The organism is Xanthomonas populi, from assembly GCF_002940065.1.
In the GTDB taxonomy this organism is placed as follows: domain Bacteria; phylum Pseudomonadota; class Gammaproteobacteria; order Xanthomonadales; family Xanthomonadaceae; genus Xanthomonas; species Xanthomonas populi.
Window position 1 is genome coordinate 1 of the sequence record NZ_MDEJ01000001.1, and the last position, 57,425, is coordinate 57,425.

Here is a 57,425-nt window from a genome sequence, read left to right on the forward strand (position 1 = left end):
TACTTGGATTCAAAACGCCCCTCGACGTCTTCTCCGAGGAGATCCTCAACAGCGTTGCGATTCAGAGTTGAATTCGCCGGGCAATTTGTATTTCCTTGCACGCCCCCGGGCAGGCCGAAGGACACATGAGTTCGCTGAGCGAAGGCGAGAAGACGCTCATTTCCTTCCTCTACTACCTTGAGTGCCTTGGCGGCTCGGACAATGCCGAAGCCGGCGCAGTGGACCTCGGGAGGACAAACGCAGTTATTGATGATCCTATATCGAGCCTGTCCCACAACTTTGTATTTGACATCGCCTCTATCATCTATGGCGAACTGATCAACCCGGAGGATGGGGCACCCAGGCCGCGCCAAGTAATCGTACTAACGCACAACCTGTTCTTTCTACACGAAGTGCTTCGGCAGACGATCGGTGGATCCGATCTTTCCAAGGCATCGAAGAATTGCCAGCTACTGCGTGTTGTAAAGTCCGAGCACACAAAAGTCGTTCCAATGAAAGCCGCAGAGCTCATGAACGACTACCAGGCATTGTGGCAGGTACTGCGAGACGCGCGCGACTCCAATATGCCTGCGATCATGGTTCCCAATGCCATGCGTTGCATCCTAGAACACTTTTTCTGGTTCACACACAAAAAAGCGCTGAAGAAGATTGGGGCCGAAGACGCAACCTTCGCCCCCTTGGCGCGCTACCTGGATCGTGGATCACACAAGGACGGGATCAGCATTACGGTGATGGACTTCAATCAGTACGATCTGAACTACTACTTTACCAAGTTCCAGGCTGTGTTCGTGGCGGCAGGGTTTGGAGATCATTACTCGGCGAGTATTGGCGCAGCAGAAGAGCCAGCTGCGGCGTAGGGGTAGACCACTTATAGTGCAGAGACGGTGGGGTCAGGTCGACCTCAAAAGTGAACTCGCCGGGCCTGCTGATCACCGAGACGAGGTCGCCCACCTTTAGGAGAAGGCTTGACTTGCGGAATCACTGGTTGGATGCGCTTCCACAGCGCGCTAGGGATCTGTTTGTTCCGTGCCATGGCCCCGTTTTGCCACCCTGTCGACAGCATTCAAGAGGTTTTGTTAGCCGCTCTAATTACGCAGTAACGCTTGCCCGGTCCACGCTGACAGCCATCACACGTACCATGCCTGCACGGTCACAACGGCAGCGCTGCCAGACAAGACCACGCGATCCGCATGCGGGCCTTGCAGGCGTGCCGGCTTGCCGTCCACAAGCACGCGCTCCAGCCGCGTGCCCTGTGGCGCACGTAGCGTCAGCCAGGTGCGCTTGGGGGCCTGCTCCGGCAGTTGCACCTGCGCCTCGATGCGGCGCGCGTCGGTCTCGGTGCGCAGTGTCAGGGTGACCTTGCCCCAACGCGTCGGCGCTGCGGTGATGCCCACGGTTGCACCGCTGCCCAGCCACGCGCGCGGCAGCGCACGCGCAAGGAATAACTGCTCGCCTGCGCTGTCGTCGCTGACCAGCATCCAGCGCAGCAGCAGCGGGATGGTCATCTGCGCGGGAATGCAGAACAACGGCATGCCGCCGGTGATGCCGCTGACTTCGCCCGCCGTCCAACTGCCACGCGTGTGTACCTGATAGCGATGTGCGTAGACGAACAACAGATACTCTTCGATGCGATCCAACCGCAGCAGCTGTTGCGCATAGCCGTAGGAAATGAATCCAAGCAGATCGCGGCTGCCCGGCTCCGGCGGCGCGATGTTGGCCACCACGCCAATGCTGGTGCCGCCATGGCCGCGCAGGCAATCGATCACCAGATGAGCCAACGCGTCCGGCAACACATCTGCCTGCAACAGTTCGGCATAGGCGCGGTGCGGCCATTGCTGCTCGCTGGGCTTTTCCTGCAGTAACGATTGGCGAAAGGTCAGTTTAGTGCCGGGCAGCGGACCCACATACGGCGGCGACACCTCGCCACGCACATTGGCACGCAAGCTGGCTTCCAACCGCGTGCGCAGCTGTTTGGCACGCCGCAACCACTGCGCTGCCAGACCCGCATCGCCACCCAGCGTGCTCCAGACCTGCGCGATGTCTTCCCAACCGCGAATCGTCAGTGCGCTATTGGCGTAATACGGTTTCCACCACAGCGATGGATCGGGAAACAGACAGGCATCGGATTCGTTCCAGCCGTGCAGCAGGCAATGACCATGCGCGCTGCGCGGCAACGCCAGGGCCTGGTCGTGCAAGTCGCACAGCACCTGCGCAGTGGCAGCGATTTTGGGCAACAGACGCCGCAGCCGCGCCGCATCGCCGGTGTAACGCAGATAGCGCGCCAGCAGCGACAGGGTCAGCCCGAACTGCCCGACCTCCGGCCCGCGCATATTCGGCAGACCATCGTCCTGCACGAACGCGTCGAAATAATTGTCCAGCACCGCGGCGGCCTGCGCGAAGCGGCCCCATTCCAGATTGGCGTAGAACGCACTGGTAAAGGTGTCCTGAAAGCCGTCGTACTCGTTGCCGTAATAGTCGCGCTCCACCGCACCGTACTTGGGGTAGTCGCCGCCGGGGCGCACCACCAGCTCGCGCGCAAACGCGAACTGCGCCATGTCGTTCCAGCTGGCATCGGGCAACTGCGCCTGCACCGTGCCGTCCAAGGCCTGTTGCCAGTACGCGGCGAAATCGATCAACGCCGCGTAGAACTGTTCGGCAGTAGCCGCCTTGCGTGAAGGTGCAAACGCGGGATAGCTGTGCGTGTAGTGCACGCCAACGATCTCGCCGCCGCGCACGTGCATCGTGCGATGCCAGGTCTGCACCACGAAGCGGTCGCTGGCACGCACGTCGGCAAACACCAGTACCTCGTACCAGGCATCGGCCTCGCCCTCGCGGCGCATGACCTTGCGCACTGCCGGCATCCAGCCACCCAGCATGCCTTCTTCGCGGCGCTTGATCAGCGCGTCCTCGCCCAACTCGGCAAAGGCCTGCTCCGGGCGCGAGGTACGGCTGCGGCCGTTGGGCAGGATCGGCATGGTGTCCAGGCTTTCGCGGGTGCCGACGAACGTGGTCCACGGCCAGCGGCCGCCATTGTCCTTGGAATCGAGCAGCGAGGCCGGTGGCGGCGCGACATCGCGCACCTGTGATTCGTCCGGATCGCCATCGCGTAGCAGGCGGTCGGCGAGCAGATCGGCGTCGGCCATCGCCACCTCTGCCAGCGACATGCCGAAGTACGGCTTGCCCTGTGCTGGATAGGCCGGCTCGGTGCGCTTGTCCAGCCGCAGCATGCCGCTATCGGTCCATAGCGTCAGTTGACCCTGCGGGCTGTCCAACTGCTCGTAGACGGTCCAGTCCTGCTGCAGATGCCGAAAATTGCAGACTTTGCTGCCGACATGCGCGGCAGAAGAGCGTGCATCCAATCGCGGGCGCGGGGGCGGCGGTAGTGTCGTCGCAGCCGCGCTGGCAGCCGGCGTCACCATCGCGGCACCGGCGCCGACAACTGCCGTGGCCGCCATGCCCTGACGCAGAAACGTTCTACGGTCCATCGTCGCGCCCTTGAGTGATCTCTCCGACATCGTGCGCGACTGCGCGCCTTACGTCTTGTGGCAGGTCTTTGGCGCGTATGCGGAACTCTGCACACAACAGCGCAGCGACCGACTTGCGGTTGTGCCTGCTGCGATGCCATGTTCTGTCTCTGGCTGGGTTGTCGGGACTGTCGCTGGCTGTGCTACGAGACCGCGCCATGCTGCAGCCGCTGCGCAACGTCAATGGCATCACGCAACCGCGTGCCGTCATGGTGAGTGGAGCGGCGGCAGTGCGCATGGCGGCGTTTCATACAGCGTGGTTTTGCACGGTTTGGCTTCGCATGACGAGCCATCGCAACCGTCGATGGCGCTGACCAGGTGCCCGCATGCTTTTCAATGTTCAATGCGATGCGCGCCGGCAATGCCGTCGTGCAATCCAACCGCGGCACAAGCCCCAGCAGCCAAAGATGCGCGCTTCATCACCGACCTCGCAGCACCACCCCATCTGAAGGAATTCAACCCCGCATGCACACCATCCTTGCAGGCAGTGAGCGCCACACCGCAGCGTCCAACATCGAGGCCGGGCCACCGCCGGTAGACGAACGGCTGCGCGTGCTGTTGACGGTGCGCATGCCTGCATTGAATGCCGCTGCCGCAGTGCTGCTGCAACTGCAGGCGAACACTGCACCGGTAGCGTTTTCACGCGCTCAATTCAGCCAACGCTTCGCTGCCAGCGAAGCGGATCTTCGGGCGGTTGAGCACTTCGCCGCCAGCTATGGATTGACGGTGGAACGCGCGCATGCGGACAGCGGCAACGTGATCCTGGAAGGAACCGTGCAGCAATGCGAGGCGGCGTTTCAGGTCAGGCTGCGCGAGTATGTGCAAGGTGGGCTGCGGTACCGCGGCCGCACCGGGCCGGTGTCGATTCCGCAAGCGCTCGACGGCATCGTCGCCGCCGTGCTCGGGCTGGATGCGCGTCCGCAGGCGCAGACGTTGCCGAGCGCACCCACGCCATCTGCAGCTGCATCACCACCAGCGCCGTCGCCCACTGCAGCCAGCACGGGCCCGGTGATGCAGTACACGCCGCCGCAGCTGGCGCAACTGTATGGCTTCCCCGAACACGACGGGCGCGGGCAGTGCATCGGCATCATCGTGCTCGGCGGCGGTTATTCACGCGAACAGATGGCCGCCTACTTCGCGCAATTGAAGCTGCCGATGCCGGCCATGGTGGATGTGCTGCTGCCCGGTGCGGAAAATCTGCTAAGCACAGGCAGCAAAAATGCCGATGTCGAAGCGCAAATGGATCTGCAGATTGCCGGAGCGATCGCGCCGGGCGCCAAGCTGGTGGTGTATTTCGCGTCCAACACCGACAACGGATTTCTGGAGGCGATCAACGCCGCCATCCACGATACCGAGCATTCGCCGGGCGTGATCGCCATCAGCTGGGGCTTCACCGAAACGCAGTGGACCCCGCAGTCGCGTCAAGCCTACGACTGTGCGTTTCAAGCCGCCGCATTGCTGGGCATCACCGTCTGCATCGCCGCTGGCGACGATGGCGCCAGCGACGGGCAACCAGGTTTGAACGTCTGCTTCCCGGCATCCAGCCCGTTCGTCCTCGCTTGCGGTGGCACGCGTCTCAACGTCACTGCAGAGACCGCCAACGAACAGGCGTGGTCGCAGGGCGGCGGTGGGCAGAGCAAATTCTTCGCGCGCCCGGCCTGGCAGAAGAACCTGCTGTTGACCGATGAACAGCATCGCTCCCAACAACTGAGCATGCGTGGGGTGCCCGATGTCGCCGCCAATGCCGATGCGCAGACCGGCTATTACCTGCATATCAACGGGCATCCGGCGGTGATGGGCGGCACCAGCGCCGCTGCACCCTTGTGGGCAGCATTGCTGGCACGCATCTACGCGGTCAATCACGACCAACCCAGCTTTGTGGTGCCGCGCCTGTACGGCCAACCCGATGCCTTCCGCGACATCGTCGATGGCGACAACGGCGGCTTCCGTGCGTCGGCCGGATGGGATGCCAACACCGGGCTCGGCGTACCCGACGGCGCGCGGTTGACGGCGTTGCTCAAGCGCGCGTGATGCCGGCTGCAGCGATTGGCGCGCTGCCAGGGCGATAACCACGCGGCACCTGCGCATCGCGCCCCTGCCAGTTGGCCAAGTGACTTTCCGGCCACGCTACTGCGTGCCCTTCCAGCCAGACTCACTGCACGAACGCCGGCTGCATCAAAGCGATGCAGCCGGGGTATCCAAGATCAGACCAACAAGGAACGTCATGCAGGCACGCGCATTTCCCCTCTCGCACCTGACTGCTCGCGCGGCAGTACGTGTTTTCAATGCCAGCGCCGAATCGGCCAAGATCTCCAAACGTCCAGCGCGTTCCTGGCTGTGGCTGGCCTTGATCGCGCCCTGCATCGCACAGGCCAGGTGGACCTCTCGCAGCTGGATGCCGAGATGGCTGCACCACGCACCCAGGTGCTGGTCCTCGGCAGCGTGCACCTGTCGCAGCTGCCGGAGGGTAGCGACATCAGTGCAGCCCGCTTGCAGCCGTTGCTGGATCGGTTGGCCGCCTATTGGCCGACCATCATCACCACGCAGGATCTCTCCGGAGAAACCTGCGACCTGATACGCCGTCACCCGGCGGTCTATTTGCCGGAGGACAGTGCGAATTATTGCCCCAACGTCGACGACGCGGCACGTGCGACCGGGCTGGATGTTCCAACCGCCATCGGCCAGGTACGCGCAGCACTCGACACCTGGCCGAGCACACCCACGCCGGCGCAGCGTTGGCACTTGGCTGCGCTGTTTTTGGCCTCGGGCGATCCCTCGTATGCCTTGGTGCAATGGCTGCAACTTGCGCAGACCGGGCAACGCGCTGGCGATGGGTTGGATGCGGCGCTGGTGGCACGGCTGCGTACTGCAGAAAATCGCCAGGACGAGACTAGCCAGATCTCCGCGCGGCTGGCGGCACGGCTCGGCTTGCAGCGCGTCTACGCGGCAGACGATCATACCGGCGGCAACGTGCAAGTGGATGACCCGGCCGCGTACGGCAAGACGGTCCAGGCAGCCTGGGAGAAGGCCGCGCCACGTGCACGCATGATGCTCGGACGGGCAGTGACGGGAAGTGAGTACAACGACTTCAGCATGACGCTCTAGGTCAAAAGCCTAGTCAGTCGAGGGCGCAGTGCCCTCGCCGCTCGCGGGACACGCCGTGAATCCATCCCCGGAGGCTCGGTGGCGGCATCCATGCCGCCACACGGTCCCGCAATCGGCAAGGACATCGCACCAAGACGTTGATCGGTGACTTGGGGGAGAGCGTACTGTCGCTCTGTTTGCACGGGGGAGCTTATTGGACTCGTCGTGATCCAGACAACGCACGTCATGCACTGCTTGCACCATGCACACCGCCACTCTCGACTGGTCCTTGCCCGCCCACCGTCGCGGGACCTTATGCGGCATGGATGGCGCATAAGCGCCTACAAGAACGTGCTTGCAGAGTGTCCCGCGATGGTGGGCGGGCAAGCGCCCTGAAGCAACGCTGCGGATCAGCCGCTCGACGACTGATCTATCCGCACTATTCAATCACTAACACGACAACCGAGATGTCGAGTCGTTCATCGAACCGGGCGGGCGAAGCCGCCAGCAATTTACTGACTCAACGATCTGCAGAGCGTGAACCTCGATCCAGCTGTCGTCAGGTACGGCATCAGACTGAAGGCCGTGCACGCGATGCAACAAATCGACAACGGCCGTCGTCCACTCCGAGCGCTCAAGTCAACACGTCCAACAAACTGCCTAGCATCTCGTCGGAGCGGCGCAGCGCAGTGGCGTTGGCCTGAAAATCGTTGCGTGCCGATAGCCCTTCGACCAGATCGGTGGCTGGCGCCGATGGATCGGATGCGGCATCGACCACGCTGGCCGCCACGCCACCATTGGCCTGCGTGCTGGCCGCAACGGTCTGACGCGGACTGCCGTCAACTGGCTGGCGAGCCACATTGCTGGCGGCCACCTGCTGACGCAGCGCGGCGACCTGCATTCCGGAATTGGCGATAGTGCTGATACTCATGGTGGCTCCGGTGCGGAAACGATGAAATAACCGATGACGCTCGTTTACTAAACCAATCAACGCACTGGCGCTGGCAACCGCGCCGTGCTGCTGTCGCTTTTACGCCAACCAAGCGTGGCGAGCACCCCACGTGGGGAGAACCGGCCGACAGGAACTACCATCCACGTGCGCCAACCACCGATTCAGGCTACGCCCGCCTCACTGCTGCGCGGTTGCCTCACGCACCCTCAATACGTGCCTACCCGCACCCGCAACACCACAGGCACCTCGCCGGCCGCATCCACACGCCCGAAGTTGAGGCCGTAGTCGGTCTGGTCGCCGTTGAGCTGTTTTTCAAGCTGCCAGCGCCCGTCCACATACCGCCCTTGCTCCACCCGCAACAATTGTCCATGACGGGTATCTGCCGCATCGCGGAAAAATTCAATGCGCGCGGCCATGCCGGTGACCAGAAACTCGTCCGGCCCCAATTGGGCCACCAGCAGCCGGCCGGCGTGGTCGTCGTTGCCCGGCAGAATCGCCGGGGCATCGCCCCACATCGGCGCACCGAACGACACCGTGGCCTCCCAATCGCCGAAGCGCAGCGTGCGTTGCGGCGCACCTGGCTGTTCGGCTACGGCCTGCAGCCGGCCGTCGAAAGCCGCCTGGGCAACGACGCGCTGCATCGGTGCGAGCAGCTTGAAATTGGCCGCGTGCGCAGCGATCGCGCTGCGGTTGGCCTCGCTGTCCTGGTTGCCATCCATGCCGAACACCGAAAAACCGATCCCGCCCTGCCCCAGCACATGAAACAGATACGGCGCCGTCGCCGCTTCGAAGCCGGTCTCCGACACCCAGGCCGGGTTGTCCGGCCGCGCATACTGGCCGATGACCTTGGTGTATTCGGTGTAGTCGTTGGTGTAGATATCGGTGCCGATAAAGTCGATCGACGGCGTGGCCGCGCGCCACAGCGCGAACATGTTCTCCGTCGCACCGCCTGAGGGGTAATCCAGTCCCGGATGGCGTTTGCCCTTGTAGCGCAGCCAGGTATTGACGTAGAGCGGCAGCGGATAGGCGCGCTTGCCGGCGGCGGCCACCTGTTCGATATACGCCGCCGTGGCATGCGCGTTGAAGGCTTCGGCGGCTTCTGCACCGAACAGCTGCTGCCAACTGCCCTGCGGTTTGCCCAGCGCACGCGCGATGGCGGCAGGCACCGGTTGCGCGAACGCCGCCTCGCCGGCCGGGCCGTGGTCGCGCACGGTACCGATCGCGCCCGGCTCGTTTTCCACCTGCACCAGGATCACCGTGTGGTGCTCGCCATCGACCTTGCGCAGGTGCTGCATCAACGCGGTGAACGCGCGCGCATCGGCCTGTACGTTGGCGGCCACATGCGGCGACAGTACGTCTACTGGCTCGCCATTGGCATCGCGCATGCGCGGATACCTGGCCTCGTCGCGCTTGATCCACTCCGGCACGTAATGCATCTGGCCGTTTTTCCAGCTGCCGAACCACAGCAACGCCACGCGCAGGCCACGCTTGCGCGCGCCGGCAATCAAGGCATCCACATTGGTGGTATCGAAGCGGCCAGGTGTAGGCTCGAACTGCTCCCAATACACCGGCGCTTCCACCGTGTTGGCGTGCAGTGCGACCACCTCGTCCAGCGCTTTGGGCAATACCGCCGGCCACGCGCTGGAGTTGTGCAGCTGCGCGGCCAGCACGCTATACGGCGCGCCATCGACGAAGACCGCATGGCGGCCGTTCTGAGTGACGAAACGCGGCAGTTCTTCAGCACTGACGAGTTGCGGCCAGCAGCTTGCCAGTGCCGCGAGCAGGTACAGCACACGTGCGACGCGGCGAGGCGGTTGTGCCAACTGCAAAGCAAGCGAACGCATCATTGCGCCTCCGATGGGAGTGAATTCCAGTGCGGTGTGGGTTCGTGGCGCAGATGGCGCACGAAAAAGTCGTACTGGCGACGCTGCACATACGCGATCGGCCCGCTGGATCGGCCCACCGAATGCTCGCCACCGGGCACGTTGAGCAGCTCGAAGTCCTTGCCGCTCTTGATCAGCGCATCGACCACCTGCGCAGTGGAGGCCGGGTCCACATTGGTGTCCTGCTCGCCGACGATCAACAGCAGATCGCCCTGCAACTTAGCCGCATTGACCACGCCCGAGGCCTGCGCATAACCGGCATCCACCGGCCAGCCCATCCACTGCTCGTTCCAGCTGATCTTGTCCATGCGGTTGTCGTAGCAACCGGCAAACGCCACGCCAACCTTGTAGAAATCAGGATGGCGTTCGAGTGCGCCCAGCGTGCTCTGCCCACCGGCCGAGGCGCCATAGATGCCCACCCGACCGATGTCGTAAGAGGCATCCTTGGCGGCCAACGCACGATGCCAGGCGATGCGATCAGGCAAGCCGGAATCGCCGAGGTTTTTCCACGCCACGTCGTGAAATTTCTTGGACCGATTGGCTGCGCCCATGCCGTCGATCATCACCACGATAAAACCCAGATCCGCCTGCGCCTGCATGCCGATCTGCTTGTCGCCACCGGAGTGATAGCCGAACGGCCAGAACGTCTTCGGCACGAACGCATCGTGCGGTCCGGCGTAGATGTTCTCGATCACCGGGTATTTCTTGCGCGGGTCGTAATCGCGCGGGCGCACCACCATGCCCCAGATGTCGGTGCGCCCATCGCGCCCCTTGGCCACGAAGGTCTCCGGCGCGCGCCAGCCGGCCGCCAGCAACGCGTCGATAGTGCCCTGCTCCACTTGCTGCAGCAGTCGGCCGTCGATGGCGTGCAGCTCCATCACCGGCGGCAGATCCGGACGCGAATAGACATCGACGTAATGCCGGCCGTCCTGGGCCATCGCCACATCGTGATCGGCAGCCAACCCACGCAGCCAACGGGACACACCTGCATCGCGGCGCAGCTCACTCGCCATCGTCCTCCTCCAGCGCCAGCTCATCGCTGCGCAAGCCACTACGCGCGCCCCAGTGGTAAATGAAGAACGCAATCACCGCCACGCTCAAGGTATCGAACGGATGCATGATCCAGCCATGGCCACCGAACGTACCGGCCCACGACACCGCCATCACCAGCATGAAGAACACGATCAACCACAGCGATGCACGCACCTGACGCAGCAAGCGTGCGCGGCCCTGCCGCGAGGGCAAGCGAAACAGCACGTACAGCGCGAACGCGAGCACCTGCAGACCGAGCAACCACGACAAGGTGGGCCAGGTGGACCAGTAGATGATCAATGCGGCGACAATGAACGACAGCGGCCCCAACACCGCAAACCCCCGCACGCGGAACGGCCGTGGCAGGTCCGGCGCACTGCGGCGCAGCGCGGCCACAGTGACCGGTGCCACCGCATAGCTCAGCACCAGTGCGGCCGAGACCACGCCGATCAAGGTCTCCCACGACGGGAACGGCAAGGTCCAGAAGATCGACAGGCCCAGGCTCAACCACAACGCCGGACGCGGAATCCCCGAGTGCGGATCCACCCGCGTCAGCACCGGCAAGAACCCGCCGCTACGCGCCCAGCCATACACCACGCGCGGGGTGGCATTCATGTAGATATTGCCGGTGCCGCTGGGCGAGACCATCGCATCGCAGATCACCAACGCGGCCAACCACGCCATGCCCAAGGCCAGCGCGATGTCGTGGTAGGGCAACGCAAACACCTTGTCGATGCCGCTCCAGCCCTGCGCCAGCTGTGCGGCCGGGATGCTGCCCAGAAACGCCAATTGCAGCAGCACATAGATCACCGTGGACAAGGCCACCGACAGGATCAGGGCGATCGGAATATTGCGCTGCGGCTCGCGTACCTCGCTGGCCACCGACACGATCGGCGTCAAGCCAAGGTAGGCGAAGATGATGCCGCCGGCGGAGATCGCCGCTTCCACCCCGGCCATGCCCGAAGGTGCAAATCCGTGCACGGTCAGATTGCCCGGATTGAAGTGCTTCATCAGCAGCACGATCACCAGAATCGGCACCAGAAACTTGAACACGCTGAAGATGTTGTTGGCCAGCGCAAAGGTCTTGATGCTGAAATAGTTGAGCAGAAAAAACAGCACCAGCAAAGCCAGTTGCACCAACCAGCCCCACACGCTGGGATGGCTGCCATTGGCCTGATTGAGCACCGGAAACCACGCCGCCGCATATTGGCGCGCCGCTTCCACTTCGATCGCGATCAGGCTGGAAAACGCGATCAAGGTGATGAAACCGGTTAGCGAGCCGAGCAAGGCGCCATGCGAATACTCCGGATAGCGCACTACGCCACCGGCACGCGGTAGCGCTGCCCCCAGTTCGCAATACACCAGGCCCAGCAGCAGCACCGCGATGCCGCCGAGAATCCAAGACGCGATGCCGGCCGGCCCGGCGATGGAAGAGACATGGCTGGCCGAAAACAACCAGCCCGAGCCGAAGATCGACCCCAGCCCGATAAAGGTCAGGTCGGTCAGGCTGAGTCGCTTGTGGAACTTGCCTTGCGTGCTCGCACCGTGTGTGGTCATTCGTCGCCCCGAAGCGTGGAAAGCGCGGTTGCTGTTGCGGAAAACGTCGGCTGGTTTTACGTGGATCAGTCGCTGTCAGACGCCTTGGCATCTACCGCCGGTGACTCGGCAGCATCTTCGGCGGCATAGGGTGAGACACCGCCGTCGGCAATAAACCGGTCGATGCGCGCTTCCAGGACCGGCAACGGCACCGAGCCGGTCTGCAGCACTGCGTCGTGGAAATGGCGCAGATCGAATGTCTCGCCCAAGGCAGCTTCGGCCTTGCGCCGCAACTCAAGAATTTTCAACTCGCCCAGGTAATACGACAACGCCTGCCCCGGCCAGGCGATATAGCGATCCACCTCGGTGGTGACTTCGTGTTCGCTCAAGGCGGTGTTGTCGCGCAGATAGGCCTGTGCCTGCGCGCGCGTCCAGCCCTTGTGGTGGATACCGGTATCGATCACCAAACGGCAGGCGCGCCACATCTGGTAGGTCAGGTAACCGAAGCGATCATAGGGCGTGTCGTACATGCCCATTTCCTGGCCCAGATACTCCGAGTACAAGGCCCAGCCCTCGCCATAGGCGGAGATGAACCCATAGCGGCGAAACTCCGGCAGCCCCTGCGCCTCGGCCGCCAGCGGCATCTGCAGTGCGTGGCCGGGCGATGACTCGTGCAACGTCAATGCGGTCAGGTTGTACAACGGCCGCGATGGCAGGTTGTAGGTATTGACCAGATAAATGCCGGGACCGCCGCGGCCACCGGTATAGAACGGCGCCAATTCCGGCGGCAACGGCTCGATCGCGAAGCGTCGGCGCGGCAGCCGGCCGATGTAATCGCCCACCTTGGCGTCCACGCGCTTGGCGATCCACGCGGCCTGCTTGAGCAATTCTTCCGGCGTCTTGGCATAGAACTGCGGGTCGGTGCGCAGGAACCGCAAAAACGCGGGAAACACCGCCTGCCCGGCCGGTGGCTTAAAGCCGCTGGCGACGATGGTCTGATCCATCTGCGTGCGCAGCTTGGCCACTTCCTGCAGGCCGATCTGATGGATCTGCTCCGGGCTCAACTCCAGCGTGGTGAATTCGCGGATCTGCGCGCGGTAATACGCCTGCCCGTCCGGCAAGGCTTCGCCGGCAAGTGTGGTGCGCGCGCGTGGCTGATACGCGTTGCGGATGAAGTCCAGCAGCTTGGCGTAAGCCGGCAGCACCTGCGCATCGATGGTCTTGACGGCCTGCTGCCGCAGTTGCGCCTGCACATCGGCCGGCAGCGTCGCCGGCATCTGCTTGAACGGTGCGTAGAACGGATTGGCCTCGCCCTTGGCTTGCACCACATCGGCAATGGATTGGTCGCGCCCGGTGAGAGTCACCTTGGGCTGGCTGAAACCACGCGCCAGGCCGGCACGCATATTGTCGGTGTGTTCGGCGAAATAGCGCGGGATATCGGCCAGCATCTTCAGATAGCGCTGGAAGTCCTCACGCGTGCGCAACTTGGCTTCGGCACTGAAACCCAGATCGCTCCAGAACGCCGAGTCGCTGTTGAACGGCATCTCCCAGGCGCGGAAATGCTGCTGATCCAGCAGCACCAGCAACTGCTGCCGGTACACCTGATAACTCACCTGGTCTTCGGCCGGCAACTGCGCGATCGGGATCGCATCCAGTTCCTTCAACGCCTGTTGCCAGTACGCAGTGCGCAGGTCTTGCGTGGCCACGTCGACCTTGGGCAGATGGTCGGACTGCGTGTCCTGCGTGGCCTGGTTGTCTTCATCCACCGCGCCGGACAGCTGCGCCTGCCGCCAACGCCATTCGCGCGTGTACAGCGCCTTGAAGCGTGCTGCTGCGCCGCTTTGCGTGGTGGGTGTGGTGGGTGTGGCCTGCGCCTGCCCTGCGGTGCCGCCCACACTGGCGGCAATCAACACGCTCAACGCGCTCGCGCGCCAGACGCTGCTGGTCTTCATCAGCTTGCCACCGATACGGCTTTGGCTTGTGCAATCCACTGGCGCACGCGTTGCTGCAACATCGCCAGCGGCATCGCGCCGCCGCCGAGCACTGCATCGTGGAAGGCGCGCACGTCGAAGCGATCGCCGAGTTCTTTTTCGGCTTCCGCACGCAGCGCCAGAATCTGCAGCTGCCCCAACTTGTAACCCAGTGCCTGGCCCGGCCAGACAATATAGCGGTCGGTTTCGGACTGGATGCTGGGCTCGTCATCAGACGGATGCGCGTGAAATAAATCCACCATCTGCTGGCGGTTCCAATGCTTGTAGTGCACGCCGGTATCGAGCACCAGCCGATTTTCCCGCAAAAATTCGCCTGAGAGGCGACCGTAATCGTTGTACGGATCCTTGAAGAAGCCGATCTCCTTGCCCAGGCGCTCGGCGTACAGCGCCCAGCCTTCGATGTAGGCGTTGTAGCCGGCCTGCTGGCGGAACGGCGGCAACGGCAGCGTCTGCGCAAGCGAGATCTGCAGGTGATGGCCCGGCACGCCCTCGTGATACGCGGTGGTTTCGATATTGATCAAGGTACGGCTGGCGAAGTCGCTGGTGTTGACCTTTACGATGGCCGGCTTGGTGCCTTCCGGATTGCTCTGCCAGTATTCGGCGCCGGGCGCGCTGCGTCGGAACGCCGGCATTGCCTGCACCTCCAACGGTGTTTTTGGCAAGTGGCCGAACAGCTTGGGTAGCTCCGGTTCCATCGCGGCGATGTAATCGCGGTATCGCTGCAGGATCTGCTCGCTGGAGGTGGCAAAGTGGCGCTTGTCTGTTTCCACCGCCTTGCGGAAGCTGGCCAGATCCGCGAAGCCCTGCGCCTTGGCGATCACCGTCATCTCGCCTTCGATGCGCGCGACTTCCTTCAAACCGATCTGGTGGATGTCCTCCGGCGCCATCTCGGTGGTGGTCTGGGTATGGATGGCGTAGCGATAGCGGCGCTCGCCATCGGGCAGCGCCCACAGCCCTTCCTGCGCGCGCCCTTGCGCTGCGTATTCGTCGCGTACGAACGCGGCCAGCTTGCCGTAGGCCGAGCGCACCTGCTGATCGATCGCGGCCAGTAATTGCGTGCGCAGCGCGTCGCGCTGGTCGGCCGGCACAGCGGCATCAAGTTTTTTCAGCGGCGAGGCGAATGGGCTTTGCTCACCGGTCAACGCGGCAATCTTGTCGATCTGCTCGGGCAAGCGCTCCAGCAGATAACGCGGCTGCACCAGGCCCTGCTTCGCGCCCCGCCGCGACACCGCGATCACCTGGTCGATCACCGCCGGAATCGTCTGCAGACGCTTGATGTAGTCCTGATAATCCTTGGCGTTTTCGAACGGAAACGCATCGCCATAGCCGGCCAGCGCCAACTGGATGCCGCCGATCGGCTCCAGCGGCATCGCATAGGTCTCCAGCGCGATGCCTTCCAGCTTGTCGCGCAGCTGGCCGAGCATCATCTGCAGGCTGAGTTGGCGTTGCTCGTCCAGCGCCTTGCTGTCGATCGCTTCGAACTGCTTGAGCAACTCGGCAGTAGCAGTGCGTTCTGCCTGCACGGCGTCGAGCGAGTAGTCGCTCCAACGATCGTTGTAACGTTTGTCGCCGATGATGCTTGCGAACTCGGGGTTGTGTTGCAACTGGTACTGCCATTGCTTGTCCAGCAGCGCGTCGAAGGCTTTGGCGGCCTGTTCGCTGGTTGGAGCGGAAGTGGCAGCAACCGCCGTCTCCGCTGCGGGCGGCGCCGGCTTGCAGGCAGTGAACAATGCGGCGGCAAGCAGGCCGATAGCGACAGGACGCAGGTGGTTCATGCAGTTACTCCAAGAAAGACGGTATGCAGGCAGCGCTCGATGCGTTCAATCCGGGGGTAGGAGCGCGCTTGCGCGCGAGAGGTTTTTCCAGGTGACGGTTCTCGCGCGCAAGCGCGCTCCTACGAGGTAATGGGCGCGTGCAGCGCTCACGCAAACGGTCGATCGATCGCCAGCGACGGCGGCGTGAACCACTGCGCGCCCGCGTCGGTGACATAAAAATGGTCTTCCAGGCGCACGCCGAATTGGCCAGGCACTACAATCATCGGCTCATTGCTGGCGCACATGCCCGGCTGCAGCGGCTGCGCATTGCCACGCACCAGATACGGCGCCTCATGGATCGCCAGGCCGCAGCCGTGACCGGTGCGATGCGGCAGGCCGGGCAAGCGATAGTCCGGGCCGAGTCCTGCCGCGTCGAGCACCTTGCGCGCAGCCTGGTCCACTGCTTCACAGGCGACACCGGGGCGAATCGCCGCAAACGCAGCCGCCTGCGCCGCCTGCTCCAGCTCCCAGATGCGCCGTTGCGCAGCGTCGGGCGTGCCGTAACTCCAGGTGCGGGTGATATCGGAGTGATACCCCTGCACGGTGCAGCCGGTGTCGATCAGCACCAACTCGCCTTCGCGCAGGTGTTGCACGCCTGGGAGACCGTGCGGGAACGCGGTGGCATGGCCGAACTGCACGATGCAAAAAGTCGAACCGTTGTCCGCGCCCAGCGCGCGATGCGCCTCATCGATAAAGCGCACCAGTTGATCGGTACCGATGCCTTCCTGGGCGATGCCGGCGGCCAGACGCTGAACCAGCAGGGTCATGTCGCAGGCCTGCTGCATCAGCGCCAGCTCGGCCGGCGACTTGCACATGCGGCAGCCGTCGATGATGAAGCCGGCATCGCGGATCGCCGTGCCCAGGTGCGCGCGCAAGCCGGTGTGCACGGCGAACGCAATGCCTGGATCCAGCGCCAATGCATGCGCGTGGCGTTCGTCCATGGCCTGCACCACCAGCGCGTAGGGGTCGTGGTGTTCTTCCCACAGATAGTTGGCGACCGGGATCTTCAACACCGCATCCAGCGAGCCTTCTTCGAAGGCCGGGCAGATCAATACCGGGTCGCCATTCAACGTCAGCAGCAGCGCAACCAGACGCTCGCTCGCACCCCACGGCACGCCGGTGAAATAACGCAGCGAGGTGCCGGCGCCGATCAACAGCGCATCCACGCCGTGCGCGGCCATCAGGCTGCGTGCGCGTTCGAGGCGCTGTTCGTATTCCTGCGCTGCGATCGGCGCGGCGCGTTGCGTCCACGGCGTCAGTTGCGCGCGCGCCTGCTCCAGCGACAACCCGCCGATCTGGCTGCTCATGTGCCCGCTCCGAGATCGGCTGTGCTCCACTGCCCATCGACCAGACGCGCGACACCGCCTGAATTGCGCTGGCGCAACTCGGCCGGCAACAAGGCGTCCGGTACCGCGTCATAGCTATGCAACGCAGCGAAGCGGCGAATGGAACCGGGCATGCCTACCGCGGTGAATCCCGGATGCCCGGTGCTGGGGAACGGGCCGCCATGATGCTGCGCCGCGCTCACCGCCACGCCGGTCGGCATCTTGCTGTTGATCAACCGCCCCACCCGCGCACGCAGCACCGGTGCGATAGATTGCCAGGCCGCATCGTCGCTGCCATCGACCGCGCGATACAAGGTGCCGGTGAGATTGCCTTCGAATGCAGCGGCGATTTGCGTCATCTGCGCAACGTCGCGCGCACGCACCAGCAAGCTCACCGGGCCGAAGGCCTCGGTCTGCAGCGCCTGCGGGTTGGCGATAAATGCCTGCGCGTCTACGCTCAACAAGGTCGGCGCATAGCGGTACCCGTCCTCGCCGGTGTGCCCACCGGCAAGCAGGGCGGCGCCGGCCGCACGCAAGGCTGCCACACCGCGTTGCACGCCTTCGACGCCGGCGCTGGAAAACAGCACCATCGGCATGGCGGCGTCGAAATGCGCCGTGGTCGCGGCGACGAACGCATCGCCGGCCTCGCCATGCGGCACCACCACCACACCGGGATTGGTGCAGAACTGGCCGCTACCCAAGGTGCACGAGGAAAAGAATTCCTGCGCCAAGGCTGCGCCGCGCTCGGCCAGCGCGCCCGGCAACAGGAACACCGGGTTGATACTGGAGAGCTCAGCATAAAACGGCACGCCGGCCGCATCGGCGGCAGCCTTCAAGGCAAGCCCGCCCGTACGGCTACCGGTGAATCCGATCGCCCCCAGCCGCGCATCGCCGGCCAATCGCAGGCCCATGGCGTTGTCGAAGTGATACAGCAACTGCACCGCCGCAGCCGGCAGGCCAGCCGCGACCAACGCTGCGTGCGCAAGCTGCGCCATGCGCTGGCTGGTGGCCGGATGCAGCGGATGCGCCTTGGCAATCACCGGGTTGCGTGCGGCGATTGCGGAAGCGAAATCGCTGCCGGCGATCGCATTGAAGGCGAACGGAAAATTGTTCGGGCCAAACACCAACACCGGCTTGCCCAATGACGCCAGATGCGCGCGCAGATCGGCAGCAGTATCGATGATGGGTTGGGTCCAGCTGTAACTGCGCACCGCGTGTGCGGCCTGGCGCAACTGCCCGCTGGTGCGTGGCAGTTCGTTGCCACGCAACCGCGTGGGCGCCGGCAATGCGGTTTCTGCGTGTGCCAGCGCGACCAGGGTATCGGCATCGGCATCCAGCGCATCGGCGTAGGCGTCCAGAAATGCCGCAATCTTTTCGACTGGCGCTGCTGCAAGTTCTGGGGCAACCGCCTGCGCCGCCACAATCGCCGTCTCGATGTCGTCCGCACCGCTGACCGGAAATTGCGGCCCGATCGCCTCGCCCGTGGTCGGGTCGGCCGCGCGGAAGCTGCCGGTCGCATCGCGGCTGGGCTGCCACTGGCCGGCCAGCAAGACCTCAGCCGCCTTCAAGGGGATGGATTGGGTCGTCTCGTTCATTGCGGCACCTTCAGTTGTATGGAAGCGGACCCTGCGCACTGTGCGGCAGCGACCGACCAAAAGCGACGAGGGTGTCGCAGTGATGCGACACCCTCATCGACACACGTGTCGCTACACCTGCCAACGCCTCACCGCGTGAATCGGTGCGAGGCGATCATCCAGCAGCGTGCAGCGAGACGTCATCGTCAGGACAGTGTCGGCGCAGTGGCGATGGCGCGATCGATGACCTTGAGCGCAGCCTCGCGCTCGGCACCTTCGACCACCAGCCGCGGCGCGCGCACGCGCTCGCTGCCAATGCCCACTTTTTCCTGCACCAGCTTGATCAACTGCACGAACTTGGGCACGGTATCCAGGCGCAACAGCGGCAGGAACCAGTCGTAGAGTTCTTTGGCGGCCGGGTAACCGCCATCGCGCGCGAGTTCGAACAAGCGCACCGATTCTTTGGGATACGCGTTGACCAAACCGGCGATCCAGCCTTTGGCGCCCATGCTCAGACCTTCGACGATGGCATCGTCCATACCGACCAGCAGCGCCAGACGGTCGCCCAGCAATTCCTGCAACGCGGCGAAACGGCGCACGTCGCCGGAAGATTCCTTCACTGCCTGCAAATTGGGGAATTCGGCCGCCAGCTCGGCGATCTGCGCCGGGCCGAAGTCTGTCTTGTAGGCCACCGGGTTGTTGTACAGGATCACCGGCAGATCGGTCGCGGCGATCACCGCGCGCACATGTGCGCCCATCTCGCGCCAGTCGGTGGAATACACGTACGGCGGCAACACCATCAACCCGCCGCAGCCGAGCTCTTTTGCCGCTTTCGCCAGCGCCACTGCCTCGCCGGTCGCAAGGCTGGCGATACCCGGCACCACCGGCACGCGGCCATGCAATGCGCTGATCAGCGTCTTGAGCACGGCCAGCTTGTCGTCCACGCTCAAGGTGGCCGCTTCGCCCAGCGAGCCCAGCGGTACGATCGCGGTGCAACCGGCGTCCACCAGTTGATTGGCGTGCTTGCCCAGGAAGTCGTGATCGATTTCGCCGGAGGCGGTGAACGGGGTGGTGATGGCCGGCAACACGCCGTGCCAGAAGGCAGCAATACTCATGGATGATTCCCTTGCGAGTCGGAAGTGAACGAGTCGGCCAGCGCCGCGAGGCGGACCGGGAACAACGGCGGCCGGCGGCCGGCGTCGGTGGAAAGCTCGGGCGGACAACGCCCCAGTTCGGTGAGTGCGGTGCCGCAGATGCGGCCCTGGCAGGCGCCCATGCCGCAGCGCGAGGCGAGCTTGGCATCGCGGGCATCGTTGAAGTTGTCCAGCGCGCCCAGCGGCACGTCTTCGCAGCGGCATACCAGCGTGTCGGGTTGCGCCAGCCTGCGGATGCGTGGATTTAATGCGAATTGCTGCTGCACCACCTCGGCGAACGTACGCGCCGCTCGCCGCTGCGGCTGCAGGCGCAGCGCAACGTCCGGTGCGTCGGCGGCCATATGCCCGGCCATCGCACCTTCGATCAGCGCGCAATCGCGCCCGCCAATGCCGCAGGCTTCGCCCGCTGCAAATACCTGGGTCACGCTGGTACGCAACAACGCATCCACCTGCACCTGTTGATGCGCGCCGCACGCGTCCAGCTGACAACCGAGCAGCTGTGCAAGTTCGGTGTTCGGCACCAGGCCATAGCCCACCGCCAATTGATCGCAGGCGATACGCGTGCGGCCGGCAGGTCCTGCGATCTCGATTTCGCGCAATTGCGTGTCGCCATGTGCGGCAACGACGACGCTGCCGGCGCGATAGGCCACCGCGCGCAACTGCAGGCGTAATGACACCGCCTGCGCCGCCTTACCCGGCCAGCGCCACAGCTGCAGCGCAAACTGCCGCAACGCGGCTGCAGAGGTCTGTTCGTGGATGCCGAGCACGCGTGCGCCATGCCGTTGCAAGGTGGCCGCACTGGCCAGCAGCAGCGGGCCGCTGCCAGCCACCACCACGCGCTTGCCGGCCAGCGGCCAGCCTTGTTTGGCCAGCGCCTGCGCCGCACCGGCGCCGGTGACGCCGGGCAAGGTCCAGCCTGGGAATGGCAGCAGCAATTCGCGCGCGCCGGTGGCCAGCACCAGTGCTGCGTAATGCAGTTGCAGCGTGCCATCGGGGCCATCGGCCAATAACCAGCCCGGATCCGCCAGCAGAATCTGTGTGCGCGTCAGCAGCGTGATCGACGCAGTGCCCAGCACCTGTTGCAGCAGCGAGCGCGCATCGGCCGGCGCGCCGTGCTGCACATCGCTGCGCCACACCTGCCCGCCCGCACGCGGCTGCATGTCGACCAGACCCACGCGCGCGCCATGACTGGCCGCCGCCTGCGCCGCCGCCAGGCCGGCCGGGCCGGCACCGATCACCAGTACATCGAAATGCTGCACGCGCTCAGCCATCGGTGCGTACCTGCATGCCGTCGCGCGCATCCACCATGCAGGCGCGTTGCTGGGCGATGCCGTCGATGCGCACCCGGCATTCGAAACACACGCCCATGCCGCACAACGGCGCGCGCGGCTGACCACTACACGATTGCCGAAACTGCAGCGTCACCTGCGCCACCGCAGCGGCCACGCTGGCGCCAGCCGGCACTTGGACCAGTTGCGTATCCACGTGCAGACGCACTGTCGCGCTCATGCGGCCGCACCGTGCACGGCGCGCGCCGGTGCATAAGGGGCCGGATCGATGGCCGGCGTGCGCCCGAGCAGGCTGTCCACAATCACCCGTGCGCTCCCCAGCGCCGTTGTGACACCCAGCCCCTCGTGACCGGCGGCCACCCACACATCGCGCCGGCCAGGCACCGCCCCAAGATACGGTCGCCCGTCCGGCGTGGCCGGGCGCAACCCGGTCCACACCCTGATTGCCTGCAACTCGCGCAGCACCGGCAGATACGCGAAGGCGCGCTGCAGCATCTGCTGCAGCACCGGCATCGACAGCGCGCGATCGTGCTCGCCGAACTGGCGCGACGAGCCGATCAGAATCTGCCCGGTCGGCCGCGGCTGCACATTGAAGGCCACGCTGGTGTCGTCGGCGCCATGCGCCGAATCGGCGTAGCCCAGCTCCAATAATTGATGTCGGATCAAGCCCGGATGGCGATCGGTGATGACCAGATGGCCCTTGCGCGGGCGCAGCGCCAGCTCGGGCAGCAACTGTGGCAAGGCCACGCCGCTGGCGACCAGCACCGGGCCGGCCAACAGTTGGCCATCGTCCAGACGTACCCCATGCGCCTGCAACTGCTCCACCTTGCGGCCGGCAAACAGCTGCGCGCCCGCTTTGCAGGCCAGGCTCACCAAATGCCGTGCCACCCGCGGCGGGTACACCACGGCCTCATCCGGCACGCGCATGCCGCCGGCCAGGCCGGGCACCAGTTGCGGTTCCAGTGCGTACAGCTGCGTTGCATCGATCGCTTCGGCATGCAGATCGGCCGCGGCCAGGCGCGCGATCTTGGCCGGCACCGCCGCAAATTCGCGCGCATCGCGTGCCACCCACAGCGTGCCGCAGCGGCTGAATTCGGCCTCGCTCAATTCGGCAAACCGCTCCCACAGCCGTAGCGAGTACGCCGATAGCGCCAGCTCGGCCGGGTCGTCGTCCATCGCCACCAGGTGCCCCATCGCCGCAGCGGTGGAGCCGCCGCCGATCGGCCCCGGCTCGACGATCACCACACGCAGCCCTTCGCAGGCAGCCGCCTCGGCGCAGGCCGCGCCGACAATTCCGGCGCCCACCACGATCAGATCGTAGCTGCGTCGCGTGGACGCAGCGGCCGACGCAGCAGACGCATCGGCAGCCGGCGCGCTGCCAACTCCCTCCGATGCTGACCGCACTGCGTCCATCAGACCACGATGCCCCAGGCGAACGGGTCGGCCGGGTCGATCAGCAACTGCGAGCGTGCAGTGATGTACGCATGCCCACTGATGCGCGGCGCAATGCCACGCCCACTCAACCGATAACTGCCTTCTAACGTGCTGCCCAGAATGCCTTGCTGCACCCAACGCTCGCCCTCGCCCAGCTTGCCGTCGGCGGCCAGGCAGGCCAGCTTGGCGCTGGTGCCGGTGCCGCACGGCGAGCGGTCGTAGGCCAGCCCAGGGCACAGCACGAAATTACGTGCCAAGCCGCTGCCATCAGGCGCGGCGCCATTGACTTCGATATGGTCGATCTCGCCACTGGCCTCACCGGTAATGCCGGCCGCTTCCAGCGCCAGCCGGATAGCCTCGGTGTAGGCGGTCAACTCCCGCTGATGCGCCAACTCAAGCGCGCACGGCGCCTGTTCGGTGATGAAGAACCAGTTGCCGCCCCAGGCCACGTCGCCGCGCACCCTGCCATGCGCAGGCACGTCCACTTCCACATCTGCCGCAAAGCGGTAGCTCTCGACATTAGCGACCGACACCGTGCCGTCTTCGGCCAGCTCCACGCCGACCGTGCCGACCGGTGTTTCGATGCGATGCTGGCCCGGCCCGATGCGCCCCAACTCGGCCAGCGTGCGCACCACCCCGATGGTGCCGTGCCCGCACATGCCCAGGTAGCCGACGTTGTTGAAGAAGATCACCCCGGTGCAAGCGCTTGGGTCGCGTGGCGGCAGCAGCAAGGCGCCGACCATGGTGTCCGAGCCGCGCGGTTCGCAAGCGATTGCGCTGCGCCACTGGTCGAAATTGCGGCGAAAGCGCTCGCGGCACTGGGCCAGATCGCCATCGCCCAGATCTGGGAAACCGGACAGGACCACGCGGGTAGGTTCGCCGGCCGTATGGGAGTCGATGACGTCGATGGTGTGCATGGCTCATGCTCCCACTGCGGGCTGGCAGGCGACTAGCGTCCAATGCGAGTTGCAAATGCGGAAATCTGCACAATCTACAACCCGGTTCATAACCACGCGTTTGCGCTAGGATCATTGCTGGGCCGCGCCTTTCGTGCAGCCGTCAATCGTGACCGCCACCATGACGCCGATGGACCTCAACCTGCCTGCGCTGGAAATGCAGACGCTGTTCGATGCACTACCGGACGTGGTGTTCTTCATCAAGGATGGCGAAGGTCGCTACACCCATTGCAACCTTACGCTCGTGCGCCGGCTCGGACGCAAGCTGCGCAGCGAAATCATCGGCCGCTCGCCACTGGAAGTATTTCCGTTGCCGCTAGGCGGAAGCTACATGATGCAGGACCGCCGCGTGCTGTGTGGCGAGCTCATCGACAACCAGCTGGAGGTGCATCTGTACCCCAATCGCCTGCCCGGCTGGTGCCTGACCTTCAAGCGCCCGCTCTGCGAAGCCGACGAAGTGATCGGCATCGTGGGCATTTCGCGCGATCTGGGCCAACCCGACAGCCGTCACTCGGCGTACGAACGCTTGAGCCAGGTGATAGACCACATGCAGGCCAACTTTGGCGACAACCTGCGCGTGCAGAGTCTGGCCGACCTGGCCGGCCTGTCGGTGGCGCAGCTGGAGCGGCATTTCCGCCGCGTGTTCCAGCTGACCCCGCAGCAATTGTTGACCAAGCTGCGCATCGAATCGGCGATGCGGCTGTTGTACGGCGAGGACAGCATCGCCAGCATCGGGCAACGTTGCGGCTTTGCCGACCAGAGCGCGTTCGCGCGTCAGTTCAAGGCCACGGTCGGCATGACGCCGCGCGATTACCGCGCGCTTAAAGGCCAGTTATGAGCACCCAAACCGGCACTGACAGACAGCGGGCACAAATGCCGAATTCGGCAGCATTTGGGTCGGCGTTGCAAGGCAGGTTGCATTGTCCTGGCCGCGCGCGTGCGGCGCGCGGGATACTGCCCCGGATGAGGCAGCGCTGAAGGACGCGTCAAGGCGAGCCGGAGCCCGGATGGTAGAATTTCGGGTTTCCCCAACTGCGTTGCCAATGGCCAGCTTCTTTCTCCGCACCAAGCCAACCACGCCCGACAGCGCGCGCACCTCGCGCTACAGCTTGGAAGAACTGGCAGCCGCATTTCCGACCGCACCTTCTGCCGCTACCCCGGTTTCGCCGGTTGAAGCCATGCCGGTGGCTGCGCCGAGCGGCACGCCAGCAGCGGTGCCAGTCTCCACTCCGATTGCCACACCTGTGCCCGCGCCTGCCGCCGCTCCAGCCGAGCAGCGTGCGCAAGATATCGCCGCGCGTGCCGGCCAGGCGCAACGCATCGCGGCAGTGCCCACCGCAGCTACCCCGCCCGCAACGCCCGCGCCTTCGGCACTGCAGGCGCCGCCTGATTCGAAACCGTCTGTAACGCCGAGCGCTCCGACTCCAGTGGTGGTGGCGCCGGTTGTCGTGCAGCCACATACCGCGCCTGTATTGCCTGCTGTTGGGCCTGCGCAGCCTGCTACTCCCGCAACGCCGTCGCAGACGTCTGCTTCTGCGCTCGCGCCTGTCGCACCATCGACCACTGCAACACCTCCCGCTGCGCCGGCTGCGACACCACCTGTCGTTGCACCTCCTGCGGCTGCACCCGCGTCTGCAGCTTCGCCGGTCGCCGCAACCCTCGCCGTCGCGACGCCCGTCGTCACCGCGCCTGTCATTGTCAGCACACCGCTGCCGACCACCGGGGACAACGACAGCATCGTCGCCCAGCGCGATGCGCTAACGGCCGCTCCGGCCGGCAAGCCGGGTTGGCGCGATCGTCTGCGCAACAGCACCTTCGCTCGCAGCTTCGGCGGTTTGTTCTCGCGCAACCCCAAGCTCGACGACGATCTGCTCGACGAGATCGAGACCGCCTTGATCACTGCCGACGTCGGTATCGGCGCCACTACCGCATTGGTCGAAGGCCTGCGCAAGCGCATGAAGTCGCGCGAGTTCGTCGATGCCCAGGCGATGTTCAAGGCACTGCGCGCCGATCTCATCGCGCTGCTGCAGCCGGTCTCCAAACCGCTGGTCATCGATCGCTCGGTCAAACCGTTCGTGATCCTCACTGTTGGCGTCAACGGCGTCGGCAAGACCACCACCATCGGCAAGCTCGCCAAGCGCTTCAAGGACGAAGGCAACAGCCTGATGCTGGCAGCTGGCGACACCTTCCGCGCCGCCGCTGTCGCACAACTGCAGGCCTGGGGCGATCGCAACGGCGTGGCCGTGATCGCGCAGGGCCAGAATGCCGATGCCGCCGCAGTGGCGTTCGACGCACTGCAGGCCGCCAAGGCGCGCGGCACCGACGTGTTGATCGCCGACACCGCCGGCCGCCTGCACACCCAGACCGGGCTGATGAACGAGCTCGGCAAGATCCGCCGCGTGCTCGGCAAGATCGACCCCGCCGCACCGCACGAAGTGCTGATGGTCATCGACAGCACCACCGGCCAGAACGCCATCTCGCAGCTGCGCCAGTTCCATGCCGCCGTCGGCGTCACCGGCCTGGTCGTGACCAAGCTCGATGGCACCGCCAAGGGCGGCGTGGTGTTCGCGCTGGCGCGCGAATTCGGCATTCCGATCCGCTTCGCCGGCATCGGCGAGCGCCCGGAAGACCTGCGCGTGTTCGACCCGGTCGCCTTCGTCGATGCGTTGTTACCGGAGGCGTTGGGAAGCTGATCGGCAGATGTCCGCACGCGTCTGCAACCGTTATCACGTATCGCCAGCAGAACTCATGCCAGCCGACCACGCCCCTCCCAGCGCTGACGCTTTCGTCCACCGCCTGCTGCACTGGTTCGACGGCCACGGTCGCCACGATCTGCCCTGGCAGCATCCACGCGCGCCGTACCGGGTGTGGTTGTCGGAAATCATGCTGCAGCAGACCCAGGTCACGGTGGTCATCCCGTATTTCCTAAAATTCGTTGCCCGCTTCCCCACCCTGGCCGATCTGGCCGCGGCCGACAACGACACCGTGATGGCGCACTGGGCCGGGCTGGGCTACTACGCACGTGCACGCAACCTGCATGCGGCCGCCAAACAATGCGTCGCCTTGCACGATGGCGACTTACCACGCGATTTCGACGCGCTGCTCGCGCTGCCCGGCATCGGCCGCAGCACGGCGGGCGCCATCCTCAGCCAGGCCTGGAACGACCGCTTTGCCATCATGGACGGCAACGTGAAACGCGTGATGACGCGCTTTCACGGCATTGCCGGCTATCCGGGCTTGCCAGTGATCGAAAAACAGCTTTGGGAGTTGGCCACAGCGCACGTCGCGCATGTACCGGCCGGCCGCCTGGCCGACTACACGCAGGCGCAAATGGATTTCGGCGCCACGCTGTGCACACGCGCAAAACCGGCGTGCGTGCTGTGTCCGTTGCAGGACGATTGTGTGGCGCGCCGCGAGGGCCTGGTGGAAGCATTGCCCACGCCCAAGCCCGGCAAGTCTCTGCCCGAGCGCGAAGCCACCGCGCTGCTGCTGGAAAACGCAGACAACCAGATCCTGCTGCAGCGTCGCCCGCCGACCGGTATCTGGGCCTCGCTATGGACGCTGCCACAGGCCGAAACCGACAGCGGCATGCGCGCATGGTTCGCCAACCATATCCAAGGCGATTACGAGAGCGCCGATGAGATGCCGCTGATCGTGCACACCTTCAGCCATTACCGCCTGCATCTGCAGCCGTTGCGCATCCGCAAGGTCGCTCTGCGTACAGCGGTGCGCGACAATGACGATCGGCGCTGGGTGGCCCGCGCCGATCTCGCATCGCTGGGCCTGCCGGCGCCGATCAGCAAACTGCTCGACGCGCTGTAAGGCGCACTCACACTCCAAGCGCGCACGTTGAGCGCGAATCCAAGGGAATTTGCATGTCACGCACCGTGTTCTGCCAGTACCAGCAATGCGACACCGACGGCCTGGATTTTGTGCCCTATCCCGGCGAACTCGGCCAGCGCGTGTTCGCACACATCGGCAAGACCGCATGGCAGGCATGGTTGGCGCATCAGACCATGCTGATCAACGAAAACCGGCTCTCTCCACGCGACCCCAAGCACCGCGCGTTTCTCGAAGCCGAATTGCAGAAGTTCCTGTTCGAGCGCAACGCCGACAAGCCGGATGGCTATGTCGCGCCGATGGGCGAAGAGTAAACGCGGCCGTCTAAACGACTGCGCTCGCCGCCAGGCCGGCGCGACCGGTTACCGGGGCGGCACGCCCCATGCGTACATGCCGGTGCTGAGCGCACCGTCCACGCCCGCCCGACGACGGCCCGCTAGCTGTTGCTTGCCGCTCAAAAGGGAAGAAACCGTCGCCGAACCCACGTAACTTGGCGACCGATTTGGCCACCGATGCAGCATTGGCCTATCCGCCACGCCAGGCACCGAGTTGCCTGAGCGTCCACACGCTCAGCAGGTGCCCACCGGCTCGTCCAGCAACAGGCGGATACGCTTGAGCACTTCCTTCTGCGTACGGCTTGTTGACCACGCCGAACTCCGCGCGCCCCATATCGGTGCGCTGGATGCTGGCATCGGCGTAGCCGGTGGTGAGCAGGACCTTGATCTTCGGCAAGATGCGGCACGCTTGGCGAGCGAGCACCACACACTTAATGCCGCCCGGCATGATCGGTGAACAACCCATCCACATGCGGATGCTGCTCCAGCACTGCGATCGCCTCGCGTCCGCTGGATGCCGACAAGACGCGATAGCCGGCGCCCTTCAGAAATAGCTTGGCGATCACCGCCACGTCCTGCTTGTCTTCCACGATCAGGATGCTCTCGCTGCCGCCCTGGCCGATCGCGCGGCTCTTGACCGCCTGCACATCATTTGCGTATTCGCTGGATGCGGGGAAATACAGCCGCACCGTGGTGCCTTCGCCCACTTCGCTATAGATGGGCCCGCTGCCGCCAGATTGCTTGACGAAGGCGTACACCATCGACCACCCCAGCCCGGTGCACTGGCCTTCTTCCTTGGTGGTGAAGAACGGCTCCATTACACGGCTGGCGATGTCCGGCGGCATGCCCGAGCCGGTTTCGCGCACAGCGATACTCACATAACGGCCCGGTGCCAGCTGATGATACGTGGACAGAACGTAAGCTCTATTTGTTTGTGGCCATCGATAAAACGTCCAAGTTTGCGCTCACCGAACTCAATCCATCGGCCAACAAGCTGGTTGCAGCGCAGTTCCTGCGTAATGTGATCCAGGCGGTGCCCTACACCCTGCAGACGGTGCTGACGGATAACGGCATCCAGTCCGCCAACTGAATTTCCGACCGATATGCGTTCCCGCATCTCTTCGGGTTGAGTATGCAAAGCCCTTATGAAAGCCGGCAAAGCAGCACACTGCAGCCTATCGGGCGCATGCGCGCGTGCATCGGGTTTGCCGTAGCATGCGCGAGCAACACGCAGCTCCTGCGCCTCGTCCGGCCTTTCTGGCGCCGTTGCGCGCATTCTTTTCCGCGCCAGTGCCTTCGTCTGGCGACCATGCGATATCACCATGCCGGGCTACCAGACCCAGATCCACGAGTTGACCTTCGGGCAACTGACCTACGTTATTCGCGCGCTGGCCGACAAACAGCAGTACGCCGATCCCGATGAAAGCGCCGCCGACGCGGGCATTTCGTCCGCGCAGTGGAGTTTGTTCGGTCAGGTCTGGCCGGCCGGGCAACTGCTGGCCGAAGCAATGGCCGCGCGTCCGATCGAAGGCAAGCGCATCCTCGAACTCGGTTGCGGCTTAGGGCTGGCCAGCCTGGTGCTACGCAGGCGCGGTGCCGATGTCGTTGCCAGCGACCACCATCCGCTGGCCGAGGTGTTTCTGGCTTACAACGCGGCGCTTAACGCCCTGGAATCGGTGCCGTATCGGCGTCTGAACTGGGACACCGGCGCGCTGAACATGGGCCAGTTCGACATGATCATCGCCAGCGACGTGCTTTACGAAACACGCCACGCCACCATGCTGGCCAACCTCATTCCCGCGCTCGCCAAACCCTCCTGCGAGATCGTTATGAGCGACCCGGGCCGCGGCAATGCCAATGCACTGTCGCGCATGCTCGCAGACATCGGGTTTTCGTTGATTGCCGGCGATCGCCAGGCCTCTGTGCAGGTCGCCAAGGCACCGCGCCTGTTCGTCTATCGGCGCAATATGCACAACTGGTGGCCGGCAGGAGGCTGATCGCTTTGCCGCATCATCCAGCTGCAGGCGTGTAAGCCGACAGCGCTATCGGCTTGCGCGGATCGGCCTTGATCTCGGTGTGCTCGCTCATGCGCATCGCATCGGCATCAGGCGTGTCTTCGGCATTCATTTCCCAGCTTTCCAGCACACGCTTATGGAAGAAGAACGCACCGCGCGCACGGTCGTAGCAGAAGGTGATGTGGTCGGTCCAACGCTACCCGCACGACACGCCATTGTGCACGGTGAAAGACGCACCCTTCGCTACCAACCCTTCTTCGCTTCCAGGAACGGATCGCACTGACCACCTTCGTCGGCATTGAAGATCACCCGCGTATTGCGCCCGGCTTCGACAAAGCCACCGTCCGCGTTCGCGACCAGCACCAGCACCAGCACGGTGCGTGCAGGCGCAGCGCGCCCACTGGACCGCAATGCATCCAATGCATCTTCTGCCGACACGCGCAGGGCAACCACGTAATCCTGCCGCCCGTCCCCAGTCAGATCCGCGTTGGCAACGCCAATCACCGTCTGCCCGACAGGCAACTTTTCGCTTCTTGCAGCTTGATGACGTGCAATTCGATACCTTCTTCCTTGGCGCCTGCGCTGGTTCCTGGCCGGTCTCGCCCTGATCCACAAACGCGATTTTGACCGTTTCGCCTGCCACGTGTTGTACCTCTTGGGCCAACGAACGGACCCTGCGCGCGTTTCTGCTCATTGATGGGTGTGACCTGGACGGCGAGTAGATGTCCCAGCGTATCGATCGCCATGTGCGCCTTGCTCCCTTTTTACGCTGATAGCCATCGTATCCAGCACGCGGACCGCTTTCACAGGTGGACTGCAGCGTCCGGCCATCGAAATAACCGGGCTCGGCTGGCCTTTCTTCCCTGCGCCACACGCAAGAGTGAGCGCAGATCACTGACCATCGCCTCAAAGCAGCCGGCCTGCAGCCAACGTTGCGTTTACTGATACACCGCTTCCCAAGGTGGAAAATCGTTGTGAAGCAACCGCCACGGTGCAAGAGAGTTTGAACACCCGGCGATTGCCGGAAAGCCTTGCGAATGAAGGCTTGGAAATGGTGGCCGAGGACGGAATCGAACCGCCGACACGGGGATTTTCAATCCCCTGCTCTACCAACTGAGCTACTCGGCCACTACCTGCAACACGATGCCTGCGTTGCGAGGACGCGCAGCATAGCGAGCAGGCCCAGTTTGGGCAAGCCTTGCGCGCAACTTTGTTGCGAACCAGTGCTGGCACCTGGGTGTCTTGCGGCGGTTCACGCCGCGCGGCGGGGGGCATGGCCTAGCCTGCGCGCGTCCCAAGGAGATTGTCATGCGCCTGCCCCGCCTGCTGTTGTCGTTCGCGTTGCTGCTGCCACTGACCGCGGTTGCCCAACAGCCGGTACGCGCGGTGCCGCAGCTGGACATCTCCCGCTACGCTGGGCAGTGGCACGAGATTGCGCACCTGCCGGTGTCGTTCCAAAAGAAATGCCGCAGCGACATTACCGCCAGCTACACCTTGCGCGACGATGGCTTGATCGGCGTGCGCAACGGCTGCCGCACCGCCGATGGCGGCCTGGCCCAGGCCGACGGTGTGGCGCGGCCGGTCGCCGGGCAACCCGGCCAGTTGCAGGTGCGCTTCGCCCCGGAATGGCTGAGCTGGCTGCCGCTGGTGTGGGCCGACTATTGGGTGATCGCGCTCGATCCGGACTACCAATGGGCGGTGGTCGGCGAGCCGGATCGCAACTACCTGTGGATCCTGTCGCGCTCGCCGCAGATGCAGCGCGCGCAGTTCGAACACATCAAACGCCGGGCCACGCAAATGGGCTACGACCTGTCGCCGCTGATCCTGGCCGCGCCGCTACTGTGACGTCGGTGGCCTGACCGCACGCCGCTCTGACACACCCGCTGCACTACCTGCCCCGACGACCTGCCCCGATCCACGCAGCAAGGCAGCAACCGTACTGCGTAGTATTCTTGGCGCCGCCTGACCCAGCCGAGGATCCGAGTCCATGCGTCGTGCCTATCGCCTTGTGATTGTGTCGCTGACCTGCGCCCTGCTGCTGAGCGCCTGCGGCGGTGCGGTGCGCCGCGTGTCCGAGCCGGCCGCCCGCATCCAGCAACTGACCGTGCGCCCGGACGGCTCCTGGTCGGTCGATCTGCGGCTGCAGAACTACAGCAGCATCCCGATGCAGTTCGAGCGCGTGGCCCTGGAGATCTCCTCCAGCGACCAGGTGGCCGGCAAGCTCGACCAGGCCGTGGGTATTTCGATCGGCCCGGAAACAGCCGACGTGGTGACCGTCACCCTGCAACCGACCTCGCTCGGCCGTCTCACCGTCGCCGACGTGCTTGCCAGCGGCCGCTCGCTGCCGTACACGCTCAAGGGCACGGTGTGGGCGACCCCGCAGGACAAGAAACAGCGCGATTTCACCGTCGAGTCGCGCAATACGCTCAGCCCGGCCCCAGGCCTCAAGGGCGTGCTGCGCTGACGCGCACGCCTCCACGCATCCGCTTGAAGGACTCCGCATGAGCAGCTACACCGCCCCGCTGACCGATTTCCGCTTCGCCCTGCACGACGTGCTCGGTGCGCAAGCCTTGTTCGCACGGCTCGGCTACACCGATGCCAGCGCCGACATCATCGATGCCGTGCTCGAAGAAGCCGGCCGCTTCACCTCGCAGGTACTGGCGCCGCTCAACAGCATCGGCGACGAGATCGGCTGCGCGTTCGACAAGAGCAACCACGCGGTGACCACCCCGCCGGGCTTCCGCGCGGCCTACGACCAATTCGTGGAAGGCGGCTGGAACGGGCTCACCGCCGAGACGCAGTTCGGTGGTCAAGGCATGCCGCATACGCTGGGCGTGCCGTTGAGCGAGATGATCAACGCCGCCAACCTGGCCTGGGGCAACTTCCCGCTGCTCTCGCACGGCGCGATGGAAGCGCTGCGTCAGCACGGCGAAAGCTGGCAGCAGGACGTTTTTCTCAAGCCGCTGATCGACGGCCGCTGGACCGGCACCATGTGCCTGACCGAGCCGCATTGCGGCACCGACCTGGGCCTGCTCAAGACCCGCGCCGAACCCAATGCCGATGGCAGTTACGCCATCACCGGCACCAAGATCTTCATCACCGCCGGCGAGCACGACCTCACCGACAACATCGTGCACCTGGTGCTGGCCAAGCTGCCGGACGCACCGGCCGGCGCCAAGGGCATCTCGTTGTTCGTCACCCCCAAATTCAAGGTGGACCGCAACGGCAGCGTGGGCGAGCGCAACGCGCTGCATTGCGGCTCGATCGAGCACAAGATGGGCATCAAGGGCTCGGTGACCTGCGTGATGAACTTCGAGGGCGCGCAGGGGTATCTGGTCGGCCAGCCGCATAAGGGCCTGCAGGCGATGTTTACCATGATGAACACCGCCCGCCTGAGCGTGGGCCTGCAGGGCATCGGCCTGTCCGAGCGCGCCTACCAGAATGCGCTGCGCTACAGCCGCGAGCGTCTGCAATCGCGTGGGCTCAGCGGCGCCAAATTCCCCGACAAGCCGGCCGACCCGATCATCGTGCACCCGGACGTGCGCCGCATGCTGCTGACCATCAAGTCGCTGACCGAAGGCAGCCGCCTGTTGGCGCTGCACGCCGCCAGCCTGGTCGATGTCAGCCACCGGGGCGACACCGAACAGGAACGCGCAGATGCCGAGACGCTAGTGAGCTTCCTCACCCCGATCTCCAAGGCTTGCCAGACAGAGTGGTCGATCGAGAACACCTACCACGCGCTGCAGTGCTTCGGCGGCCATGGCTATATCCGCGAATACGGCATGGAGCAGCTGGCCCGCGACGCACGTATCACCACCATCTACGAAGGCACCACCGGTATCCAGGCGCTGGACCTGATCGGCCGCAAGACCGCCGCCAGCCAGGCGGCCGGGTTGAAACTGTTCCTGGCCGATGTGGAAACCTTCGCCAATGCGCAGCAAGGCAACGCGGCGTTGGCCGAGTTCATCAAGCCGCTGCGCGACAAGGCCAGCGAGTGGGCGATGCTGACCCGCGACGTGCTCGATCGCGCCGCCCGCAACCCGGACGAACTCGGCGCCGCCAGTTACGACTACCTATTTTATTCCGGCTATGTGGTGCTGGCGTACTGGTGGGCACGCAGCGTGGCCGCTGCCGACGCCTCTGCGCATGGCGAGGACTTCAAGCGCGCCAAGCGCGAGACCGCGCGCTTCTACTTCGCGCGCGTGCTGCCACGCACGCTGACACACGCCGCCACCATCCGCAGCGGCGCCGCGCCCTTGATGACGCTGGAAGCGGAGCTGTTCGGCGAGGGATGAGTGGCCTGCCTGCAATTCCACTGACAAGCCAAGCGCAGGCGGCGGCACTGCGCCTGTAGCAGCCGCCAATGCCACGATGAGGCTTCGCAGCGAATGACTCATTGCGCGCGGCGGAGCACTGTAGCCCGGCCACGGCTGCTGCAATACACAAACTGTCAACGATCGGGTATAAGCTGTTTTCCCGATGGAGACAGACACGCACGCAGGTGGTGTGATATTCCCCGGCGGCTTCCATGCCCCGGTCGCGGGCAATTCTGTCGCCGCGTTTCAGCAACTTCCCACGCTACGCCTGCTCTCGCTCGATGCGCACGGCCGCGTGCTGGACTGGATCAACTGGCAAGATGCCGCCTGTCTGTACGCACGCGATGCGGTCTCCTGGACGCTGGGCGAGCCGTGCATGCAGATCCACGGCGGTATCTCGCGGCTCACAGGCGAGCGCAGCACGATGGCGTTGCATCCCATCATCGCCGCACGTGGTCACGCACGCTCGCGCGCATTGGACCCGACTCCCACGCTCAGCAATACCGCGTTGTTCGCCCGCGATTCGCAGCTGTGCCTTTACTGCGGCCAACACTTCAGCCGCCCGCAACTGACCCGCGATCATGTGATGCCGGTGTCCAAGGGCGGCCGCGACACCTGGGAAAACGTGGTCACCGCGTGCTTCCACTGCAATTCGCGCAAGGCCAACCGCACGCCACAGCAGGCACATATGCCGCTGCTGGCGGTTCCGTATCGGCCGAGCTGGATCGAGCATCTGATCCTGTCCAACCGCAACATCCTCTCCGATCAGATGGCGTTCCTGCGGGCGCAGCTGCCGAAGCGCTCCAAGCTGTCTTGCTCCTGCCATCACCCCGTCCGTTAGCCGTGTGCAGTGCGACTCGGCAGGCGTGCTCGCGTGACTACCTCACAGCGCTTCTTCCCGCTGCACTTAAAATTCCCTCTTCCACCCTCGTCTTGGGTGCGGCAGATTGCCGCATGCGCAGGTGTCCACCACGCACGCCAGCATTGTCGGCGAGCGCAGCCATCACTTCCCGCTGACAGCTAAACCGGTTTGCTTGCCGGGCCTTCGCATGGGGAGGACACTATGGCTTCAGAACATTGACACGACGATGATCGATTCCACCCGCTATCCGCGCCTGTCCCACATCCAGACCCCCGACCATCTGCGTCGCTTCGACGAGGGCGACCTCACCGCGATCGCGGAAGAACTGCGCTCCTACCTCATCGAGTCGGTGGGCAAGAGCGGCGGGCACTTCGCGGCCGGCCTGGGCGTGATCGAACTCACCGTCGCCCTGCACTACCTGTATCAGAGCCCGGTCGATCAGCTGGTGTGGGACGTGGGCCATCAGACCTACCCGCACAAGATCCTCACCGGGCGCCGCGACCAAATCCACACGGTCAAGCAGAAGGACGGCGTGGCGCCGTTCCCCAAGCGCGAAGAAAGCATTTACGACACCTTCGGTGTCGGCCATTCCTCGACCTCGATCTCGGCCGCGCTCGGCATGGCGATCGCCGCGCAGCGCAACGGCGACGACCGTAAGGTGGTCGCGGTGATCGGCGATGGCGCGATGACCGCCGGCATGGTCTACGAGGCGCTCAATCACGCCGGCGGCATGGACCCGGAGCCGAACCTGCTGGTGATACTCAACGACAACCGCATGTCGATCTCCGAAGCGGTGGGCGGGCTGACCAAGATGCTGGGCCGTGCCAGCGGCAGCCGCACGCTCAACGCGATCCGCGAGGGCGGCAAGAAGATCCTCGGCGACAAGAAGAACAACCCCACCGCGCGTTTCGTGCGGCGCTGGGAAGAACACTGGAAAGGCATGTTCGTGCCGTCCACGCTGTTCGAAGAAATGGGCTTCCACTACACCGGCCCGATCGACGGCCACGACCTGCCCAGCCTGGTCGGCGCATTGAAGACCTTGAAGACGCTCAAGGGCCCGCAGTTGCTGCACGTCATCACCACCAAGGGCAAGGGCTACGAACTCGCCGAAGGCGACCAGATCGGCTACCACGCGGTGGGTCCGTTCGATCCGAGCAAGGGCCTGATTGCCAAGGCCGGCGCCAAGAAGCCGACCTATACCGACGTCTTCAGCGACTGGGTCTGCGACATGGCCGCGGCCGAGCCGAAGCTATTGGTGATCACCCCGGCGATGCGCGAAGGCTCGGGCCTGGTGCGTTTCAGCAAGGAATATCCGCAGCGCTATTTCGACGTGGCGATCGCCGAGCAGCACGCGGTGACGCTGGCCGCCGGCATGGCGACCCAGGGCGCAAAACCCGTTGTGGCGATCTATTCCACGTTCCTGCAACGCGGCTACGACCAGTTGGTGCATGACGTAGCGGTGCAGCAGCTGGATGTGCTTTTTGCGATCGATCGCGGCGGCGTGGTCGGCCCGGATGGCGCCACGCACGCAGGTAATCTGGACCTGAGCTTCCTGCGATGCGTGCCGCACATGGTGGTGATGGCGCCGGCCGACGAGGCCGAATGCCGCCAGATGCTGACCACCGGCATGCGCTACAAAGGCCCGGCCGCGGTGCGCTACCCGCGTGGCGTCGGCCCCGGCAGTATGGTCGATACATCGCTCACCACCTTGCCGGTCGGCAAGGCACAGCTGCGCTGCAGCGGCGCACGCATCGCCCTGCTGGGCTTTGGCGCGAGTGTGGATGCGGCAGAAGCGGTCGGGCGCGAACTTGGCCTCACCGTGGTCAACATGCGCTTCATCAAACCGCTCGATAAAACCATGCTGCTTGAGCTTGCCAAGAGCCACGAAGGCTTCGTCACCATCGAAGACAACGTCGTCGCCGGTGGCGCCGGCTCGGGCGTGGCGGAACTGCTCAACGCCGAAGCGATCACCATGCCGATGATGCACCTGGGCCTGCCGGACAGCTTCCAGCACCACGCCAGCCGCGAAGACCTGCTGGCCGAAGCTGGCATTGACCAGGCCGGTATCCGTGCCGCCGTGCTCAAACGCTGGCCGCAACTGATGGCCAGCAACGCGCCGTCGTTGAATGCTGCGGCGGGCGGAGGCTTGCGGTAGTCACAAGTTGGTGACACGCAGCAGTCGTTGCGGCGGGTGATCGAAGAATCGCTGCAGCGCCAGCAATGGATCAGGGTGCGTGTTGACGCGGATGCGCTGACGCAATGCGCGACCAACCTCATGTGCTGACGGATTAGACCTGGGGCACAGCGCCGGTGTGCGCAAACGCATCCACCAACCGCACGATGCGCGCCTGCGCATCAATGGTGTGCAGTTCTGCCTGCAGTCCACGCACGCCTGACGGCAGCTCGGTCGTGCCGAGCGCTTCGCGCAACAGCGCCGGCAAACCCTCCAACTCGCGCAACCACCATGCAGCTCCAGCGACCTGCAAGCGTGCCGCATGGTCGAACTGGTCGTAATACACGATCGATGGCAAGCCTGCGGCCAGGCAGGCATACAGAATGCCGGCGCCGCCGTGGTGCACCACCAGCGCGTAATGCTGCAGGTGCTGCGCATCGTCCAGATACGGCAGACGCTGATAGTTGCCGTGCGCCTGCTACTGCAGCGCTGCGATATCGCCATCGCTGAAAGGGAAGATCACCTCCGGGAACTGTGGCACCAGCGCGCGCAGCACCGCATCCATGCGCTGCTTGACCCAATGCAGATGCGTGCCCAGCGTCACCAGTACATGCCGCCGCCCGGCGACGAACGCGGGCGACGCAACCGACGCTGGCGGTGTAGACAACTGCGGCCCGACGAAGCGCACGGCCGCAGGCCAGCGCTGCGCCAACTCGAACGACGGCAGACCCAACGCCAGGATGCAGTGCGGCGAATACACCGCATCGCTGCGATCGCTGCGATGCATCGCCGGCAATCCGCAGGCACGCATCCGGCTTTGATAAAATGCGTGCAGGGTCCGTTTGAAGCCACGCGTCAGCCGCCGCGCCACTGCATGCCAGATCCGCTGCCTGGCATTGGATGCTGGACGCAGACCGCCGAAATATGCGGGAGGCCCGTCGCTGGTTTCGAGCACGCAGTGCGACGGCATGCTGGTCCACCACGCTATTCCCATCGCCTGCGCGGCCAACCCCGCACTGGGCAGAGCGAAATCGACGATGATCAGGTCGGGCCTTCGCTCGGGCCAGCGCTCTTTCAGCACATCCCCCATCCGCCCCATCAAGCCAAGCGCGTAGTGCAGTTGTCGGCGCANCCGCATGCGGGGGGGGGGGGCGGCAATCTCCAGCAACAGACGATCGGCTTGCGTATCAAGCACGCTGACTGCCATCAAGCCGCATGCACGGATACGCGCCTGCGCCGCCGGGGTGCTGATGACGTGCACCTCGTGATGTGGTGCCAACTGACGGGCGACCGCCAGGATTGGATGCAGATGTCCGCTATACGGCGGCGCGATCCGATCGATGCGCATGTGCCCTCCCCTGTACGGCGTGTTCGACCTGCGCGATGAACGCCTGGCAATCGGCGAGCACCGTCGCGTCCGGCAGGTAATGCATATGCCCGCATGCAGGTGTCAGATCGAACGTCGCACCGAACAGCGCGCGCGAAATCCAGTCGCACTGTCCTTGCACTGCGCGCAGCTGCCCGAACGACGCGGGCGCGGTGCACACCGGGCCGTAGGCGAACACCGCCAGACGCGCACGTAGTGCGTGCGGAAGCTGCAACGCGGTGAGTAGTTGCAGGCCCCATTGTTGTTGACGAACTGCCACAACAGGCGGCCAGCCAGCGTTGCGCTGTCCTGGTAGTACGGCAGCGCAGTGACGACATCGGCGTGGGTCAGATCCTGCAACACTTGTGCGAGCGCGTTGTTGGTCAGCTGCGCATCGTTGTCGAGAATCAGGCTGATTGGCGCGCGAACCAGCGGCAGCGCGTAGTCGAGCTTCCATGCTTTCGGATTGATGCCGGGTGGCGCCGGGCGCACCAGCACAGGCTCGATGCGTCGCTGCGGATACAGCGTCGCCAATGCATCGGCAACCGTATTTTCTGCGTCATCTTCTGCATCCAGCAGCCAGATGAAGTGCGCATCTGACAGCGCCTGCAGGTTGGCGCAAGCACGTCCTGCAAATGCACATCGCCGCCAAGCACCGGCTGCAAAATCGCCACCTTGGCCTGCGTTGCGGTGGCCGGCTGCAAACGCGGCGCGATGGCGGCGCGATAGAGGTAATCGCACAGCGTATCGATATAAATCAGATCACCGATCACCGGCTGTGTCTGGGCGATAAAGCATGGCAACGCGCCTTTGCGCGCAGCGGCGATCACGCGCGGGAACAGCACCGTATCTCCCGGCCCGAACACCGCACGTGGGCGCAGCACGGATTTCTCGCCTGGATACGCCTCGAGCAAGGTTTCGCCGAGGTCTTGGTCTGCGCGTAGGTATTGACGAACCCCGGTCCGATCTGAGTATCTTCGGTGAGATCGTATTGATGTTCCTGGCGATAGAATACCGAACTGGACGACATATACAGCAGACGCGGGCAGCCATTGCGCTTGCAGAACTCGATGCCATTGGCGGTGGCCTGTACGGTGCCGACTAGCGCGAACAGATCGCCGCGCTGCCAACGCTGCTCGATCCGCACGTGATGCAAGGCATGCGGCAACGATGCAGCAACCTGATTGCCGGTGGCGTGCAGAATGCGAATCACCTGAGCGAAGCGCAGTCTCAAGGTCTGCACCACATGATCCAAACCGCCGCCGGAGGCCTGGTGCGGCACCAGGCAGTGCAACGCCGCCGTCGTGTTGCCTGCCTCGCGTAGCAGTTGCTCCCAGAAGGCAGGCAGGTAGCGCGCAGCGAAGCGATAGGCGCCGCGCCCATCCATGCTGAAGGTGCGCAAGGCATCGGGCGCGCTTTCTTCGCCGCGCGGATAACGCGTGCCGCCGCCGCGAATGCGGCACAGATCGGCGCCATTGCCATCACCGGACAGGCGACTGGACAGGAATGCCGAACCTTCATCGATGGCACTGCGCCCCACGATCACTACAGCCGCACCATCGCCGAACAACCCGGCCATGGCCGGCGCCGATGTATCCAGCCCGCCCGATGCCACCTCGCTGGAGACGATCAATACGCGCTGGTGATGCCCAAGCGCCAGCGCATTAGCAGCCATGTCCGATGCCACCATGAAGACTCAGACAGATCGCGTTGATGTCGAACGCGGGAATACCCGAATCGCCTAGACCAAGCGCGCGCTGGATCAACACCGCCTGGCAGGGAATCGGCTGCGCCATGACGCTGCAGACCGAAATCAGGCAATCGATGTCGCCAGCTTCGATGCCGGCGCTTGCCAGCGCCTGGGTCGCGGCGGCAGCGCCCATCGACGATGCGGTCTCGCCCTCGCCCACGTCATGGCGCGTGGCCACACCCGAGCGCGCGAACGTGGTGCCCGCCGGCAATTGCCAGCGCGCGTCCAACTGTTGCCAGGTCACCCCCGTTGCGGGGACATTGCGCCCGGTGCCCAGAATGCGCAGCGGCAATGCGTTCAACGCGGAGGTCTCATTGGACAGGGCGCGCAGCATAACGTGGCTGGCGTTGGCCGACCTGATCGATCGCGGGATCGCACGCTGCGCATCGCCTCCAGACGAAGAAGACCATGGCACGGCCGATCAAGCCCTTGAAGCGGCCGTCAAACTTGCTGCGTTCACCGCAAGGAAGCAGACCCCGTTGGCAGACATCAATGCCTCGCCGCTGATGGATGTCATGTTGGTGCTTGATGCAGCGTGTACCACGCCTACACGCCCGCTCTAAGCGCGCAGTCCGCACTTACGGGACGCTGCTCGTGACGTTTTGCCAGCCGCTTTCATCTCGGGCAACAACAGGCCCGGGATTCCCGCTGCTACCTCACGGCGCCTCCACCTCATACCCCATTGCCTGCAATCGTGCGAGATAGCCGTCCGGCGCCGTGAGCCGGCTGATCGGCAGTACCGCGAAGGTGCTGCGATTACGCTGCAGCGCCGTGCTGGCGATGCCCAGCCAGCGTTCGCGCATGCGGCGTTCGAGATCGTCGATACCACGCGCCTTTGCCGCACCCGAACTGGCCATCGCGCTCATGCAGGCGGCTTGCGGATCCTCGCGCGGTAGCTGGCGCAGCGCTTCGATGTCCCCCACCGACCAGGCGTTGGCGCGCTCGACCATCGTGGGCAGGTCGCGCTCCACCGTGACCAGAATGCTGCGAAAGCACGCGGTATCGTCCATGCCGCCGGCACGGAATTCCTTGATGGCCTGGCGCGGGTCCTTGATCTTGTAGTCCAGCGCAGTAGGTGTCGGCTTGATGCCTGCGCGCTTGGCAGCGCGCTCCACCACCGACCAGATCACCGGCGAGCGGGCAAGGCCGGAACGCTTGATCGCCGCCTGATACAACTCGCCGGCGGCAAGCATCGGACGCTTGCGCTCCACACCCCGATCGCTGCCGATATAGCGTGCCTTGGCGATGCTCCAGCGCCCATACAGCTCGGCCGGTAACACCTCGCGCAGTTCGCGGCCGTTTTCGTTTTTCATCGCCTTCGTCGCGGAGGGCAGCAAGGTCAGTTTGCCGAAGAACCCCATGTCCGCATCGATCTGCACGGTCGGCGCCATCAGCACCTGCTGGGACTGCCCGATGATGGTTTCCACCTCGGCCGATTGCCACTGCAACCGCTTCGGCAGCGGCGACAAGGTGCCCAGGATCCACAACACGTGATCGCCCTTGCTGACCTTCCACAAGCCCGGGCCGGGTTACACGCCGCGCACCATCATCGCCTCCAGATCGACCACCGCCGGTGACGATGGCGCAGCGACTTTCGGCACTGCGCCATCGCTGGACGCCGCCAGCAGCGACACCAGCATCAATCCCGCTCCCCACACCGCCCGCTTGCGTCGCATCACGTGTCGCCCCCTGTGTGAGAACGCGGACACTACGCCAAGCCCGCCACCGACGCGTTAGGGAAGCGTTCGGCATTGCAGACCCAACCTTGGCTCAGCGCGGGACCAGGACTGCCAACTGCGCGGCCAGCGGCGAGGCATGGTCGAGCAGCGCGAACCCTTCCCACAGGAATCCCGGCGAGACCGTGCAACCCACCAGGGTGAAATCGCCGAGCGAGCGCGCCGCTTGCCAGCAGCCGGCCGGCACCACGTGCATCGGCTCGCCGCGCTCGGCCGCATCCAGGGTCAGGCGTTGCAACTGCCCGCTGGTCTCGTCGTAGATCAGCAGCTCCAGCGCATCGCCTTGCTGCCAATGCCAGCTTTCCTCGGCGTCCACACGATGCCAGCTGCTGTATTCGCCGGCGCTGAGCAAAAAACGAATCGCGGTGAGCGCGCGACGTGTGTGCACGCCATCGGTGACGTGACGCGTAGAGGCATACACACGGCGAAAATGCCCGCCTTCCGGATGCGGGGCGAGGTCTAACGAGCGAATCAGGTCAGCTGCGGTTGGATGCATCGCTGCATGCTAAGACAGCGCGCGCCGCCGTGCATCAGGGTAAATGCTTACCAGCACGCAGACAGGTGCGGAAGAACACCAGCAGATCCCAGCTATAGCGCTTGAGCAGACGGCGTGGCTCGTGGAGCAGCCGATACATCCATTCCATATGTAGACGCTGCACCCAATCGGGCGCACGCTTGGCGGTGCCGGACAAGAAGTCCAGCAGCGCGCCGACACCGAACACCAGGGGCACCTTCAGCGCCTGGCTGTGATCAAGGATCCATCGCTCCTGCAGTGGATTACCGAAGGCCACCAGCAGCACATCGGCACCGGAACGGTTGATGCGCTCGGCAAGCCCCTCGCCTGCGGCGGCAAATTCGCCGTAGCCATCGCAGATGCCAACCACGTGCTGACCCAACCTACCGGTCAGCGTGGCGGCTGCGGTCTTGCCCACGCCGGGGCGCCCGCCCAGCAGGAAGAACTTGAGCGGATGCGCCGCCCCACGACACAGAGACGGAATCAGATCGGTGCCATTGAGGTTGCCGGCAAAGCGGCGGCCATGGATCAGCCGCGCGGCCAGATCCATCCCGATTCCGTCATTGACGATGCGCACGTTGGGCTCGCGCATCCGCATGCGCAGCGCCTGGCATTGCACGATGAAATTGGTGTTGGCAAAGAACACCCGACGCCGCTGCTGCGCCGCCAGCGCATGAAACAATTCCAGCGCAAAGGCCTGTTGCGTCGTGGACAACACCGGAAACCCGCCAAGCGGAATCACCACGCCTTGTGGTGGCGCGCCGTTGGCAGCCGCGGCAGTCGTTGTTTCCTTTTCCACGCGCTGGCCCTGCATCATCGAATCACCAAAGGTCGTAAGGGAATGCGGCCAGCAATCCGGCCTGCAAACTCGCCAGGTCGAACTCGCCATTGCCGCCCAGATCCAGACACTCTTCCACGCTATTGCCCGAATGCCACTGCGTGCGTCCGGTGCCGTTGTAGTAGTCGTCGTACTTGAAGCGGTCTTCGCCGTTGCCCCAGTCCAGATACACCGCCGGGATCCCGTACGCCTCGGCCAGAATCAGCCCGTGCAGCGAGCTGCTGATCACCAACTCGGCGCCCAGCAATGCGCTCATGAAGGTCGCAGGCTTGACGTTGGGAAACACCAGATGGTCGGCATACGCGCTGTATTTTTCGACCGGCTCGTTGAAGTGCGGAACGATGGCGAACGGACGCTTGTTGAGCGCGCCAAGCGCATCGGCGGGAAAGAACATCGGCGTCAGCAGACCCGGGTCGCCATAGACCTCCGGCACCGCGATGCCGCGCTCCATCAAAAACTTGCGCGTCTTCGGCCCGCGCACCGCCCGCACGTCGAGCGTACTGAAGGTATTGCGTTCGGCTGGAATCTTGCCGTTGATGCCGCTGCCCCAGACGGTGTCGCCATCTTTGGCGAAGTGCAGCATCGAGCCGATCGCGATCAATTTCTTGCTGAGATCGCGCTTTTCAATCAGCGTTTTGTCCTGCAAGGAAAGCACGCAGGAGACGATCACCTTGGACAGGTGATCCCCCATGTTGACGCCAGCGTTTTTCGGCTGCCACCATAACAATGCACGACGTTCGGCATGTTCTATCCACTTCTGCAGTAAAGCGTTGCCCATCGTGAGGGATCTCCTTTAAAAAAACGAATGAGCGAGCCGCATCAATGCGAGAGCGCAGCCTCCGGGGAGGTCGCGGCTACGCCGGTGTTCTGCGGATACAGACAGGTCTCTGGATACGCACCGGGATTGAGCACGCGATCGGTGGTATCGGACCAATTCAGACACTGGCGATAGCGCACGCGCGGTGCTTCCAATGCCAGCCCGATTGCCGCAATGATCGAATCAGCGTTGCCTGGAGTGTAGCCGAAACGCGACTGATAGGTCCCGACGACGACGTTCGGGCAGACCGCCGGCAGGCCAAAAAAATCGTACTGCAACAGCTTCATCGAGCTGTCGGCCAGATAGATCGGCACTTGTTCGGATGCATAAGGCGCAATACCGAAACGGGCGTGCTTGATGTAGCCGATGGTCTCGACGTGCTTCATTTCGCCATAGACCGTCACGTTGTCGCCGTATCCAGGATGACGCCCCATGCCCGAGCCGATCACATGAAAGGTTACATGCGGAAAGGCCTTGCTGGCGACGACGAAGAATTCCGGATCGAACAACATCGAGCCCACTGCTACCGCGTGAATGCCCTCGCCATACGGCGATGGATCGCCCAGCTGATCCAGGTTGTGATCCACGCCGTGGCCGACGTGATAGACGTTGTCGCGGCTTGCCACTTCCCCGGCCATCGCTGGCGACACGAGTGCGATCACATCGAGCGTTGGCGCAACACGGTCGAACTCGCGCTCGATGTAGGACGCCACATTGATCGTGCTCAAGGCATCGGATGCACGATAGACCAGCTTGGCTGCAGGATTGGTGCGCTTGGCAAGCTCGATGAAAGCGACTGCGATGCCGCTTTCGAACACGATCACGTCCGCCTCGCGCATCCAGTCAAGCAACTGACGTGGCGGATGTGCGGCGTACCAGCGGAACATCGCATCCTCCACCGCACGTAGCCACGCACGGCGCGTATTGAACGGATGCACCGTGGTCCGCCACAGATAGCAGTCGACTCCCTTGTGCGAGACGACGGTGTTCGCCGTTTCGTCCAGCGGCAGTCGCATGTCGCCCTTCATGCGCGAGAGCCTGCTGTAGCGCAGCGAGAAGAATCGCGTGGTCCCGCGCAATGCCAGTTGATCGGTGATGAAGTGGATATTGGCGCGACGCGGCGTGCGGTAATCGTGTGCGGACAAGACCAGATAGCAAGGCCGGGCAATGCCGGTAGCGGCGGCGGGTGTGTCGCTCATGGGCCGTGTCCTATGGATGAGTGAGAGAAAACATGCACGAACGCAGACGGAGGCAATGACGATCTCATCGGCGCGCCTTGGCCTGGGTCAGTAATTTGCGGATGTTGACGATGGACAACACATCGCGGCGAAACGCCGGCCAGATCGCCAGGGCAAGCAGACAGACTGCAGCCATCGCCCCCGCGCCGGCGGCAAGTTGCTGCCACAACGGGCCACCCGCGGCGACCGAGGCGTAGTACGCGCAGCCACCGGCCACGCCATATGCCACCATCGGGCGCAAGGCGTTGGTAAACAGCGAGCGCACTGGCGCGTCGGAAATCTTGCCAATCCAGACCAGCGACAACGACCAGATCAAGAGCAGCCCGAACGAATAGCCGATCGCCACGCCCATCGCGCCCCAGCGCGAGCCGGCAAAGATGCAACCAATCAGCACGATGCGCCCAACCAGCGAGTAAATCAGCTGCTGGCGCATCAACCCCTTGGACAGGAAGACCCAATAGGTTGCGTAGGATGCGGTCTGGAAAATTCCGCCCAGGGTCAGCACCTGAAACAACGGCACCGCATCGCGCCACTGCTCGCCAAGCACCAGCACGATCAACGGCATCGCAACCGCACAGGAAAATGCGAACAGCGCAAAGATCAAGTGCACCATCACCGTCTGCCCACGCAGCAGAAAGGCGTTGAAGCGCTCGCGGTCGTCCTGCAGCTGCGACAATACCGGCAACGCCACGCTGGTCGCCGGCGCGTTGATCTGGTTCAACGGCATCATCAGCAACTGGAAGGCGCGGTTGTACAGGCCCAGTGCGTCCGGGCCGGTGCGCCAACCGATGATGACCTGGCCGACATTGCGGCTGGCATATCCCAGCAACTGCGCGGCCATCAGATTCCAGCCGAAGCTCATGAAATCGCGCATCGGCGCGGCACGCTGGTAGCCGCGTGGCAACCAGCGTGAGCAACTCGCGGCAATCAAGAAATTGACGCTGGCTTGCACCACCTGCTGCACCACCAGCGCCCAATATCCCCAACCAAGCAACGCCGCAGCAACAGCTGCGACCAAGCCCAATACCTGCGAACCCACATCGCTCAACGCAACCTGCCCGAAGCGCAACCCACGGCTCAGATGCGCGCGGTACTGCGTGGTCATGCCGTTTATCAGGAAGGTCACCGCCAGTGCCTGCGAGATCATCACCAGCGCCGGTTCTTTGTAGAAATTGGCGATCAGGTGGGAAGAGGCATACACCACCACCGACAGCGACAACCCGATACCGCTATTGATCCAGAACAGGTTGTCGCGTTGTTCGCGGCTGACATGCTTGGCTTGCACCGCAGCGGCAGACAGGCCGAAATCACGCAGGATCTCGGCTGCACCGACGATCGCTGTGACCATCGCCATCAGGCCGTAGTCATAGGGCGTCAGCAACCGCGCCAGCAGAATGATGCCGCCGAACTGCACGACCATCTTGGCCGACTGGCCGATCATGGTCACCGCTGCGCCACCGGCGGCACGCGAACCGAGGCTGCGTGGTGGGGGCGGCGTGGGGGATGTCATCGTTGGGATCTCTGCGGTCACAGCGCGGCGTCTCCATCCTTGCCGAGCGCTTCCAGGTAGGTGCGGTAGTGCAACTGCCCGATCCGTGGCCAGTCACGTTGCGATAGATCCGGCGCCGGGCCGCGCGGCGCGGCGCGTACCTTGTCCAGCATGCCGGTCAGCAATGCTGCATCGAAATCGCCTTCATAGAGAAACACCCAGCCCGGGCCGACTTCCTCGGCGATGGCCGCATTCGACTCGCTCCACGGTGCCAGCACCGGGCGCGCCAGCGACAACGCCAGCAGCAAGGTGCCGGAGTTGTGCATCTGCCGATACGGCAACACCACCAGCTCGGCTGCGCTGACTTCGCCCGCCAACACCGGCTCTTCGACATAGGCCAGCAGCGCGGTGACGCGCGGATCCTGCGCGCAGGCATCCTCGACCAACGTGCGCATCTGCGGAGTGGCGGGGTTGCCGACGATACGTAGATTCAAGCGCGCATCGTCCACTTCGCGCATCACATCCAGCAGCGTTTCCACGCCCTTGTACGGACGAATCAAACCGAAGTGCAACAGCCGCCCCGGCACCGTACTGCCCTGCTGCATGGTCGCGAACCAGTCGCGATAATGGCCGTGCAGGATGGTGTCGGTGAACGGCGGCCGCGGCGGCGTGGTCGCATTGATGCGGATCCAGCGACGCGTCAGGCGGTCGATCCACCGCAACAAGCTGCGCTCACGCCAACCGCGATCTTCATGCGGGGCCAGGTTGTGCAAGGTGCGCACCACCGGCGTGCCGGTCAGTTGCAGCTTGAGCAACAACAGCGCCGCACACACCTGTTTGGCCAACGTGCCGGCAGCACTGGGATGGCGCAGCAGATACTCCGGCCAATGCAGATGCAATACGTCGTAACGCGACAACAACGCATCGCGCATCGAGAAGAAGCGTGGTTGCACCGCATCCGGCAGCGAAGCGTAAAGCTGGGTCAGATACGGGTTAGTGCTGGCGTTGGGCTTCTCGGTGGAGAACAGCACGGTGACCTGCGGCTGCATGCCCGCACGTGTCAGCGAGGGCGAGGCAAGCGCGCTCATCGCACCGCCTCCTGCGCGCGGCGGGTGCCCAGCGCGCTGTGGTATTCGTCGATGTAGCGCCCCACCACATGCTTCCAGTCGTAGCGGCTCACATACGCCATGGATGCCGTGCGACGCGTGTCGAAATCCTCATCAGAATGCAGCGCAAGCGCCTGCACCTGATCGGCCGCTGTCTCGAGCTTGTCGCGATTGACGATCACGCCCTGGCCCGACTCGCCGGCAAGACGCACGAACGGCGGGATATCGCTGAGGATCGGAATCAGGCCTGCACTCATCGCCTCGACCGCCGCAATGCCGAACCCTTCATGCCGCGACAGGCACACGAAGAACTGTGCCTGATGCATCAACGCCCGCAACTGCTCCTGCGAAGGCGACATGCTCAGCTGCACCTTGTCCTGCAGACCACGCTCCGCGATCGCCTTGCGCAGATCGGCCTCGTTCAAATCGTACTCGCGGCCGGCGATGATCAGCCGCCACTGCGGGTCGCGCTTGAGCGCGGCCTGGAGCAACTCCAGGGTTTCGATCAGCCCCTTGTTCACCGACCAGCGCCCGAAATACAGCATCGTGCGCCCGGGCGTCGTTGCGCCCTGCCCTGCGTACTTCTCCACATCGACGCCGTTCTCGATCACCCGCAAGCGCGCCGGCGACACCACCTTGGCGAACAGATCGCCATCGTTCTCGCTGGTAGCGATCACCCGCGCATACGCCAGCGCAGAAGTGCGGGTCAGCGTCTGAAACCACAACTGCTTCATCCGCGAGGCGTAAGCGGTATGGAAAAACCCGCCATGCGTGGAGACCACCATCGGCTTGCCATGCAGCGGCTTGGTCAGCGCAAGATAGTCGTAGAAGAAATCGATGCCATGCAAATGCACCAGATCCGCCGAGCGAATCGCACCGAGCACCGATGGCGCAAACGGGTAGCGCGACGAACCGCGGTAACCGATGCGCCGGATCGGCAGGCCCTGATGCGTTTCCTGCGCAGCAAGTTGCGCGCCTGGATCGGTGAACACCCGGTCCAACGTCACGATCTCCACCGTATCGTCACTGTTGGCCTGATGTTGACGGGCCACATTGAGAACGACTTCCTCCATGCCTCCGATCGAAGGATGGAATTGGCGGACAACATGCACCACTTTCATTACGCCAATCTCCTGTGCCCGCAACGCGCAACTGCGCGTTGCGACGGCTGATGATTCTGGAAGCTCGTCATTTACCTTTCAACCCCAACATCCACGGCGCAATGCGCACCAACACTGCACGCATCGGCACACTGGCAACAATCGCCACCGTGCACAAACTCATCGCCCATGCTGGCGTGCCGATCATGCTGGGTGCGATCACACCGGTGCGTGCCACCACGCTGGTGAGTACCAGAAACGCCAACGTATGCGTGCACAGAATCAGCAAGGTGTTGGCGCCAATCCACTGCAGCCAACGCCATTGCCGAACGAAGTAGGAAACGCACAAGGTCATCGCCGTGCCCAGCAGGCTGACCAGCAAAAACACCGCAGCGGACTGCCCGAACTGCAGATTGTTCACATCCACTTGCCCGTTCCATGCCGCCAACCACCACCAGGCTGCTGCCAGCACCGGGAGTGCCAACGCCCATGCCATGGCGCCAAGCGATCGCAGCGCATCGGCGTAGCGCGATAGCCAGCCGCCAACGGCGATGAAGAACAGCGCGACCGGCAACACGTCCACCGCAAACGGAAGCCGCAGCTGCAGCGACGGGAACCAGCCGGCCCACGCCAATGCAAGCGGCAGGCAGGTCGCAGCCAGCACCGTCGTACTCAAGCGCGCGCGCAATGCAATGTAGGCGAGCGTGGTGACAAACAGCGCCGGCAAAAACCACAACGCCGGAAGCACATACAGGCTTGCGCCGTTGGCCCAGAACAGACCCGCAAACGGATCCCACCACGGCAAGCTGTGCGATGGATGCGCCGCGCGGCTGGTCACTCCCATCAACATCCAGCAAGCGTAGGCCACTAGAAAAAACGCGAGGTAGGGAATGAGCAGCGTGCGCGCCAACTTCTTGATCGTCGCCACCGTCATTGCAAGGCGGCCGAAGCGCTCGCCCACCCAGCCGGACAGCACAAAAAACAACGGAACGTGAAAGCTGTAGGCGAACAGCTTGTAGGCCGACGGCATGCCGCTGGCATGCCCCAACACCACCAGCACGATGGCCAGCGCTTTTGCTGCATCGATCTGCCAATCGCGGGTCAATGCCGGCGCTGGCGCGGCCCTGGACCCCGAGCTGTCATGCCTGGCTGCAGTGGAATACGCCGTGGTTGTCATGGTGCGGTGCCGGTCATGCCGCCACCGGGCGTGCACCCAATGTCCACGGCGCGAATCGCATCAAAAACCAACGTAGCGGCACGCATGCGGCCAACGCGAAGACGGTGACGAACAACGCCCAGCCAAGCCCAGGACGCGAGGCACCGAATCCGCCAGCCAGTGCTGCAACACCGGAGAGCACAAAAAACACCAGCATGTGCGTGCACAGGATCAACAACGTATTGCGCCCGATCCACTGCACCCATGCCCAGCCTTGCACCAACCGCGCGGCGCAGATCACCATCAGCGACCCAAGCACTGCACTCAGCAGAAACAGCGCATGATTGCGGCCGAATTCCAGCATATTGACGTCGATCCGGCCGTTGACATCAGCCAGCCAGGCAACCCCAATCGCCAGCACTACCGTCGCAAGCACGCTCCCAACCAACGACTTCGGCAGGTGCGGCGAGAGGTGGATCAGCAAGGCGCCAAGTGCATAGAAGCACAGCAACACCGGTAAAACATCCAGCCCGAAAAAAATCCGCACACCCTGCGCCGGGAACCAGTGCATCCAGAACCAGGCCACGGCCAGCGATGCCACCGCAATCACCACCGGCGACAGCCAGCGGCGCAGCAGCACGTAACCAACCACCGTCACCAGCATCACTGGAAGAAACCAAAGTGGAGGTTGCACATATGTGCCTGCGTCGCCGCCAGATTCATCGCGCCCCTCCCGCAGGCAATGGCAGCTGCCCGCCATCGTCGGTTGGATCCTGCTTGCTCACCTTAGCCGTCGTTGCAGCAGACCAGGTCGGCAGCATGTGCCACATGCAGCCGCACACGAACCACCACAGCGCCGAGGTCTTGATCGAAAAGTAGCCGTTGGACACTAGCAGACTCAGCGCGAACGCAAAGATCGCCAGATTCTTGAACAGCTGCCCTTCCTTGCTCGGCATCAGCAGCAGGAACGAATAGGACAACAGAAACGCCAGCACGCCGACGATCGACTGCGATGCGATGAAGTAGGCAATGCCACTGTCGAAGTAGCGATACGCCTGCGCAAAATCCAGGCCCATCCAGGACTCGAACGACAGGTTGTTCATCGAATACACGGTGAAGAATATCCGCCCCATCGTGGTGTCTTGATACGCGGTGATCCCGGTGATCCACACCAGCAACCACGCGGTCATGATCACCACCAGAAAAACCAGGAACGCCAGTCGCTGATCCAGGCGTCTTAGTAGCGGCGACAGCAGCACCATCAGCACACAGGTGCCCGCCGCGAGCCGTCCATCGGAGGCAACGATCATGAAACCGATCAAGCCGACCGACAGAATCAGCATCGACGGCCGCATCCAACGCCAGAACACCAACACGATTGCGGTGAAAAAGCAGATGTAATTGCCCATCGTCACCGGCTCGATGAACATCGAGGAGGCGCGCGGCAAGTTGGAGCCCGGCAGGAAGTTACGCTCGCCCGGCCGCGTGGCGCTGACGAACAGATTGCTGTCTTCGTTCCAGAAGCCTTCCGCGCTCATGCCACGCGCGTTGACGAAGAAGCTCTTCGGATTGACCAGATCGCCGTAGGCGCTTGGCATCGCCAGCTCGAAGGCGGCAACCAGCGAGACGATGATCGTCATGCGCACGAACAGCTTGGGCACCGACCCGGTATAGGCCGAACCCAGCACGACAAACGCAAACACCACCAGGGCATCGCGGAAAAATTTGGGATCGATCTGCCAGTTCACCAAAAAGCGCACGAACATCAAGGTGACGATCAGCCCCAACCCGCTGATGATCAACGCGATGCGCTTGCGGCTCATCGAGCCCAGGCCAAGCAGGAAGCACGCGGCGTAGATGATGAACTCGACTGCATAGGTGATCACCGGACGTACGGTGAACACGTTCGCGTTGATCAGCGCCAGTACTAGGTTGTAACCCACGCCGACCAGCAGCGTCAGTTCGATCAGCAGGTTATGCCAGCGAACGCGGGTCTCCTCGCTCATTTGGATCAGCATGCAGACGCCTGCTTGAAGGGGGCGGCTGCGATGCAGCCGCCCGCGGCGCTGAACGCGCCAGGTCGCACACTTCCCACCATCATCAGTACGCGGTCTTCTGTCCGAACACACGCACCGCAGTCAGCACGATGATGCGGATATCCAGCCACAGCGACCAACGACGAATGTAGTCTAGGTCGTACTGGATGCGCTTCTTCATCGTGCGCAGTTCCGGGGTTTCGCCGCGGAAGCCGTTCACCTGCGCCCAACCGGTGATCCCCGGCTTGACGTAGTGCCGCTGCATGTAATGGTTGATCAGCTTTTCGTAGTGGGTGTTGTGCTGCGCGGCGTGCGGACGCGGGCCCACGATCGACATGCTGCCGCCCAGCACGTTGAAGATCTGCGGCAACTCATCCAGGCTGCTGCGACGCAGGAACGAACCGAAGCGCGTGATGCGGGTGTCGTTCTTGGTCGCCTGCTGGATGGTGGTGCCGTGATCGTCATGCAAGCGCATCGAGCGGAACTTGAACATGTAGAACTCGCGACCGCCCAGGCCATGGCGCCGCTGACGGAAGAACACCGGGCCCGGCGAGCTCATCTTGACGCCTACCGCAATTGCGGCCATCAACGGCCACAGCCCCATCAGCGCGATCACGGCCAGGATCTTGTCCTGCAGCGCCTTGGCGACCACGAAGTAGTTGTCGCGATCCACACCGCCCTGACGCAGATTGATCACCGGCACATTGCCGATCTGCTCGCCAGACTGATTCAACAGACCGAAGTCGAACAGATCCGGCACCAGCTTGACGTTGATCGGATAACGATCCAGACGTTGCAGCAACTGTTTGATGTGATCGCGCTCGCCCAGCGGCAACGAGATCCATACCTGCTCGACCTGGTTGTCCTTCAGATACTCGATCAACGCGTCCGGGTCGCCCAGGCACGGCAACGACTGCCGCTGCTCGGTCACGGCGATGTCGTACGGCGTACGGAAGTAGCCGACCAGATTCATGCCGACCCAAGGATTGCGGCTGAGGTAGTGATTGATCTTCATCACCGGATGGCGCAGACCGACCACCACCACACGCTGCACGTCCACGCCTTGCGTACGCAGATGGTTCAGGAAGCCGCGCAGTACCGTGCGTGCCGCCACCAACGAAGCCAGACCACCGACGAACCACAAGCCGATCCAGCCGCGCGACACCTGCTCGCCCACCTGCACGATCAGCGCATGCACCGCGAACAACGCGAACACACCACCGAACGCACCACCCAGGACCAACAACTCGCTCAACAACCCGCGACCGCGCCAGCTGCGATACAGCGGGAACAGCGCAAAGCAGATCACCGAATACAACAAGGTGGTGGCGATCGCGACCCGATAGGGCGCCGCCGGCACCCAGGAGCCGAACACGATGCGATACGCAATCAGTCCGGAGACCACGACCATGGTCAGGTCGAAGACGCGCAAAACCAGGTCGGCTGCAGCCGAATACTTGGACAACAATCGCGGCGAGGATGTGGTGTAGGTCGCGCTACTCAAGTCTGCCAAAAGCATGGGGATGTCCTCCAAACTCGATACGGCGCATGCGGGGGAACATACGAAACGCACGCGAGCTTTCAATCATCTCCGTCTTACGATCACCGCGGTAATACCTACCGACCCCAGATCGCACGACAGCCCTTTGTTTCAACAGAGACAAACTTTCAAACGAGGGATCCCGAAACTTACGGGATCCGACTTTTTCCACGCTGAATCAGTTGTCACTTAAATTAACCACCGTTTTGCAACATCACGATGTCAGTTCAACCGCGTCTCCGGCCCATTGCCTCGCAGGAAGTAGCGCACGAGGGCAACAGCCACACCAAGGAATACGCCAAAGATGAAGCCTAAGGCGAGGTTCAATTTGAGTTTCGGTGAAGTCTTCGACGTAGGCACGTCTGCGGTATCGACGATGGTCACGTTGTTGGCGCCCACATTGCTTGCAACACCGATCTCTTTGTAACGCTGCAGGAGCGCATCGTAGAGCTGACGGTTGGTATCGACGTCGCGCTTGAGCATGTTGTATTGGATGCTGCGACTCTGCAGATCCAGCTCGTTGCTGCGCAGACCGGCAATGCGCTCGTTGAGCAAACGCTCCTGCTGCACCGAAGCGTCGTAGGCGGCCTTCAACGATTGACGGATGTTGATGACCTCGCCGTTGATCTGACGGCGCGACTCTTCGATCTGCGCCTTCAGGCGCCGCATTTCCGGATAGTCCGGCTTGAACGTCGATAGCTTCGGCTGGTACTCGGTGTTCAAGCGGATCTGCTCACCGCGCAGGCTCTGGATCAACGGATTGCCCAGCACCTGCGGCAACGACATGCTGTCGCCGGTGCTGACCTGACGCCATGCTGCTTCGGCCTTGATGCGCGTGTCCTGTGCAGAGGCAAGCATCGCGTTGAGATCGCCCAGGTTCTGCGCCGCAAGCGACGGCTTGTCGTCGCCCATCGACACGATCTGCTCCTGGGTCGAATAAGAGACCAGCGTCTTTTCCGAGTCTTCGAGCTTGCCGCGCAACTGCTCCAGACGTTCGGACAGGAACTTGGTCGCGAACGAGGACGCGTTCATCCGGCGCTCTTGCGTGCTGACGATGAAGACCTTGGTATAGGTGTTGGCGATCTTGGCGGCCAGCACCGGATCCGGCGAGTCGTAGCTGACGTAGACCAGGCGCGAATTGAGGATCGGCTCGACCACCAATCCGGCCAGCAGGGTGTCGGTCAAGGTGCGCTCGACGATCGCCTGGCGCGAATCGACCGACTTGCCGGCTTCCGGATTCTTGGCCGCAGCCTTCTCCAGTGCCTCGTCGACCTGCGCCTTGAACGCCGGCTCCTGATCCAGCTTGGCTTCGCGGATCACTGCACGCGCCAACGAACGGCTCTGCAGCAACTGGTACTGGGTCTGGTAGAAATCGCGATCCTGCGGCGACTCCACCGGCATCAGATTGTCGACGTTCACCACGTTGAGCGAATCACGCTCGATCTGCAGCGTGCTGGTGGCGCGGTACTTCTCCGGCATCAACAGCGTGATGCCGAAGGCCAGCAGCACTGCGAACAGCGTGACCCCGATGATCAACCAGCGCTGCGAGACCAGCGCACGCCAGTAGTCGAGCAAACCCACATCCGCCAGCTCGAGATGGCCGTGACGATGAGAAGAAGAGGAACGATTTTCGGAATTCATACTCATCGGTAAGCGCGCCACACCATTACCAAGGGGGTCAGTTCAAGCATGGTGCGCAGCCAGATGCGTGCGTCCGAGCGATACACCACAACGATGTCGCCGCCGTAGATCTCCGGGTCGGGATTGGCACCCTTCTCGATCTCGGTCAGGTCGAATCTAGCGATCATTTTTTGCCCATTGACGATGCGGAAGACAATGACATTGCCGCGGCTGGCCACCGTACTGACGCCCTTTGCCTGCGCAATCGCTTGCTGCAAGGTCAGGTTGGAGCCGATCACCGGGTAGATCCCGGGCGCGTCCACCGCACCAGTGACCGTGACCCGGCGGCCGTTGGATTCCTCCACGAACACCGACACTTGCGGCTGTTGCAGATATCCGGCGGCGTAGCGTTCTGCGACCAGTTTTTCCAGCTCGCCAACGCCCAGGCCCGTGGCCTTGACATCGCCGATCAACGGCAGCGAGATGTGACCGTTCTGATCGATGCGGACCTGCCGCTCCAGCTCGTCGACTTGAAATACTTTGACCAACAGCAAGTCGCCCGGCGCGAGTCGATACTCTGGCTGCACTGCGGACATCGCAAGCGGATCCGGGAGCGGCAGAGAGTCCGCCATCTTCGGACCGGTGCTGCAAGCGCCCAGTGTCATCGAGCAGATCAACGCCAGGCTGAGGCCTTGGCAGAATCGTTCGATCAGTCTTTTCATGCGTGTAGCTGGCTGCCTTGATTGGTGGGACAGGAACCCGCGCAGCATTCAACCGGCCAACACGCCAGCACGAACGTACGACAGAGAAATTCATCCCGTATGACATCGGGATCACGACAGGTGTGACGTGTTGCACTGCACTATGGCATAGAAAGAAAACATCGCAAGACGCTGCACGCCATTTTTTTGACGGCGTTGGCCTATTGATTCAAGTTCGTCGTTGCGACGTTAAAAAAACGTGATCCAGTTACTAATCACGCGCTAATGATTTGGAGGATTTTCGGATACTTAGCACCGCTCTGTGATCCAGGTCCACAGCAGACGGGACCGTGTAAAGCGGGCTCTTCGGCCCTTTTCCTGCTGCAGCGCACTATGTCGTTCTGCATATGCAGCACCTTTCCCCGAAGCCCGAATCCGCATGTTGCGACGCAACAAAAAAGCCCATGTCAGTTAAGACATGGGCTTAGTGTTTGGTCGGGGTAGCCGGATTTGAACCGACGACCACTAGTCCCCCAGACTAGTGCGCTACCAGGCTGCGCTATACCCCGAAGATGCTGCACCCCGTCGCGAGGACGGCCTGCGATTATAGCGGCTTTGCGACACAATTTCCTAGCGGCGCAGCAGCTGCAACACTTCTTCCAGCTCCATGCGCACCTGCTTGATGATCTGGTTGCTCAACGCCGACTCGCTCTTGGCGCCATCGCCTTCCAGGCGCAGACGTGCGCCACCGATGGTGTAGCCCTGTTCGTAAAGCAGGCCGCGGATCTGCCGCACCATCAGCACGTCATGGCGCTGGTAGTAGCGCCGATTGCCGCGCCGCTTGACCGGCTCCAGGCTCGGAAATTCGGTTTCCCAATAGCGCAGCACATGCGGTTTGACATCGCACAACTCGCTGACCTCTCCGATGGTGAAGTAGCGCTTGGCCGGGATCGGTGGTAGCTCGCGATTACTGCCCGGATCCAGCATAAGCCTCCACCCGCTCCTTGAGCTTCTGGCCCGGACGGAAGGTCACCACCGTGCGCGCCGAGATCGGAATTTCCTCACCGGTCTTGGGATTGCGACCGGGCCGTTGATTCTTGCGCCGCAGATCGAAGTTGCCGAAACCGGACAGCTTCACCTGACGGCCCTGCTCCAGCGCATCGCGCAGCACATCGAAGAACGCGTCGACAAATTCCTTTGCCTCGCGCTTGTTCAGACCGACCTCGTCGAACAGACGTTCGGCCATCTCCGCTTTCGTCAATGCCATGCCAATCCCCTGGTTACCGCCTCAACTCCGGATCCGGGCGCGGTGCTCGCGCTCGATCACGG

At 63.6% G+C, this 57,425-nt stretch carries 41 protein-coding genes, 2 tRNA genes and 14 pseudogenes (1 of these 57 running past the window's edge); 15 read left to right on the forward strand and 42 right to left on the reverse strand.

All coding sequences use genetic code 11. The features are described 5' to 3' along the window. Positions 1-125: 125 nt before the first annotated feature. Entirely contained in the window at positions 126-857 is a 732-nt protein-coding gene (locus XpopCFBP1817_RS00005; RefSeq protein ID WP_158251260.1) for an AAA family ATPase, read from the forward strand. 62 nt (positions 858-919) lie between these two features. Here the strand turns inward: XpopCFBP1817_RS00005 and XpopCFBP1817_RS22000 are convergent. Beyond that, positions 920-1,033 (reverse strand): annotated as a pseudogene (locus XpopCFBP1817_RS22000) (IS5/IS1182 family transposase); the annotation flags it as partial. Between the two features lie 94 nt (positions 1,034-1,127). Next, the gene (locus XpopCFBP1817_RS00015; RefSeq protein WP_128415450.1) at positions 1,128-3,485 is read right to left on the reverse strand and encodes a glucosidase family protein; all 2,358 of its coding nucleotides are present in this window, start codon (positions 3,483-3,485) and stop codon (positions 1,128-1,130) included. 504 nt (positions 3,486-3,989) lie between these two features. Here XpopCFBP1817_RS00015 and XpopCFBP1817_RS00020 point away from each other — a divergent pair. Then, the gene (locus XpopCFBP1817_RS00020; protein ID WP_128415451.1) at positions 3,990-5,555 is read left to right on the forward strand and encodes a S53 family peptidase; all 1,566 of its coding nucleotides are present in this window, start codon (positions 3,990-3,992) and stop codon (positions 5,553-5,555) included. 193 nt (positions 5,556-5,748) lie between these two features. After that, positions 5,749-6,575 (forward strand): annotated as a pseudogene (locus XpopCFBP1817_RS00025) (hypothetical protein); the annotation flags it as partial. Between the two features lie 667 nt (positions 6,576-7,242). Here XpopCFBP1817_RS00025 and XpopCFBP1817_RS00035 read toward each other — a convergent pair. From XpopCFBP1817_RS00035 to XpopCFBP1817_RS00095, 13 genes and pseudogenes are all read right to left on the reverse strand, one after another. Further along, positions 7,243-7,539 carry a flagellar basal body rod protein FlgC gene (locus XpopCFBP1817_RS00035; RefSeq protein ID WP_128415452.1) on the reverse strand — a complete coding sequence of 99 codons (297 nt, stop codon included), beginning with the start codon at positions 7,537-7,539 and terminating at the stop codon, positions 7,243-7,245. Between the two features lie 227 nt (positions 7,540-7,766). Next, on the reverse strand, positions 7,767-9,407 hold the full coding sequence (locus tag XpopCFBP1817_RS00040; protein ID WP_425479028.1) for a DUF5597 domain-containing protein: 1,641 nt from the start codon (positions 9,405-9,407) through the stop codon (positions 7,767-7,769). Further along, positions 9,404-10,399: pseudogene (locus XpopCFBP1817_RS00045) on the reverse strand (S9 family peptidase); the annotation flags it as partial. The pseudogene XpopCFBP1817_RS00045 and the gene XpopCFBP1817_RS00040, both read right to left, overlap by 4 nt. Positions 10,400-10,445: 46 nt before the next feature. Next, positions 10,446-12,032: an APC family permease gene (locus tag XpopCFBP1817_RS00050; protein WP_128415454.1), complete on the reverse strand. Its 1,587-nt coding sequence runs from the start codon at positions 12,030-12,032 to the stop codon at positions 10,446-10,448. Positions 12,033-12,097: 65 nt separating this feature from the next. Further along, on the reverse strand, positions 12,098-13,963 hold the full coding sequence (locus XpopCFBP1817_RS00055) for a DUF885 domain-containing protein (RefSeq protein ID WP_128415455.1): 1,866 nt from the start codon (positions 13,961-13,963) through the stop codon (positions 12,098-12,100). Beyond that, a complete protein-coding gene (locus tag XpopCFBP1817_RS00060; protein ID WP_128415456.1) occupies positions 13,963-15,777 on the reverse strand; it encodes a DUF885 domain-containing protein in 1,815 nt (604 codons plus the stop codon). The genes XpopCFBP1817_RS00055 and XpopCFBP1817_RS00060 overlap by 1 nt, the downstream gene beginning before the upstream one ends. A 146-nt stretch (positions 15,778-15,923) precedes the next feature. Then, positions 15,924-17,123 carry a M24 family metallopeptidase gene (locus XpopCFBP1817_RS00065; protein ID WP_128415457.1) on the reverse strand — a complete coding sequence of 400 codons (1,200 nt, stop codon included), beginning with the start codon at positions 17,121-17,123 and terminating at the stop codon, positions 15,924-15,926. Continuing rightward, positions 17,120-18,736, reverse strand: coding sequence for an aldehyde dehydrogenase family protein (locus XpopCFBP1817_RS00070; protein WP_128415458.1), 1,617 nt, complete (start codon positions 18,734-18,736; stop codon positions 17,120-17,122). Before XpopCFBP1817_RS00070 ends, XpopCFBP1817_RS00065 begins: the two co-directional genes overlap by 4 nt. A 185-nt stretch (positions 18,737-18,921) precedes the next feature. After that, entirely contained in the window at positions 18,922-19,830 is a 909-nt protein-coding gene (locus tag XpopCFBP1817_RS00075; RefSeq protein WP_128415459.1) for a dihydrodipicolinate synthase family protein, read from the reverse strand. Further along, complete coding sequence (locus XpopCFBP1817_RS00080; protein ID WP_128415460.1) at positions 19,827-21,140, reverse strand: NAD(P)/FAD-dependent oxidoreductase; 1,314 nt, start codon at positions 21,138-21,140, stop codon at positions 19,827-19,829. The genes XpopCFBP1817_RS00075 and XpopCFBP1817_RS00080 overlap by 4 nt, the downstream gene beginning before the upstream one ends. Then, complete coding sequence (locus tag XpopCFBP1817_RS00085; protein ID WP_128415461.1) at positions 21,133-21,378, reverse strand: 2Fe-2S iron-sulfur cluster-binding protein; 246 nt, start codon at positions 21,376-21,378, stop codon at positions 21,133-21,135. The genes XpopCFBP1817_RS00080 and XpopCFBP1817_RS00085 overlap by 8 nt, the downstream gene beginning before the upstream one ends. Then, entirely contained in the window at positions 21,375-22,571 is a 1,197-nt protein-coding gene (locus XpopCFBP1817_RS00090; protein WP_128415462.1) for an NAD(P)/FAD-dependent oxidoreductase, read from the reverse strand. The genes XpopCFBP1817_RS00085 and XpopCFBP1817_RS00090 overlap by 4 nt, the downstream gene beginning before the upstream one ends. Further along, entirely contained in the window at positions 22,571-23,509 is a 939-nt protein-coding gene (locus tag XpopCFBP1817_RS00095; RefSeq protein ID WP_128415463.1) for a proline racemase family protein, read from the reverse strand. The genes XpopCFBP1817_RS00090 and XpopCFBP1817_RS00095 overlap by 1 nt, the downstream gene beginning before the upstream one ends. Positions 23,510-23,669: 160 nt before the next feature. Between XpopCFBP1817_RS00095 and XpopCFBP1817_RS00100 the strand changes: the two genes are divergently transcribed. From XpopCFBP1817_RS00100 to XpopCFBP1817_RS00115, 4 genes are all read left to right on the forward strand, one after another. Next, positions 23,670-24,386, forward strand: coding sequence for an AraC family transcriptional regulator (locus XpopCFBP1817_RS00100; protein ID WP_128415508.1), 717 nt, complete (start codon positions 23,670-23,672; stop codon positions 24,384-24,386). Between the two features lie 205 nt (positions 24,387-24,591). Next, positions 24,592-26,241, forward strand: a complete 1,650-nt coding sequence (gene ftsY / locus XpopCFBP1817_RS00105; protein ID WP_128415464.1) for a signal recognition particle-docking protein FtsY — start codon at positions 24,592-24,594, stop codon at positions 26,239-26,241. 55 nt (positions 26,242-26,296) lie between these two features. After that, positions 26,297-27,370 carry an A/G-specific adenine glycosylase gene (gene mutY, locus XpopCFBP1817_RS00110; RefSeq protein WP_128415465.1) on the forward strand — a complete coding sequence of 358 codons (1,074 nt, stop codon included), beginning with the start codon at positions 26,297-26,299 and terminating at the stop codon, positions 27,368-27,370. Positions 27,371-27,423: 53 nt separating this feature from the next. Beyond that, on the forward strand, positions 27,424-27,702 hold the full coding sequence (locus XpopCFBP1817_RS00115) for an oxidative damage protection protein (protein WP_128415466.1): 279 nt from the start codon (positions 27,424-27,426) through the stop codon (positions 27,700-27,702). Positions 27,703-27,957: 255 nt separating this feature from the next. On the opposite strand, the pseudogene XpopCFBP1817_RS00120 reads toward XpopCFBP1817_RS00115, so the two are convergent. Then, positions 27,958-28,637, reverse strand: a pseudogene (locus tag XpopCFBP1817_RS00120) (ATP-binding protein); the annotation flags it as partial. Here XpopCFBP1817_RS00120 and XpopCFBP1817_RS00125 point away from each other — a divergent pair. Beyond that, positions 28,637-28,810, forward strand: a pseudogene (locus tag XpopCFBP1817_RS00125) (IS481 family transposase); the annotation flags it as partial. The pseudogenes XpopCFBP1817_RS00120 and XpopCFBP1817_RS00125 sit on opposite strands and share 1 nt — an antisense overlap. Positions 28,811-29,045: 235 nt before the next feature. Beyond that, positions 29,046-29,720, forward strand: coding sequence for a class I SAM-dependent methyltransferase (locus tag XpopCFBP1817_RS00130; RefSeq protein ID WP_128415467.1), 675 nt, complete (start codon positions 29,046-29,048; stop codon positions 29,718-29,720). A 13-nt stretch (positions 29,721-29,733) separates the two neighbouring features. Here the strand turns inward: XpopCFBP1817_RS00130 and XpopCFBP1817_RS00135 are convergent. The 3 genes and pseudogenes from XpopCFBP1817_RS00135 to XpopCFBP1817_RS00145 all read right to left on the reverse strand — a co-directional run bounded on the left by XpopCFBP1817_RS00135 (position 29,734) and on the right by XpopCFBP1817_RS00145 (position 30,866). Then, positions 29,734-30,293: pseudogene (locus tag XpopCFBP1817_RS00135) on the reverse strand (hypothetical protein). Next, positions 30,263-30,766, reverse strand: a pseudogene (locus XpopCFBP1817_RS22440) (transposase); the annotation flags it as partial. The pseudogenes XpopCFBP1817_RS22440 and XpopCFBP1817_RS00135, both read right to left, overlap by 31 nt. A 24-nt stretch (positions 30,767-30,790) precedes the next feature. After that, positions 30,791-30,866: transfer RNA gene (locus XpopCFBP1817_RS00145), tRNA-Phe, on the reverse strand. A gap of 180 nt (positions 30,867-31,046) precedes the next feature. Between XpopCFBP1817_RS00145 and XpopCFBP1817_RS00150 the strand changes: the two genes are divergently transcribed. From XpopCFBP1817_RS00150 to dxs, 5 genes are all read left to right on the forward strand, one after another. Further along, positions 31,047-31,583 (forward strand): lipocalin family protein, encoded by a 537-nt coding sequence (locus XpopCFBP1817_RS00150; RefSeq protein ID WP_128415468.1) that lies wholly within the window; start codon positions 31,047-31,049, stop codon positions 31,581-31,583. A gap of 142 nt (positions 31,584-31,725) precedes the next feature. Then, positions 31,726-32,202: an LEA/WHy family protein gene (locus XpopCFBP1817_RS00155; protein ID WP_128415469.1), complete on the forward strand. Its 477-nt coding sequence runs from the start codon at positions 31,726-31,728 to the stop codon at positions 32,200-32,202. Between the two features lie 37 nt (positions 32,203-32,239). Then, a complete protein-coding gene (locus XpopCFBP1817_RS00160) occupies positions 32,240-34,033 on the forward strand; it encodes an acyl-CoA dehydrogenase C-terminal domain-containing protein (RefSeq protein ID WP_128415470.1) in 1,794 nt (597 codons plus the stop codon). Positions 34,034-34,217: 184 nt separating this feature from the next. Continuing rightward, positions 34,218-34,895, forward strand: coding sequence for an HNH endonuclease (locus XpopCFBP1817_RS00165; RefSeq protein WP_128415471.1), 678 nt, complete (start codon positions 34,218-34,220; stop codon positions 34,893-34,895). Positions 34,896-35,142: 247 nt separating this feature from the next. Further along, on the forward strand, positions 35,143-37,071 hold the full coding sequence (gene dxs, locus XpopCFBP1817_RS00170; RefSeq protein ID WP_128415472.1) for a 1-deoxy-D-xylulose-5-phosphate synthase: 1,929 nt from the start codon (positions 35,143-35,145) through the stop codon (positions 37,069-37,071). A 133-nt stretch (positions 37,072-37,204) separates the two neighbouring features. Here the strand turns inward: dxs and XpopCFBP1817_RS00175 are convergent. The 5 pseudogenes from XpopCFBP1817_RS00175 to XpopCFBP1817_RS23845 form a co-directional block, all read right to left on the reverse strand. Then, positions 37,205-38,220: pseudogene (locus XpopCFBP1817_RS00175) on the reverse strand (glycosyltransferase); the annotation flags it as partial. A gap of 1 nt (position 38,221) precedes the next feature. Next, a pseudogene (locus tag XpopCFBP1817_RS22445) lies at positions 38,222-38,437 on the reverse strand (glycosyltransferase); the annotation flags it as partial. Further along, positions 38,406-38,741: pseudogene (locus tag XpopCFBP1817_RS23670) on the reverse strand (hypothetical protein); the annotation flags it as partial. The pseudogenes XpopCFBP1817_RS23670 and XpopCFBP1817_RS22445, both read right to left, overlap by 32 nt. Then, positions 38,699-39,150: pseudogene (locus XpopCFBP1817_RS22005) on the reverse strand (glycosyltransferase); the annotation flags it as partial. The pseudogenes XpopCFBP1817_RS23670 and XpopCFBP1817_RS22005, both read right to left, overlap by 43 nt. A gap of 377 nt (positions 39,151-39,527) precedes the next feature. Next, positions 39,528-40,539: pseudogene (locus XpopCFBP1817_RS23845) on the reverse strand (3-oxoacyl-[acyl-carrier-protein] synthase III C-terminal domain-containing protein); the annotation flags it as partial. Between the two features lie 13 nt (positions 40,540-40,552). Between XpopCFBP1817_RS23845 and XpopCFBP1817_RS00200 the strand changes: the two are divergent. Next, the gene (locus XpopCFBP1817_RS00200; RefSeq protein ID WP_128415474.1) at positions 40,553-40,768 is read left to right on the forward strand and encodes a hypothetical protein; all 216 of its coding nucleotides are present in this window, start codon (positions 40,553-40,555) and stop codon (positions 40,766-40,768) included. A gap of 93 nt (positions 40,769-40,861) precedes the next feature. Here XpopCFBP1817_RS00200 and XpopCFBP1817_RS00205 read toward each other — a convergent pair. From XpopCFBP1817_RS00205 to pheT, 18 genes and pseudogenes are all read right to left on the reverse strand, one after another. Then, a pseudogene (locus XpopCFBP1817_RS00205) lies at positions 40,862-41,881 on the reverse strand (TraB/GumN family protein). 94 nt (positions 41,882-41,975) lie between these two features. After that, positions 41,976-42,437, reverse strand: a complete 462-nt coding sequence (locus tag XpopCFBP1817_RS00210) for a cupin domain-containing protein (protein ID WP_128415475.1) — start codon at positions 42,435-42,437, stop codon at positions 41,976-41,978. A 34-nt stretch (positions 42,438-42,471) separates the two neighbouring features. Next, complete coding sequence (locus XpopCFBP1817_RS00215) at positions 42,472-43,272, reverse strand: WecB/TagA/CpsF family glycosyltransferase (RefSeq protein ID WP_167393761.1); 801 nt, start codon at positions 43,270-43,272, stop codon at positions 42,472-42,474. Positions 43,273-43,276: 4 nt separating this feature from the next. Next, positions 43,277-44,071, reverse strand: coding sequence for a polysaccharide pyruvyl transferase family protein (locus XpopCFBP1817_RS00220; RefSeq protein WP_128415476.1), 795 nt, complete (start codon positions 44,069-44,071; stop codon positions 43,277-43,279). Positions 44,072-44,112: 41 nt separating this feature from the next. Then, entirely contained in the window at positions 44,113-45,309 is a 1,197-nt protein-coding gene (locus XpopCFBP1817_RS00225) for a GumK N-terminal domain-containing glycosyltransferase (RefSeq protein WP_128415477.1), read from the reverse strand. Positions 45,310-45,373: 64 nt separating this feature from the next. Then, a complete protein-coding gene (locus XpopCFBP1817_RS00230) occupies positions 45,374-46,858 on the reverse strand; it encodes a lipopolysaccharide biosynthesis protein (protein WP_167393762.1) in 1,485 nt (494 codons plus the stop codon). A gap of 17 nt (positions 46,859-46,875) precedes the next feature. Further along, positions 46,876-47,925 carry a glycosyltransferase gene (locus XpopCFBP1817_RS00235; RefSeq protein WP_128415479.1) on the reverse strand — a complete coding sequence of 350 codons (1,050 nt, stop codon included), beginning with the start codon at positions 47,923-47,925 and terminating at the stop codon, positions 46,876-46,878. Next, a complete protein-coding gene (locus XpopCFBP1817_RS00240) occupies positions 47,922-49,064 on the reverse strand; it encodes a glycosyltransferase family 4 protein (RefSeq protein WP_128415480.1) in 1,143 nt (380 codons plus the stop codon). Before XpopCFBP1817_RS00240 ends, XpopCFBP1817_RS00235 begins: the two co-directional genes overlap by 4 nt. Before the next feature lie 67 nt (positions 49,065-49,131). After that, positions 49,132-50,220, reverse strand: a complete 1,089-nt coding sequence (locus XpopCFBP1817_RS00245) for an acyltransferase family protein (RefSeq protein WP_128415481.1) — start codon at positions 50,218-50,220, stop codon at positions 49,132-49,134. A 13-nt stretch (positions 50,221-50,233) separates the two neighbouring features. Next, a pseudogene (locus XpopCFBP1817_RS00250) lies at positions 50,234-50,896 on the reverse strand (acyltransferase family protein); the annotation flags it as partial. Between the two features lie 22 nt (positions 50,897-50,918). Further along, positions 50,919-52,205: a polysaccharide biosynthesis protein GumE gene (locus tag XpopCFBP1817_RS00255; RefSeq protein WP_167393765.1), complete on the reverse strand. Its 1,287-nt coding sequence runs from the start codon at positions 52,203-52,205 to the stop codon at positions 50,919-50,921. A 94-nt stretch (positions 52,206-52,299) separates the two neighbouring features. Further along, positions 52,300-53,754: an undecaprenyl-phosphate glucose phosphotransferase gene (locus XpopCFBP1817_RS00260; RefSeq protein WP_128415483.1), complete on the reverse strand. Its 1,455-nt coding sequence runs from the start codon at positions 53,752-53,754 to the stop codon at positions 52,300-52,302. 243 nt (positions 53,755-53,997) lie between these two features. Further along, positions 53,998-55,437 carry a GumC family protein gene (locus tag XpopCFBP1817_RS00265; protein ID WP_128415484.1) on the reverse strand — a complete coding sequence of 480 codons (1,440 nt, stop codon included), beginning with the start codon at positions 55,435-55,437 and terminating at the stop codon, positions 53,998-54,000. Beyond that, the gene (locus XpopCFBP1817_RS00270; RefSeq protein ID WP_167393766.1) at positions 55,419-56,117 is read right to left on the reverse strand and encodes a polysaccharide biosynthesis/export family protein; all 699 of its coding nucleotides are present in this window, start codon (positions 56,115-56,117) and stop codon (positions 55,419-55,421) included. The genes XpopCFBP1817_RS00265 and XpopCFBP1817_RS00270 overlap by 19 nt, the downstream gene beginning before the upstream one ends. A gap of 471 nt (positions 56,118-56,588) precedes the next feature. Continuing rightward, a tRNA-Pro gene (locus XpopCFBP1817_RS00275) sits at positions 56,589-56,665 on the reverse strand. Between the two features lie 61 nt (positions 56,666-56,726). After that, positions 56,727-57,083 (reverse strand): MerR family transcriptional regulator, encoded by a 357-nt coding sequence (locus XpopCFBP1817_RS00280; protein WP_005995911.1) that lies wholly within the window; start codon positions 57,081-57,083, stop codon positions 56,727-56,729. Then, positions 57,064-57,363 carry an integration host factor subunit alpha gene (locus XpopCFBP1817_RS00285; protein ID WP_002811076.1) on the reverse strand — a complete coding sequence of 100 codons (300 nt, stop codon included), beginning with the start codon at positions 57,361-57,363 and terminating at the stop codon, positions 57,064-57,066. The genes XpopCFBP1817_RS00280 and XpopCFBP1817_RS00285 overlap by 20 nt, the downstream gene beginning before the upstream one ends. Before the next feature lie 21 nt (positions 57,364-57,384). Continuing rightward, positions 57,385-57,425: the end of a phenylalanine--tRNA ligase subunit beta gene (gene pheT, locus XpopCFBP1817_RS00290; RefSeq protein ID WP_128415485.1), read on the reverse strand. It continues 2,338 nt past the right edge of the window; only the last 41 of its 2,379 coding nucleotides appear in the window; its start codon lies off the right edge, out of view; it ends in the stop codon at positions 57,385-57,387.

Excerpts from the sequence above, each read along its gene's own strand:
- XpopCFBP1817_RS00005 (WP_158251260.1), top strand. The coding sequence starts at position 126 with ATGAGTTCGCTGAGCGAAGGCGAGAAGACGCTCATTTCCTTCCTCTAC.
- XpopCFBP1817_RS00015 (WP_128415450.1), bottom strand. The coding sequence starts at position 3,485 with ATGGACCGTAGAACGTTTCTGCGTCAGGGCATGGCGGCCACGGCAGTT.
- XpopCFBP1817_RS00020 (WP_128415451.1), top strand. The coding sequence starts at position 3,990 with ATGCACACCATCCTTGCAGGCAGTGAGCGCCACACCGCAGCGTCCAAC.
- XpopCFBP1817_RS00035 (WP_128415452.1), bottom strand. The coding sequence starts at position 7,539 with ATGAGTATCAGCACTATCGCCAATTCCGGAATGCAGGTCGCCGCGCTG.
- XpopCFBP1817_RS00040 (WP_425479028.1), bottom strand. The coding sequence starts at position 9,407 with ATGATGCGTTCGCTTGCTTTGCAGTTGGCACAACCGCCTCGCCGCGTC.
- XpopCFBP1817_RS00050 (WP_128415454.1), bottom strand. The coding sequence starts at position 12,032 with ATGACCACACACGGTGCGAGCACGCAAGGCAAGTTCCACAAGCGACTC.
- XpopCFBP1817_RS00055 (WP_128415455.1), bottom strand. The coding sequence starts at position 13,963 with ATGAAGACCAGCAGCGTCTGGCGCGCGAGCGCGTTGAGCGTGTTGATT.
- XpopCFBP1817_RS00060 (WP_128415456.1), bottom strand. The coding sequence starts at position 15,777 with ATGAACCACCTGCGTCCTGTCGCTATCGGCCTGCTTGCCGCCGCATTG.
- XpopCFBP1817_RS00065 (WP_128415457.1), bottom strand. The coding sequence starts at position 17,123 with ATGAGCAGCCAGATCGGCGGGTTGTCGCTGGAGCAGGCGCGCGCGCAA.
- XpopCFBP1817_RS00070 (WP_128415458.1), bottom strand. The coding sequence starts at position 18,736 with ATGAACGAGACGACCCAATCCATCCCCTTGAAGGCGGCTGAGGTCTTG.
- XpopCFBP1817_RS00075 (WP_128415459.1), bottom strand. The coding sequence starts at position 19,830 with ATGAGTATTGCTGCCTTCTGGCACGGCGTGTTGCCGGCCATCACCACC.
- XpopCFBP1817_RS00080 (WP_128415460.1), bottom strand. The coding sequence starts at position 21,140 with ATGGCTGAGCGCGTGCAGCATTTCGATGTACTGGTGATCGGTGCCGGC.
- XpopCFBP1817_RS00085 (WP_128415461.1), bottom strand. The coding sequence starts at position 21,378 with ATGAGCGCGACAGTGCGTCTGCACGTGGATACGCAACTGGTCCAAGTG.
- XpopCFBP1817_RS00090 (WP_128415462.1), bottom strand. The coding sequence starts at position 22,571 with ATGGACGCAGTGCGGTCAGCATCGGAGGGAGTTGGCAGCGCGCCGGCT.
- XpopCFBP1817_RS00095 (WP_128415463.1), bottom strand. The coding sequence starts at position 23,509 with ATGCACACCATCGACGTCATCGACTCCCATACGGCCGGCGAACCTACC.
- XpopCFBP1817_RS00100 (WP_128415508.1), top strand. The coding sequence starts at position 23,670 with ATGACGCCGATGGACCTCAACCTGCCTGCGCTGGAAATGCAGACGCTG.
- ftsY (WP_128415464.1), top strand. The coding sequence starts at position 24,592 with ATGGCCAGCTTCTTTCTCCGCACCAAGCCAACCACGCCCGACAGCGCG.
- mutY (WP_128415465.1), top strand. The coding sequence starts at position 26,297 with ATGCCAGCCGACCACGCCCCTCCCAGCGCTGACGCTTTCGTCCACCGC.
- XpopCFBP1817_RS00115 (WP_128415466.1), top strand. The coding sequence starts at position 27,424 with ATGTCACGCACCGTGTTCTGCCAGTACCAGCAATGCGACACCGACGGC.
- XpopCFBP1817_RS00130 (WP_128415467.1), top strand. The coding sequence starts at position 29,046 with ATGCCGGGCTACCAGACCCAGATCCACGAGTTGACCTTCGGGCAACTG.
- XpopCFBP1817_RS00150 (WP_128415468.1), top strand. The coding sequence starts at position 31,047 with ATGCGCCTGCCCCGCCTGCTGTTGTCGTTCGCGTTGCTGCTGCCACTG.
- XpopCFBP1817_RS00155 (WP_128415469.1), top strand. The coding sequence starts at position 31,726 with ATGCGTCGTGCCTATCGCCTTGTGATTGTGTCGCTGACCTGCGCCCTG.
- XpopCFBP1817_RS00160 (WP_128415470.1), top strand. The coding sequence starts at position 32,240 with ATGAGCAGCTACACCGCCCCGCTGACCGATTTCCGCTTCGCCCTGCAC.
- XpopCFBP1817_RS00165 (WP_128415471.1), top strand. The coding sequence starts at position 34,218 with ATGGAGACAGACACGCACGCAGGTGGTGTGATATTCCCCGGCGGCTTC.
- dxs (WP_128415472.1), top strand. The coding sequence starts at position 35,143 with ATGATCGATTCCACCCGCTATCCGCGCCTGTCCCACATCCAGACCCCC.
- XpopCFBP1817_RS00210 (WP_128415475.1), bottom strand. The coding sequence starts at position 42,437 with ATGCATCCAACCGCAGCTGACCTGATTCGCTCGTTAGACCTCGCCCCG.
- XpopCFBP1817_RS00215 (WP_167393761.1), bottom strand. The coding sequence starts at position 43,272 with ATGATGCAGGGCCAGCGCGTGGAAAAGGAAACAACGACTGCCGCGGCT.
- XpopCFBP1817_RS00220 (WP_128415476.1), bottom strand. The coding sequence starts at position 44,071 with ATGGGCAACGCTTTACTGCAGAAGTGGATAGAACATGCCGAACGTCGT.
- XpopCFBP1817_RS00225 (WP_128415477.1), bottom strand. The coding sequence starts at position 45,309 with ATGAGCGACACACCCGCCGCCGCTACCGGCATTGCCCGGCCTTGCTAT.
- XpopCFBP1817_RS00230 (WP_167393762.1), bottom strand. The coding sequence starts at position 46,858 with ATGACATCCCCCACGCCGCCCCCACCACGCAGCCTCGGTTCGCGTGCC.
- XpopCFBP1817_RS00235 (WP_128415479.1), bottom strand. The coding sequence starts at position 47,925 with ATGAGCGCGCTTGCCTCGCCCTCGCTGACACGTGCGGGCATGCAGCCG.
- XpopCFBP1817_RS00240 (WP_128415480.1), bottom strand. The coding sequence starts at position 49,064 with ATGAAAGTGGTGCATGTTGTCCGCCAATTCCATCCTTCGATCGGAGGC.
- XpopCFBP1817_RS00245 (WP_128415481.1), bottom strand. The coding sequence starts at position 50,220 with ATGACAACCACGGCGTATTCCACTGCAGCCAGGCATGACAGCTCGGGG.
- XpopCFBP1817_RS00255 (WP_167393765.1), bottom strand. The coding sequence starts at position 52,205 with ATGAGCGAGGAGACCCGCGTTCGCTGGCATAACCTGCTGATCGAACTG.
- XpopCFBP1817_RS00260 (WP_128415483.1), bottom strand. The coding sequence starts at position 53,754 with ATGCTTTTGGCAGACTTGAGTAGCGCGACCTACACCACATCCTCGCCG.
- XpopCFBP1817_RS00270 (WP_167393766.1), bottom strand. The coding sequence starts at position 56,117 with ATGAAAAGACTGATCGAACGATTCTGCCAAGGCCTCAGCCTGGCGTTG.
- XpopCFBP1817_RS00280 (WP_005995911.1), bottom strand. The coding sequence starts at position 57,083 with ATGCTGGATCCGGGCAGTAATCGCGAGCTACCACCGATCCCGGCCAAG.
- XpopCFBP1817_RS00285 (WP_002811076.1), bottom strand. The coding sequence starts at position 57,363 with ATGGCATTGACGAAAGCGGAGATGGCCGAACGTCTGTTCGACGAGGTC.